52 protein-coding genes and 2 tRNA genes (2 of these 54 only partly in view) are annotated in these 56,584 nt (G+C 53.2%); 33 read left to right on the top strand and 21 right to left on the bottom strand.

Translation table 11 applies throughout. From position 1 onward, the window contains the following. From J0A68_RS11965 to fabF, 5 genes are all read left to right on the top strand, one after another. Nucleotides 1-275 carry the final stretch of a TatD family hydrolase gene (locus J0A68_RS11965; protein WP_206578445.1) on the top strand. Its footprint begins 502 nt before the window's first position, so only the last 275 of its 777 coding nucleotides appear in the window; its start codon lies off the left edge, out of view; the stop codon is at nt 273-275. Then, on the top strand, nt 272-1,339 hold the full coding sequence (locus J0A68_RS11960) for an asparaginase (RefSeq protein WP_206578444.1): 1,068 nt from the start codon (nt 272-274) through the stop codon (nt 1,337-1,339). The genes J0A68_RS11965 and J0A68_RS11960 overlap by 4 nt, the downstream gene beginning before the upstream one ends. 95 nt (nt 1,340-1,434) lie before the next feature. Beyond that, nucleotides 1,435-1,522: transfer RNA gene (locus tag J0A68_RS11955), tRNA-Ser, on the top strand. Between the two features lie 175 nt (nt 1,523-1,697). Next, nucleotides 1,698-2,291 carry a TetR/AcrR family transcriptional regulator gene (locus J0A68_RS11950; RefSeq protein WP_206578443.1) on the top strand — a complete coding sequence of 198 codons (594 nt, stop codon included), beginning with the start codon at nt 1,698-1,700 and terminating at the stop codon, nt 2,289-2,291. Between the two features lie 39 nt (nt 2,292-2,330). Beyond that, nucleotides 2,331-3,569, top strand: a complete 1,239-nt coding sequence (gene fabF, locus J0A68_RS11945) for a beta-ketoacyl-ACP synthase II (RefSeq protein WP_206578442.1) — start codon at nt 2,331-2,333, stop codon at nt 3,567-3,569. A 72-nt stretch (nt 3,570-3,641) separates the two neighbouring features. Here fabF and J0A68_RS11940 read toward each other — a convergent pair whose 3' ends face one another. The 3 genes from J0A68_RS11940 to J0A68_RS11930 are packed head-to-tail and all read right to left on the bottom strand — an operon-like array spanning nt 3,642 to nt 6,579. Next, nucleotides 3,642-4,769, bottom strand: coding sequence for a TIGR03364 family FAD-dependent oxidoreductase (locus J0A68_RS11940; protein WP_206578441.1), 1,128 nt, complete (start codon nt 4,767-4,769; stop codon nt 3,642-3,644). A gap of 12 nt (nt 4,770-4,781) precedes the next feature. Continuing rightward, a complete protein-coding gene (locus J0A68_RS11935) occupies nt 4,782-5,480 on the bottom strand; it encodes a phosphonatase-like hydrolase (protein ID WP_206578440.1) in 699 nt (232 codons plus the stop codon). Next, a complete protein-coding gene (locus J0A68_RS11930) occupies nt 5,443-6,579 on the bottom strand; it encodes a zinc-binding dehydrogenase (RefSeq protein ID WP_206578439.1) in 1,137 nt (378 codons plus the stop codon). The genes J0A68_RS11935 and J0A68_RS11930 overlap by 38 nt, the downstream gene beginning before the upstream one ends. A 316-nt stretch (nt 6,580-6,895) precedes the next feature. Here J0A68_RS11930 and J0A68_RS11925 point away from each other — a divergent pair, with 316 nt between their 5' ends. Further along, nucleotides 6,896-8,176, top strand: a complete 1,281-nt coding sequence (locus J0A68_RS11925) for a DUF5690 family protein (protein WP_236025553.1) — start codon at nt 6,896-6,898, stop codon at nt 8,174-8,176. Here J0A68_RS11925 and J0A68_RS11920 read toward each other — a convergent pair. Further along, the gene (locus tag J0A68_RS11920) at nt 8,173-8,757 is read right to left on the bottom strand and encodes a helix-turn-helix domain-containing protein (protein ID WP_206578437.1); all 585 of its coding nucleotides are present in this window, start codon (nt 8,755-8,757) and stop codon (nt 8,173-8,175) included. The genes J0A68_RS11925 and J0A68_RS11920 overlap by 4 nt on opposite strands. A 194-nt stretch (nt 8,758-8,951) precedes the next feature. Here J0A68_RS11920 and J0A68_RS11915 point away from each other — a divergent pair, with 194 nt between their 5' ends. The 12 genes from J0A68_RS11915 (at nt 8,952) to J0A68_RS11860 (ending at nt 20,977) form a co-directional block, all read left to right on the top strand. Next, complete coding sequence (locus tag J0A68_RS11915) at nt 8,952-9,326, top strand: hypothetical protein (RefSeq protein WP_206578436.1); 375 nt, start codon at nt 8,952-8,954, stop codon at nt 9,324-9,326. Between the two features lie 376 nt (nt 9,327-9,702). Then, nucleotides 9,703-10,581 carry an MbnP family protein gene (locus J0A68_RS11910; RefSeq protein WP_206578435.1) on the top strand — a complete coding sequence of 293 codons (879 nt, stop codon included), beginning with the start codon at nt 9,703-9,705 and terminating at the stop codon, nt 10,579-10,581. Between the two features lie 3 nt (nt 10,582-10,584). Next, the gene (locus J0A68_RS11905; protein ID WP_206578434.1) at nt 10,585-11,670 is read left to right on the top strand and encodes a cytochrome-c peroxidase; all 1,086 of its coding nucleotides are present in this window, start codon (nt 10,585-10,587) and stop codon (nt 11,668-11,670) included. Next, nucleotides 11,667-12,635, top strand: coding sequence for a transporter family protein (locus tag J0A68_RS11900; RefSeq protein WP_206578433.1), 969 nt, complete (start codon nt 11,667-11,669; stop codon nt 12,633-12,635). The genes J0A68_RS11905 and J0A68_RS11900 overlap by 4 nt, the downstream gene beginning before the upstream one ends. A gap of 357 nt (nt 12,636-12,992) precedes the next feature. Further along, a complete protein-coding gene (locus J0A68_RS11895) occupies nt 12,993-13,793 on the top strand; it encodes a MotA/TolQ/ExbB proton channel family protein (RefSeq protein WP_206578432.1) in 801 nt (266 codons plus the stop codon). 53 nt (nt 13,794-13,846) lie between these two features. Next, nucleotides 13,847-14,176: a hypothetical protein gene (locus J0A68_RS11890; protein ID WP_206578431.1), complete on the top strand. Its 330-nt coding sequence runs from the start codon at nt 13,847-13,849 to the stop codon at nt 14,174-14,176. Nucleotides 14,177-14,178: 2 nt separating this feature from the next. After that, nucleotides 14,179-14,814: an ExbD/TolR family protein gene (locus J0A68_RS11885; RefSeq protein ID WP_206578430.1), complete on the top strand. Its 636-nt coding sequence runs from the start codon at nt 14,179-14,181 to the stop codon at nt 14,812-14,814. A gap of 1 nt (nt 14,815) precedes the next feature. After that, entirely contained in the window at nt 14,816-15,280 is a 465-nt protein-coding gene (locus tag J0A68_RS11880) for an ExbD/TolR family protein (protein ID WP_206578429.1), read from the top strand. A gap of 61 nt (nt 15,281-15,341) precedes the next feature. Next, complete coding sequence (locus J0A68_RS11875; protein ID WP_206578428.1) at nt 15,342-16,655, top strand: MFS transporter; 1,314 nt, start codon at nt 15,342-15,344, stop codon at nt 16,653-16,655. A gap of 2 nt (nt 16,656-16,657) precedes the next feature. Further along, nucleotides 16,658-18,127, top strand: a complete 1,470-nt coding sequence (locus J0A68_RS11870; protein WP_206578427.1) for an NAD(P)H-hydrate dehydratase — start codon at nt 16,658-16,660, stop codon at nt 18,125-18,127. A 64-nt stretch (nt 18,128-18,191) separates the two neighbouring features. After that, entirely contained in the window at nt 18,192-19,379 is a 1,188-nt protein-coding gene (locus tag J0A68_RS11865; RefSeq protein WP_206578426.1) for an MFS transporter, read from the top strand. 104 nt (nt 19,380-19,483) lie between these two features. Next, a complete protein-coding gene (locus tag J0A68_RS11860) occupies nt 19,484-20,977 on the top strand; it encodes a sulfatase (protein ID WP_206578425.1) in 1,494 nt (497 codons plus the stop codon). Nucleotides 20,978-21,336: 359 nt separating this feature from the next. Here the strand turns inward: J0A68_RS11860 and asnS are convergent, their stop codons facing one another. Further along, nucleotides 21,337-22,788, bottom strand: coding sequence for an asparagine--tRNA ligase (gene asnS / locus J0A68_RS11855; protein ID WP_206578424.1), 1,452 nt, complete (start codon nt 22,786-22,788; stop codon nt 21,337-21,339). A gap of 178 nt (nt 22,789-22,966) precedes the next feature. On the opposite strand from asnS, the gene rpoN reads away from it, so the two are divergent. Then, nucleotides 22,967-24,424: an RNA polymerase factor sigma-54 gene (gene rpoN / locus J0A68_RS11850; protein ID WP_206578423.1), complete on the top strand. Its 1,458-nt coding sequence runs from the start codon at nt 22,967-22,969 to the stop codon at nt 24,422-24,424. A 50-nt stretch (nt 24,425-24,474) separates the two neighbouring features. Next, the gene (locus J0A68_RS11845) at nt 24,475-25,044 is read left to right on the top strand and encodes a phosphatase PAP2 family protein (protein WP_236025552.1); all 570 of its coding nucleotides are present in this window, start codon (nt 24,475-24,477) and stop codon (nt 25,042-25,044) included. A 160-nt stretch (nt 25,045-25,204) separates the two neighbouring features. Here J0A68_RS11845 and J0A68_RS11840 read toward each other — a convergent pair whose 3' ends face one another. Continuing rightward, nucleotides 25,205-25,951, bottom strand: coding sequence for an outer membrane beta-barrel protein (locus J0A68_RS11840; protein ID WP_206578421.1), 747 nt, complete (start codon nt 25,949-25,951; stop codon nt 25,205-25,207). Between the two features lie 177 nt (nt 25,952-26,128). Here J0A68_RS11840 and J0A68_RS11835 point away from each other — a divergent pair. Then, a tRNA-Arg gene (locus J0A68_RS11835) sits at nt 26,129-26,202 on the top strand. Between the two features lie 65 nt (nt 26,203-26,267). On the opposite strand, the gene J0A68_RS11830 is transcribed toward J0A68_RS11835, so the two are convergent. Beyond that, the gene (locus tag J0A68_RS11830) at nt 26,268-27,068 is read right to left on the bottom strand and encodes a hypothetical protein (protein ID WP_206578420.1); all 801 of its coding nucleotides are present in this window, start codon (nt 27,066-27,068) and stop codon (nt 26,268-26,270) included. Nucleotides 27,069-27,147: 79 nt separating this feature from the next. On the opposite strand from J0A68_RS11830, the gene J0A68_RS11825 reads away from it, so the two are divergent. Beyond that, a complete protein-coding gene (locus J0A68_RS11825) occupies nt 27,148-28,020 on the top strand; it encodes an SDR family oxidoreductase (protein WP_206578419.1) in 873 nt (290 codons plus the stop codon). Nucleotides 28,021-28,072: 52 nt separating this feature from the next. Here the strand turns inward: J0A68_RS11825 and J0A68_RS11820 are convergent, their stop codons facing one another. Then, on the bottom strand, nt 28,073-29,143 hold the full coding sequence (locus J0A68_RS11820) for a PAS domain-containing protein (RefSeq protein ID WP_206578418.1): 1,071 nt from the start codon (nt 29,141-29,143) through the stop codon (nt 28,073-28,075). A gap of 80 nt (nt 29,144-29,223) precedes the next feature. On the opposite strand from J0A68_RS11820, the gene J0A68_RS11815 reads away from it, so the two are divergent. After that, the gene (locus J0A68_RS11815; protein ID WP_206578417.1) at nt 29,224-29,835 is read left to right on the top strand and encodes an HD domain-containing protein; all 612 of its coding nucleotides are present in this window, start codon (nt 29,224-29,226) and stop codon (nt 29,833-29,835) included. 40 nt (nt 29,836-29,875) lie between these two features. Here the strand turns inward: J0A68_RS11815 and J0A68_RS11810 are convergent, their stop codons facing one another. Continuing rightward, a complete protein-coding gene (locus J0A68_RS11810; protein ID WP_206578416.1) occupies nt 29,876-30,367 on the bottom strand; it encodes a DUF4494 domain-containing protein in 492 nt (163 codons plus the stop codon). A gap of 198 nt (nt 30,368-30,565) precedes the next feature. On the opposite strand from J0A68_RS11810, the gene J0A68_RS11805 reads away from it, so the two are divergent. Further along, entirely contained in the window at nt 30,566-32,824 is a 2,259-nt protein-coding gene (locus J0A68_RS11805) for a patatin-like phospholipase family protein (RefSeq protein WP_206578415.1), read from the top strand. Nucleotides 32,825-32,836: 12 nt separating this feature from the next. Here J0A68_RS11805 and J0A68_RS11800 read toward each other — a convergent pair whose 3' ends face one another. Continuing rightward, nucleotides 32,837-33,316 carry an Mpo1 family 2-hydroxy fatty acid dioxygenase gene (locus tag J0A68_RS11800; RefSeq protein WP_206578414.1) on the bottom strand — a complete coding sequence of 160 codons (480 nt, stop codon included), beginning with the start codon at nt 33,314-33,316 and terminating at the stop codon, nt 32,837-32,839. A 76-nt stretch (nt 33,317-33,392) separates the two neighbouring features. Here J0A68_RS11800 and J0A68_RS11795 point away from each other — a divergent pair, with 76 nt between their 5' ends. From J0A68_RS11795 to J0A68_RS11785, 3 genes are read left to right on the top strand one after another with little or no spacing between them, the layout of a single operon-like run. Next, nucleotides 33,393-34,520: an NAD(P)/FAD-dependent oxidoreductase gene (locus J0A68_RS11795; protein ID WP_206578413.1), complete on the top strand. Its 1,128-nt coding sequence runs from the start codon at nt 33,393-33,395 to the stop codon at nt 34,518-34,520. Nucleotides 34,521-34,568: 48 nt separating this feature from the next. Continuing rightward, the gene (gene nhaC, locus J0A68_RS11790) at nt 34,569-36,026 is read left to right on the top strand and encodes a Na+/H+ antiporter NhaC (protein WP_206578412.1); all 1,458 of its coding nucleotides are present in this window, start codon (nt 34,569-34,571) and stop codon (nt 36,024-36,026) included. Continuing rightward, nucleotides 36,023-36,628 (top strand): 3'-5' exonuclease, encoded by a 606-nt coding sequence (locus J0A68_RS11785; RefSeq protein ID WP_206578411.1) that lies wholly within the window; start codon nt 36,023-36,025, stop codon nt 36,626-36,628. The genes nhaC and J0A68_RS11785 overlap by 4 nt, the downstream gene beginning before the upstream one ends. On the opposite strand, the gene J0A68_RS11780 is transcribed toward J0A68_RS11785, so the two are convergent. Further along, nucleotides 36,615-37,241: an IMPACT family protein gene (locus J0A68_RS11780; RefSeq protein WP_206578410.1), complete on the bottom strand. Its 627-nt coding sequence runs from the start codon at nt 37,239-37,241 to the stop codon at nt 36,615-36,617. The two genes, J0A68_RS11785 and J0A68_RS11780, sit on opposite strands and share 14 nt — an antisense overlap. A 108-nt stretch (nt 37,242-37,349) precedes the next feature. On the opposite strand from J0A68_RS11780, the gene J0A68_RS11775 reads away from it, so the two are divergent. Genes J0A68_RS11775 through J0A68_RS11765 form a run of 3 tightly spaced genes read left to right on the top strand, consistent with a single transcriptional unit; the run spans nt 37,350 to nt 39,623 of the window. Next, nucleotides 37,350-37,769, top strand: coding sequence for a sugar 3,4-ketoisomerase (locus tag J0A68_RS11775; RefSeq protein ID WP_206578409.1), 420 nt, complete (start codon nt 37,350-37,352; stop codon nt 37,767-37,769). 1 nt (nt 37,770) lies between these two features. After that, nucleotides 37,771-38,670 (top strand): hypothetical protein, encoded by a 900-nt coding sequence (locus J0A68_RS11770; RefSeq protein WP_206578408.1) that lies wholly within the window; start codon nt 37,771-37,773, stop codon nt 38,668-38,670. A gap of 2 nt (nt 38,671-38,672) precedes the next feature. Beyond that, complete coding sequence (locus tag J0A68_RS11765) at nt 38,673-39,623, top strand: glycosyltransferase (protein WP_206578407.1); 951 nt, start codon at nt 38,673-38,675, stop codon at nt 39,621-39,623. Here J0A68_RS11765 and J0A68_RS11760 read toward each other — a convergent pair whose 3' ends face one another. The 5 genes from J0A68_RS11760 to J0A68_RS11740 are packed head-to-tail and all read right to left on the bottom strand — an operon-like array spanning nt 39,624 to nt 46,754. Then, nucleotides 39,624-40,895 (bottom strand): M16 family metallopeptidase, encoded by a 1,272-nt coding sequence (locus tag J0A68_RS11760; RefSeq protein ID WP_206578406.1) that lies wholly within the window; start codon nt 40,893-40,895, stop codon nt 39,624-39,626. A 3-nt stretch (nt 40,896-40,898) separates the two neighbouring features. Next, nucleotides 40,899-42,119 (bottom strand): type IX secretion system outer membrane channel protein PorV, encoded by a 1,221-nt coding sequence (gene porV, locus J0A68_RS11755; RefSeq protein WP_206578405.1) that lies wholly within the window; start codon nt 42,117-42,119, stop codon nt 40,899-40,901. Beyond that, a complete protein-coding gene (gene porU, locus J0A68_RS11750) occupies nt 42,116-45,355 on the bottom strand; it encodes a type IX secretion system sortase PorU (protein ID WP_206578404.1) in 3,240 nt (1,079 codons plus the stop codon). Before porU ends, porV begins: the two co-directional genes overlap by 4 nt. Next, on the bottom strand, nt 45,352-46,044 hold the full coding sequence (gene pssA / locus J0A68_RS11745) for a CDP-diacylglycerol--serine O-phosphatidyltransferase (protein ID WP_317195107.1): 693 nt from the start codon (nt 46,042-46,044) through the stop codon (nt 45,352-45,354). Before pssA ends, porU begins: the two co-directional genes overlap by 4 nt. Continuing rightward, the gene (locus J0A68_RS11740; protein ID WP_236025551.1) at nt 46,044-46,754 is read right to left on the bottom strand and encodes an MBL fold metallo-hydrolase; all 711 of its coding nucleotides are present in this window, start codon (nt 46,752-46,754) and stop codon (nt 46,044-46,046) included. Before J0A68_RS11740 ends, pssA begins: the two co-directional genes overlap by 1 nt. Between J0A68_RS11740 and J0A68_RS11735 the strand changes: the two genes are divergently transcribed. Genes J0A68_RS11735 through J0A68_RS11725 form a run of 3 tightly spaced genes read left to right on the top strand, consistent with a single transcriptional unit; the run spans nt 46,753 to nt 52,007 of the window. Next, on the top strand, nt 46,753-47,799 hold the full coding sequence (locus tag J0A68_RS11735) for an NAD(P)/FAD-dependent oxidoreductase (protein ID WP_206578402.1): 1,047 nt from the start codon (nt 46,753-46,755) through the stop codon (nt 47,797-47,799). The two genes, J0A68_RS11740 and J0A68_RS11735, sit on opposite strands and share 2 nt — an antisense overlap. 21 nt (nt 47,800-47,820) lie before the next feature. Continuing rightward, nucleotides 47,821-51,114 (top strand): BamA/TamA family outer membrane protein, encoded by a 3,294-nt coding sequence (locus J0A68_RS11730; protein WP_206578401.1) that lies wholly within the window; start codon nt 47,821-47,823, stop codon nt 51,112-51,114. 14 nt (nt 51,115-51,128) lie between these two features. Next, complete coding sequence (locus J0A68_RS11725) at nt 51,129-52,007, top strand: YicC/YloC family endoribonuclease (RefSeq protein ID WP_206578400.1); 879 nt, start codon at nt 51,129-51,131, stop codon at nt 52,005-52,007. Nucleotides 52,008-52,092: 85 nt separating this feature from the next. On the opposite strand, the gene J0A68_RS11720 is transcribed toward J0A68_RS11725, so the two are convergent. From J0A68_RS11720 to sov, 5 genes are all read right to left on the bottom strand, one after another. Beyond that, on the bottom strand, nt 52,093-52,764 hold the full coding sequence (locus J0A68_RS11720) for an energy transducer TonB (RefSeq protein ID WP_206578399.1): 672 nt from the start codon (nt 52,762-52,764) through the stop codon (nt 52,093-52,095). Nucleotides 52,765-52,905: 141 nt separating this feature from the next. After that, entirely contained in the window at nt 52,906-53,586 is a 681-nt protein-coding gene (locus tag J0A68_RS11715; RefSeq protein ID WP_206578398.1) for an energy transducer TonB, read from the bottom strand. Between the two features lie 67 nt (nt 53,587-53,653). Then, nucleotides 53,654-54,025 carry a VanZ family protein gene (locus J0A68_RS11710; protein ID WP_206578397.1) on the bottom strand — a complete coding sequence of 124 codons (372 nt, stop codon included), beginning with the start codon at nt 54,023-54,025 and terminating at the stop codon, nt 53,654-53,656. Nucleotides 54,026-54,035: 10 nt separating this feature from the next. Next, a complete protein-coding gene (gcvH, locus tag J0A68_RS11705; protein WP_206578396.1) occupies nt 54,036-54,410 on the bottom strand; it encodes a glycine cleavage system protein GcvH in 375 nt (124 codons plus the stop codon). Between the two features lie 53 nt (nt 54,411-54,463). Then, nucleotides 54,464-56,584: the final stretch of a T9SS outer membrane translocon Sov/SprA gene (gene sov, locus J0A68_RS11700; protein ID WP_236025550.1), read on the bottom strand. Its footprint extends 4,821 nt past the window's final position; only the last 2,121 of its 6,942 coding nucleotides appear in the window; its start codon lies beyond the right edge, outside the window; it ends in the stop codon at nt 54,464-54,466.

The raw sequence follows: 56,584 nt of genomic DNA, 5'->3' as shown, positions 1-56,584 counted from the left end.
TCCAGTTGGGTTTCCTCTTGGGAATAGGCGGCGTGTCCACCTACAAAAACGGAGGCTTGGACAGTGTCATTCCCCACGTGGGATTGGAGCACCTGGTCTTGGAGACCGACGCGCCCTACCTCGCGCCGGTGCCCCATCGCGGCAAGCGGAACACTCCAGCTTACCTTCCAGCAATCGCGCAGCGTGTGGGGGATCTCCTCCAGACCTCGGCCGATGAAGTCGCGCTGGCGACCAAGGCCAATGCGCTGAATCTATTCAAGGAAATTACGGTATGAACTATAAAATCGTCCGACTAAATACGGGGCTCAAGACCGCCAAAACCGCCTCTGTCCTGATCATCTACACCGGGGGTACTCTCGGGATGGCCTATGACGAGTCCGGTTCGCTGGTGCCCTTCAACTTTGGCCAGATCCTGGAGAAGATCCCCATCCTCTCCAACATGGACATAGCCATCACGGTGATATCCTTCCCTGAACCCATCGATTCCTCCAACGTGTCCATGCGCCACTGGAAGGATATGGCCTATATCATCTTCGAAAACTACGACAGCTACGACGGTTTCGTCGTGCTGCATGGCACCGACACCATGGCCTACTCGGCCTCCATGCTGAGCTACATGCTGAAGGGGCTCAACAAGCCCGTGATCTTCACCGGTGCCCAATTGCCGATCTCGGCGATGCGCTCGGATGCCCGCGAAAACCTGATGACTGCCTTGGAGATCGCCACGGCCAAGATGGGCGGGCGGCCCATCGTGCCGGAGGTCTGCATTTTCTTCAACCACATGCTGCTCCGCGGCAACCGCTCCAAGAAGGTGCAAAGCATACACTTCGACGCTTTCGAGTCGGAAAACTACCCCAATCTCGCCGAGGCGGGCATTGTGATCGACTACAATACCAATGCGATCCGGCCCTACGAAGCCGCCAAAAAGCTGAAAAACCTGAACCATCTGGATAACCGCGTGATGGTGTTGAAGCTTTTTCCAGGCATCACGGACAAGATCATGGACGCCTGCTTCGCCATCGAGGGCCTTCGCGGTGTGGTGCTCGAGACCTATGGCTCAGGCAATAGTCCCTCAGAGGCCTGGTTTATGAACTCCCTGGAGCGGGCGATCAAAAAGGGCCTGATCATCCTCAATGTGTCCCAGTGCAATGGCGGCCGGGTGATCCAAGGTAGGTATGAGACCAGCAAGGAGCTCTTGGCGGTAGGCGTGACCAGCGGGGCCGATATGACCACGGAAGCCGCAGTGACCAAGCTGATGTTTCTTCTGGGACAAAACTACAGCCGCGAGGAAATCTGCCTGAAACTGACCCAGTCTTTGGCGGGAGAGATCACTGCCTGATTTTTTTGGGAAAAGTACCAAGTCGGTTTGGATGCTGCCGGAAAAAAAGTTTTCTTTGCACTCCGATTCAGAAAAAGGGGTCGGAAAATCAACCTAGAGAGGTGTCCGAGTGGTTGAAGGAGCACGCCTGGAAAGTGTGTATACTCCAAAAGGGTATCGAGGGTTCGAATCCCTTCCTCTCTGCAGAAACAGGTCTCAACTTGCTAATAAATAGCGAGTTGGGATTTTTTGTTTTAGGGCGCAGGTGCAAAACCAGGGGCGAGGTTGGGCTTGTTTGAGGGCAATCAATTTTTTAACAAATCAAAAATATACCAATCGGTATTTTTATTCCTATCTTTGCCCCGGCAGCACGCTAGCTATGTCAAAGGCAGAGAAGACACGTCAGTATATCATCGAGAAGACCGCGCCCTTGTTTAACCGCAAGGGCTATTCGGCCACTTCGCTCCACGATATGGTGGAGACGACTGGCCTGACCAAGGGCAGTATCTACGGCAACTTCCGGGACAAGGAAGAGGTGGCTCTGGAGGCCTATGGCTACAACAGTCGGAGGCTCGTGCAGCAGGTCGCGGAGGCGCTGGCCCATGCCGATTCGGCCTATGGGAGGTTAGTTGCTTTCATTGGCTTTTATCGGGCTAGCTGGCAGGCCATCGCGGAGTCCGGAGGATGTCCGCTGATGAATGCGGCGGTGGAGTCGGATGACCTTTTGCCCTTCATGCAGCCTCATGTAGGCCGTTCTTTCCTGCTTTGGAAAAGAAAGTTTGCGGAGATCCTGGAAGAGGGAATCGCAAACGGGGAATTTAAAAATGACATTTCTCCCGAGAAGTATGCCGTTACCTTTGTGGCCATGCTCGAAGGTGGGATTCTGCTTTCCAAGGTGGCCGGGGATTCCTCGGATTTGTTTACCGTGCTGGACCGCATGAAGGATGTGGTCGACAGGGAGATTAGAAAATGAGCTTTCGCAGAAATCATACAGCAAAACATAAAACCAAAAATGAAAAGAGTAGTCGTCACAGGCATGGGAACCATCAATCCTCTGGGGGATTCGGTGGGTGTCTTTTGGGAGAATGCGCTGAAAGGCGTGAACAACACCGCGATTGTCAGCAAGTTTGACGCGTCCCGGTTTCGCACGCAGGTAGCCAGCGAGGTGACTGGCTTTGATCCACAAAAGTACCTCGACCGCAATGAGGTCAAGCGCACGGATCTTTTTACCCAATACGCCCTCTACAGTGCCTCCCGGGCGCTGGAGGATTCCGGGCTGGACCTACAGGCCATGGATCCCTTCGATATCGGCGTGATCTGGGGAGTGGGGCAAGGCGGTATGGAGACCTTTGAGTCGGAGGTGGAAAACTACGTCAAGGGCGACTATGCGCCGCGATTTAGTCCCTTTTTCATCCCCAAGCTGCTCCTCAACATGGCTTCTGGGATGATTTCCATGAAGTTTGGCCTGCAGGGGATCAACTATGCGCCGGTGTCTGCCTGCGCCACGTCCAACACCGCCTTGATGGACGCCTTTAACTATATTAGACTGGGCAAGGCCAAGGCTTTCATCACCGGGGGCTCCGAAGCCCCGATCACTCCGGCTTCCTTTGGAGGCTTTGCGGCAATGAAGGCAATGTCAGGCCGAAACGACGATCCCAAGACCGCCAGCCGTCCTTTTGACCGGGATAGGGATGGTTTTGTGATGGCCGAGGGTGCCGGGGCTTTGATCCTCGAAGAATACGAGCATGCCAAGGCCCGCGGGGCAAAAATCTACGCAGAGGTGGTGGGTGCCGCGATGACCGCCGATGCCTACCACATGACGTCTCCCCATCCCGAGGGGCTTGGTGCGGCAAAAGCCATGGGCTGGGCCTTGGAAGAAGCCCAGGTCAATGCTTCCGATTTGGACTATCTGAATCTCCATGCGACGTCCACCCCGGCGGGGGATATCGCCGAGCTGAATGCCGTGGCCAAGGTGTTTGGCGGGTCAAAAAACCTCTGGGTGAGCTCTACCAAGTCCATGACTGGGCATTTGCTCGGGGCTGCCGGAGCGGTGGAGGCGATTTTGTCGATCAAATCCATCACCGACAACGTAATCCCCGCCTCGATCAATATCGAAAACCTTGATCCCGAAATCCCCGAGGGAATTCAGGTCGCGGTCAACCAGCCCAAGGAAAAGACCGTGAACGTGGCCATGAGCAATGCCTTTGGCTTCGGTGGGCACAATTCCACCGTAGTGTTCAAGAAGGTGTAGTCTTGCCGGATGCGCAAAGCAAGAAAGCCAGCCTGGGCGACCGGGCTGGCTTTTCTGTTGCTGGTGGTTCTTTTACGCGAGGCCGGCGACGACCTCTTCTCCCAGTCCGAAAGAAAGTGTCATTCCAGCTCCGCCCATGCCGTTGACGATGGTGACGGTGTCGTCGATGTGCTTTACAAAGTGCGTGTCTCCGTTGGTCATCTTGGGGTAGATCCCGTGCCAGGAGCTGTCGATTTCCCAGTTTTTGAACTGGGCGAAAGTCCTCAGGAAATCCACGATGAGCTTGTTGATGTGGCTTCGGTCAAAAGGGTCGAAGCCAAGGCCATACTCGTGGCTGTCTCCGATGGTGAGTTCGCCAAGGCCGTTTTGCGAGACCATCACGTGGATTCCCAGGTCCAAAAGCTCTTGGTGCTGCGCTTCATAGACTTTTTTCAGTTGGGGAAGGGAAGGGGCGACCTGAAACCCCTTGTAGTGGATGAAGCTCAGGCCTGCGCATAGGGGAGGGCCGATGCGCCAGTTTTGGGGCTGCTGTTTCAGCCGCATCATCTGGAGCTTACACTTGGTGATCGGGGTTTCTTCGAAAATCTCCGGGTACAGCGTTTCAAAGTCCGCTCCGCTGCAGACGAAAATCCTGTCTGCTGACCAGCTCTTTTGCCCGCTATAGACGGTGTTGCCTTGGATGCGTGAGATTGCTTTGTTCCAAATGAACTCAATCCCACCTAGGCTGGCGAGGAACTGGCCGGTCTTGAAGATGGCCTCACGCGGATCTACGATCATTTCCTCTTCCGTCCACAGGGCCCCCCTGAGTCCTTCCTTCACCGTTGCGGGGCTTTTTTGGAGGGTTTCTTCCGGGCTGAGTTGGGAAGCCGACTTGTGGCCTGCACTGGCGGAGACGTATTCATTGACCACCTGGAGCTCCAGGTCGGTATAGGCCAAGTGCAGGGAGCCGGTCTGCTCCGACCAAAATCCCGCCTTTTGGCTCATTTCCAACCAGATCTCCCGGGAGCGCATCGCCCGGTCAAAGGCGGGGCCTCGTTCCTGGCCTATGGGCCATATCATCCCGAAGTTTCTCACGGAGGCTCCTTGGGTACTTGGGTTTCTCTCGATGACGGTGACTTTCCAGCCTTTGGCGTGGAGGGCTCGGGTGACCGAGAGGCCGACTATTCCTGCTCCGATGACGATGGCGTGTGGCTGCTGCATGGGTTGCTTGGTTTATTGAAGAGAAAGGATTGCGGGTAGCTCCGTGAGAGAGTCAAGGATGTGGTCTGGCCGGGCAGTCTTCAGCTGTTCGGCGGTTTGGGCTCCGGTCGTGACCCCTAGGCTGAGGGCGCAGTTGGCAGCCTTGCCCTCCTCGATGTCCACGATGGAGTCGCCGACCTTCGCCACTTCCTGCGGGTCTTCGATTTCGAGCTTTTCCATGGCGAGGAGGATCATGTCGGGGGCAGGTCGGCTGTTTTCCACCTCGTCGGCAGTGACCAGCGCATCAAAAGTCTGTCCTTCCCTCCAGTTGAGTTTTTTCAGCAGGGCGCAGGCAGTTTGGCTGTTGTAGCCGGTGTTGAGGGCGACTTTGATGCCGTTTTTTCTCAGTAGCCCAAAGATCTCCACCGTGCCTTCGTAGGTCGAGACTTCCAGGTTGGCGTAGGCTTCTTCCAGTATGGAGAGGAAGTCCTCAAAAGCGGTCTTGCTCTTTTTCTCCAGATCTGCTAGGCCCGGTGAGGTGGCTTGGATGATGTCGCGCAGCGCCTGGAGCTTTTCCTTGCCTCCGCCCAGCAAAAGCACCTGGTCCAAGGTGACGCTGAGCCCGAGCTTATTGACGGCTGTCTGGAGGGACTTGTATACGACGTTTTGCTCGTTGACCGTGGTGCCGGCCATGTCAAACACGACCAGTCGGATCTTTTGTTTGTTGTTCATTGCTGATGGGGTTGGGGGATGGGCGTATCCCTATCCGGTATTGTTTGGATGTGTTGGCAAAATGAAAAGCCTCGCCCAGTAGGGAAAGGTCATACTCCGCCCCGACGAGCGAGGCGAAGGGGTGTCTGTTTCTGACGCTTTCCATAAACTGGATCGCGTAGGCCAGATCCTCTGGGATGTAATTGTGGAGTCCCTTGATGGTGATGATCCTCCGGACGATGGATTCTGCGTCTATTGCTGTTTTTCGCTCGGAGTACACCGCGCCCACCCATATGGCGGTACCGCCAATGTCGAGCAGGGAGATGCCTTTTTCCATCGCCGAGGCTACTCCGCTGGTGTCGATCACGAGGTCTATACCTCCCAGTTGGGCGATTTCGGCCTTTAGTGTTAGGTCTTCGGTATTGGCAAGGAAGCCTCCGTCGGCGCCAAAGTCTCGCGCCCGCTGTATTCTGTTTTCGTCCAGGTCCATTGTCCAGACGCGTTCGGCTCCGGCGTATTTGGCCATGGCGCAGGCGGAAAGCCCAAGCATCCCGGCGCCCGTCACCAGCACGTTCTTTTTCCGCAGGTTGCCAGCCAGTCGGATAGCCCCTGCGATGGTGGCGTGGGTGCAGTTGAGAGGTGCGGCTTCGCTGTCGCTGATGGCATCGGGTATCCGAAAGATGTCTGTACCCGCCTGCAGATGGCAATGGCTCGCAAAGCCGCCGCTCAGGGCGCGGTGCTCGGAGATCTGCTCATGTCCGTACTTGAAAAGCCCCAGGGACTTTTGGGGGAGTCCCCTGCTTGCCATTTCCCCCGCGTGGTCATGGGCATAGACAGACCAGGTGATCCGGTCGCCGATTCGGAGGCTTTGACCGTGGAAGTCCTCCAGTCCATCCTCTCCGAGTTCGACGATTTTCCCGATCACCTCGTGGCCCAAGACACTGGGCGAGGGCGAACAGCGTCTCCCGTGATAAGTGTGGAGGTCGCTGGTGCAGATGGTGGAAAAAGAGATTTGAATCAGCGCCTCGCCTTTTTTCAGCACGGGGAACCCCAGCTCCCTTTTGGTGAAGGGTAGGTGGGCGGCCTCAAAGACCATCGCGACGGCTGTTTTTTGATCCATGGCTAGTGCCGCCGCTTGGGCGGCTGTCGTGTCAGCCTATGCTGACTAAGCTTTGGTGTGCTGCAAAGAAGTTTAAATTTTTCCAAATAGGAAAATTAATTTCATGTAGGAAAAAGTAATAATCTCTTAACGCTGTGCGGCCGTTTTTCGGTATTTGAGTAGCTAGCTTTGGTTTTAGTTTATCGAACTGGGTTAAAACCATGGTTTTATCGGTGCGTAAAGCCTTTTTTTTGCTTTTGGGACAGTGGCAAAAGCGTGCTTTCCGCACAGAGCTCCTTGGGAGGTAAATAGGGAGAATTTTCATAATATGAAAAATATGGCTTTTCGGGTACCCGGCTTCCTTCCGCAGAAATCTACGCTGCTGCTGATGCTGGGGGCTTTTTTGTCCTACACCGGGATGTATGCGGTCCGCAAGGCCTTTTTGGCAGGGCAATACACAGGCCTAGAGCTCTATGGAATGGACTTCAAGACCATCCTGGTGATCAGCCAGGTTTTGGGGTATATGTGTTCAAAGTTTGTGGGGATCAAGTTTGTGTCGGAGATGACCAACCAGAAGCGCGCACAGTCGCTGGTCCTGCTGGTGGGGTTTGGCCTGCTGATGCTGTTGGCCTTTGCGCTGGTGCCGATGTGGCTGAAGCCGCTCGCGCTGTTTTTGAACGGCTTGCCCTTGGGGATGGTCTTCGGCCTGGTGTTTTCCTATTTGGAAGGCAGAAAAAACACCGAACTCCTGGCTGCCGCGCTGAGTGCTACGTTCATTTTTTCGACCGGATTTGTCAAGACCGTGGGGGTGTGGCTCATGCAGGGCTTTGGCGTGGGAGAGTTTGTCATGCCATTCCTCACGGGGGCGGTTTTCTTCCCGGTTTTTCTGGTGTCGGTACGGATGCTCAACCGCTCGGGGCAGCGCTCTGCCGAAGACCTGAGCCTGCGCTCCGAGCGAAGCCCCATGGACGCCCGGGCGAGACTGGATTTTTTGAGAAAGCACGGCTGGGTGTTTGGAGGCTTGGTGGTGGTCTATGTGCTGCTTACCGTCGTCCGCGACTTTCGGGACAATTTCATGGTGGAGTTTTGGGCGGAGCTGGGCATGCAGCACAAGCCCGAAATGATCACGCTCACGGAGATTCCGGTAGCCGTACTCGTGCTCGTGGTGACGGCATTTGGGGTATTGATCCGGGACAATCGCAAGGCTTTCAACTATGGTATGCTGCTGAGTCTATGCTGCTGCGTGGGCATCGTGTTGCTGACCCGTCTGTTTGACAGTGGGGCAGTGTCGCCGGTAGGCTGGATGGTGATGAACGGGGTGGGTCTGTACTTGCCCTACATCCTCTTCCATTGTCTGATTTTTGAGCGCTTTGTGGCCATGCTCAGGTTTACGGGCAACGTGGGCTTTCTTTTTTACATGGCTGACGCGCTGGGCTACACCGGCAGCGTGGGCGTGATGCTCTTCAAGGAGTTTAGCGACTCCCCCCTGACCTGGGTCAATTTCCTCGGCGACCTAAACCAGACCGCCGGGGTCGTGATGGCCGGTGTCTGCGTGCTGACGCTGGCGCTGCTCCAGACTCGGTCCAGGAAGCGCCCGGAATTTTCCCTGCATTCCTAGCCCATGCTGATCAGGTAGGTGACCAGGAGCTCCGCGTCGGACTGGGTTTCGTTTTTGGGAACGTGGGGGATGTTGCCGTCAAAAAACAGGGAGTCTCCCTCCTCCAGGTCAAAAGTCTCCGAGCCCAGGCAATAGCGGATCTTGCCCCGAAGGATGTAGAGGTATTCAAATCCCGCCGTGGACACCGGCTCCCGCTCGGCCCCGCTTTTGAGCGTGAGCAGGGTGATCTCCATGGATGACTTTTCGATGGGATAATTGAGGATCATCTGGTACTCGTAGCCGATGGATTCCTCTTCCTTGTTGAGCTGCGTGTACTCGCTTTTCTTTCGAAGGATGTATCCGCTGAAGTCGTTTTCCGACTTGAGGTCGCTGAAAAAGTCCGCAACGCCGAGGTCGAAGGCTTGGATGAGCTGTATCAGGGAGGGGAGCGTCGGGATGATGCGGCCGTTTTCTATCTTGGAGACCATGGCTATGCTCATCCCGGATTTTTCGGCCAGCTCCCCCAGTCTCCATCCCTTTTCCTTACGGATAGACTTGATTTTGTTGCCGATCTGGACGGTCAGGTAGTCGGAGGAGTTCATCGGTATTTTTTGCGGAAATGTATAGACATTTTCCGGAGGTGAAAAAACAATGCCGAAGAAGCTCTGGAAATTTCTCTTTGAGAAAAAAAGCAGGGTTGACCTGCGCCCCTCGTCGGAGAGAAAAGGCGTGCAGTTTTGTTGCAAAAGTCTAAAAATCCTTTTGATCGTCCTTTTTCCCAGCCTACTTTTGCGCCGTGGTAAAAAGCCTCTTCCATATCTTCCTCTGCTCCGTGCTCATGCTCAACAGCATGGTGTACTCGGTCATCCGGGGAAGCTATGAGCTGAACAAGGCCTACATCATCGAAAATTTCTGCGTGAACAAAGACAAGCCGATGATGAACTGCGACGGCAAGTGCTACCTCGCCCAGCAGATGAAAGAGGCCAAGGAAAAGCGGGATGCCAACGCCACCCACAAATTCAGCACTGACTTTGGGATCTACATCCCGGCTCCGGCTTTGGGGCAAGTCTATCAGACGCTCGTGTCAGCGATTCACCAGCCTGAGGCCATGTACAGCGAGCCGGTTACTTTTTTGGTTGCGCAGGAAATCAACAAGCCGCCCACGGCCTGATTTTTCACCCCTACCCAGTTCACCTTTTCGATCCCGGGCTTTGAGCCTGGTCTAGATCGCCGATAGCCTGGGCTATGGGGGAAAGGTGTTTTCAAAAAATGATTATCCGCAATCTTGCCAGTAAGCGAATTTGCTTCTTCAATCGAGCCTGTCTGCTTAGGCAGGCTGGAAGACCGATGACCGAAGTAGGGCAAGGCCTAGAGTTTGGCCTTCTTTCGTATCGTTACGGCTACCTACTGGCATAAAAGCGGACAATCATATTTCAAAAAATCCCAACAGCGAATCCGACGGGCGCTAGGCGCTTTTCGGCCAACTCCCTCTTGCCAATCGGCAAGAAAGTGAGCGGCGCTGTGTCTTTATTCCAACCAATCCAACGATGAAAAATCCATCACAAAACATACAGGCATCAGTATTCCAATTCATTCTAATGATCGGCCTTGCCCTACTCAGTACGGCTTGCATCGAGGAGGACTCCGGTCCCAACTCGGAGAAGTCGGGCGAGTTTTCGCTCGAATTTGACAACATCGTGGGCGAGGAGACCTTTGGCCTGGCTCCACGAACCTACACCAACGCAAGGGGGGAGGAGTTTTCCATCACCACGCTACAATACTTTGTCAGCAACATCAAGCTCTACACCGAGTCCGGCGAGGAGTATGTGGTGCCCCAGGAGGACAGCTATTTCCTGATCCAGGGCAGTGACCGCGACACCCGATTTGCCAAGCTGGTGGTGCCGGAGGGGGACTATTCGAAGGTTTCTTTCGTCTTGGGCGTGGACAGCCTGCGGAATACCATGCCGGTGGAGGAAAGAACCGGCGTGCTCTCCTTTGACCCTTCCCATGGACATTCCGGAGGGGGAATGTATTGGGGCTGGAATAGCGGGTATATCTTCCTGAAGCTGGAAGGTACCTGCCCGCTGATCTCGGATGACCAGCAGGGGGATCCTACAGGAAAGAAGCAGTTCAAATACCACATCGGCGGCTTCGGAGGCTACAGCGCGCCCACGCTAAACAATATCAAGGAGGTCACCATGGACCTGAAGCAAGGTGGTCTTGCGCAAGTGCGTGAGGGGCTGAGGAGCAACGTCCATCTTTTCGTGGACGTCATGCAGATTTTCGACGGGCCAAATAGCTTCAGCATTCCAGAGCACCCCACGGTGATGTTTAGCGACTTCAGCGTGAACGTGGCCAATAATTTCCCGGGCATGTTCCGACACGACCATACGGAAAACTTCAGCAAAGGAGAAGAAGGTCTGTAAGCGATGTTGGCGCCAAAATCAGGTTTTTCCATTCTTTCCAAGGCCTTGCCACTACTGCTGCTTTTGGCGGTGGTGGCTTGGTCTTGTGGTCGTGGCGAGGAGGAGCCGGAGCTTTTCCAGGGCTTTGTACAGCCGGAGGGTTTCCCCGAGCCTCTATATAATATGTCTCGAAACGAGGTGACCAAAGCCGGCTTTGAACTCGGCAAGCGGCTCTTTTTTGAGCCCAGCCTGTCGCGAAACAATACCATCGCCTGCGGCAGTTGCCATATCCAGACGGCGGCTTTTACCCACCACGGACATGACGTGAGCCATGGCATCGACGATCAGCTCGGCATACGCAATCCCCAGCCGATCATGAACCTGGCCTGGAGCGAAGGCTTCTTTTGGGATGGGGGAGTCTTTGACTTGGATCTGGTGGCGATCAATGCGATCACGAGTCCGGTGGAGATGGATGAGAATGTGCCCAATGTGCTGCGCAAACTGCGGGAGCATCCCGAGTATCCGGGATTGTTCAAGAAGGCCTTTGGCACTGAGGAGATCACCGACGCGCGGTTTTTCAAAGCACTCTCCCAATACATGCTCATGGCGATCAGCGACCAGTCTCACTATGACCAAGTGCGCAGGCATGAGGCTGAATTCACCGAAGAGCAGCTGGCCGGGTATCGGGTTTTCCAGAAAAGCTGCGCCAGCTGCCATGCCGAACCCCTGCTCACGGATCGCAGCTACCGCAACAATGGCCTCGCACCCAATCCGCTGGACGACCAGGGCCGGTACGATGTCACGCTCAATGCTGCGGACAAGTACAAGTTTAAGGTCCCCAGCCTGCGAAACTGGGAATACACCGCGCCATACATGCACGATGGACGCTTTCTCACGCTCAATCGCGTGATCGAGCACTACCGCAGCGGCTTGGTGGACTCGGAGACGCTGGATCCGGTCTTCCGAAACGAAGATGGCTCCATCGGTATCCAGATGAGCGATTCCGAAAAAGAGCAACTGATCGCCTTTCTACAAACCCTGACCGACCGAGACTTCGTCACCAATCCACTTTTGGCGGAGCCGGTCCTCAACAGCCCTTTTAATAAATGAAAACCAAACTCATAACCCTGATTCTCTTTGCCTCGCTGTCTTTTCCGGTTTTGGCCTGCGACATCTGCGGATGCGGGGTGGGAAGCTACTACCTGGGGATTTTGCCCGATTTCAGCGACAAGTTTGTCGGGCTGCGCTACCAGTCCAAGCTGCTGACCACGCATCTCGGGCCCGGCGGCGAGCGCACGCCGCTGACCTCTGACGAAAGCTACCGCAGCATCGAGGCCTGGGGCGCTTGGAACTTCGGCTCCAAGTGGCGGGTGATGGCCATTTTGCCCTACAACTTCAATAGCCGAGCGCTGGAAAACGGCAGCCTCAAAGGGCAAAAGGAAGGACTGGGCGATGTGGTGGGGATCTTGAACTACAAGCTTTTCGAATCGCGCATCACCACGTCCAATTCCAAAATGCTGGCCCACTCCCTGTGGCTGGGAGCTGGGGTAAAAGCACCCACGGGCAAGTACGAAGACGGGGAGCAGCTCATGCCCGACTCGCCCAACAACTTCCAGCTGGGCTCGGGCAGCACGGACTTCTTGGTCAATGCCGCCTACGACATACGCCTGATGGACTTCGGGGTCAACGTGAACACGAGCTACAAGCTCAACACCGAGAATCGCTACGACTACCGCTACGGCAACAAGTTTACCGGCAATCTGCTGGCCTACTACAAGTTTAACATCAAGCAGAAGGTCCGTGTCGCTCCCAACGTCGGCCTGCTTTATGAGAGCCAAAGTCCGGATCTGCTTTATAATAGGTATGAAGTCTACCAATCCGGCGGCGACTTGCTCAGCAACGTAGTCGGCGTGGAGGTGAATATGGGACCTTTGTCCCTGGGTGCAAACTACCAGATACCACTCAGCCAGAACCTTGCGCATGACCGGGCGCTGGCCGGCAATCGGCTGATGACGCATGTTTCCTTTAATATAAGGGGAAAAAAGAAGGAGGAACCGACGCTGTTTGGCATGTAGGCTAAAAGCTGTCGAAGGGATGCCCGGTTTTCTTTTTTGCAACACTGGTTAAAAAATAGAATAAGGGGTGGGTATTTCAGCAAAAAATGGATATTCTTGATGGCCAATGGAAATGTGCGGCGGTGGCGTCCGAAAGTCTTGGAAAACTATTTTCGGCCGCATTTTGCCGGGAGGAATAAGTTGATTCTAGCGTTCCATTCATGTAAAAATTGGCCTAATTTCAATCTAAACAGCGGATTCTTTCAAAAAAGTTAAAAGACCCCATTGTTTTTTGAATCTAAAAAATCATACCTTTAAAACTCGATTTTAATCTGGAAACCATTTAACCTTTATCAAAAGTCTAATTAAAAACACATTATGAGAAAGTTAATCGCTTTGTTCATGCTTGCAGGTATCATGACTGTTCCTGTTTTCGCTAACGCGCAAGATGCTGATTCGGCAGCTGCAACCACAACTCCAGCAGTAGAGACTCCTGCTGCCTCTCCAACCATCGTTGACGATGAGATCGTCGCTGAGGAGCAGGGCTTTCACCAAGTAATCAAAGAGAAGTTCATCGAAGGTGATCCCGTTTACATGACTCCGGTATTGATCTGTTTGATCCTGGGTCTGGCCATCGCTTTGGAGAGAATCATCACTTTGAACCTTGCGACTACCAACACCAAAAAGCTGATCAACAAAGTGGAAGATGCGTTGGCATCCGGTGGTATTGAAGCTGCAAAAGACGTGACCAGAAACACCAAAGGTCCAGTTGCATCTATCTTTACCCAAGGTTTGATGAGATATTCCGAAGGAATCGAGATGGTCGAGAAGTCTATCATCGCTTACGGTTCTGTAGAGATGGGCAAATTGGAAAAAGGTCTGGTATGGATCTCCCTTTTCATCTCCCTGGCTCCAATGTTGGGTTTCATGGGTACTGTAATCGGTATGATCTTCGCCTTCGATACCATCGAGGCTGCTGGTGACATCTCCCCATCCATCGTAGCAGGTGGTATCAAAATCGCTCTCTTGACTACCGTTGCCGGTTTGATCGTTGCGATCATCCTGCAGTTGTTCTACAACTACCTGGTAGCAAAAATTGATTCTTTGGTTAACGACATGGAAGAAGCTTCTATCTCTTTGGTAGACGTGTTGGTGAAGCACAAATTGACCGGTAAGTAATCCTTACTTCCTCTTTTGTCTAAATCAGTTCCTAATTAACTCAAGAAATTACTATGGATACTTATGATATTATGCTCTATGTGAGCTATGCGCTAGTGGGAGTCGGAGCCGTAGTCTCCATCTTGCTTCCGCTGATCAAGTCTTTGGATGATCCAAAGAGCTTGGTAAAGACGGGTCTGGGAGTGGTTGCGATTTTGGTACTGTTCTTCATTTGCTATTCTATTTCCTCAAATGAAGTGTTGCCAAAGTTTGAAAGCGAGCCATTCAACCTGACTCCACAAATGTCACAAATTGTAGGGGGCTGTCTGATCACCACCTACGTATTGACAGCTGTAGCAATAGTCGGTATCGTGATTACAGAACTCAACAAAGCTATTAAGTAATTATGGCAAGAAGTAAAGGTAGAGGAAGTCAGGAGGTAAATGCGGGATCCATGGCGGATATCGCGTTCCTGCTCTTGATCTTCTTTCTAGTCACCACAACGATGGCTTCGGACAAAGGGATTCTCAACATCCTGCCTCCCAAGCTTGATCCAAACGTGCCGCCACCCGATATCCAGAAGAACGAGCGGAACATCTTCACTATTCTCATCAACGCCAACGACGACCTGTTGGTGGAGGGAGAGTATAGAAGATCTCCGGACGGACTGGATAAGGAGATCAAGGACTTCGTCCTGAACTTCGGCGCACCGACAGAGAAAGGCGTTGCCCTGTACAATACATTCCCGGCAACCCTTCAAGCCCAGGCCCTCAGAAGAGCAGAATCTTCTGATGACCCTACCGAAGCGGTAGTTTCCATTAAGACCAACAGAGGTACCAGCTACGAGCTTTTCCTTGAAGTGTTTGACTTGGCCAAGAAGGCATATTTCGACATCTATGGCGAGCGAGTAGGCCTTTCCGCGGACGAGTATCGTCAGTTGACCGGTGATGATGATGCCTCTAAGGCTCTTCAAGACCGTGGCAAGGCAGACCTTCCAATGGCTATTTCTATTGCAGAACCAGATAAAATAGGAGGGAATTAAAATGTCAAAGTTTAAGAAAAAGACGAAAGCGGACACCACGATTCCGACCTCGGCACTTCCTGATATTATCTTCATGCTCCTGTTTTTCTTCATGGTGACCACCGTGTTGCGGGATCAGGAGATCTTGGTAGAGCAAAAAATCCCCCAGGCTTCCCAGTTGCAGAAGCTTCAGAAGAAGAGTTTGATTTCTTACCTGTTTATCGGTAAGCCTAAAAACACTTCTCTGTACGGGTCAGAACCTCGCGTGCAAGCCAATGACGTATTGGTGACTGCTCCGGACATTGTCCAGTGGGTCAACCAAGAGCGTGACAAGTTGCCTGAGGCCGACCGAGGAGGTATCACCATCTCCATGAAGGTGGATAAAGATGTTAAAATGGGTCCTATCTCTGACGTCCAGACAGAATTGAGAAACGCAGATGCCCGTCGAGTGCTTTACGCTTCGACCGGCAAGATCTACGACAATTAAACACTGAGATTATCTATATTGAAAGCCATTCGATTTTCGGATGGCTTTTTTGTTTGAAATTATGAAGGTCTTACTTGCCAATAAAAAGAAAATCCACGGGGCTTGGGCCATGTACGATTGGGCCAATTCGGTCTATAGTCTGGTCATTACTTCCACCATTTTCCCGGTTTACTACAACAGTGTCACCAAAGGAACAGACGGCTCTGACTTGGTCAGTTTCTTCGGTTGGGATGTGGTCAATACGGTTTTGTATTCCTATTCCATTTCTTTTTCCTTTTTGGTAATAGCGCTGCTTTCCCCCCTGCTTTCCGGAATTGCCGATGCCTCCGGGAAGAAGTTGCTGTTCATGAAGGCCTTCGCCTACTTGGGGTCGGCTTCCTGCGTCGGCTTGTTCTTCTTTGAGGGTGACAACTTGGAGTTTGGGATCATCTGCAGCGTTTTGGCCAGTATAGGGTATGCCGGTAGCATCGTGTTTTACAATGCCTACCTCCCCGAGATCGCCGAGGAACACGAATATGATTTTCTGAGCGCCCGGGGCTTTTCCTTGGGCTACATAGGGAGTGTGATTTTGTTGGTGTTTAACCTCTTGCTGATCCAATTTCCCGATGCTTTTGGTGTGCCGGAAGGAAGTTTTGCACCGCGATTTTCATTTTTGATCACCGGACTTTGGTGGGCAGGCTTCGCCCAGATCACTTTCCGTGCCCTTCCCAATAATCCCTTTGGCAAGAAAATCGAAAGCAAGTTGCTGACGAAGGGCTACCGTGAGATCAGTTTGGTGTTTTCCCAAGTGCGGGGGATTCCGGTGATGAAGCGGTTTTTGTTGTCCTTCTTTTTCTATTCCATGGGAGTGCAGACCGTGATGTATTTGGCGGCTTCCTTTGGGGACAAGGAGCTGGGGCTGCCGGGAGACCAGTTGATCTTGACGATTTTGATCATCCAGTTTGTGGCCATAGGGGGTAGCTATCTCTTTGCTTACATCTCCAAAGTATCCGGCAACAAGATCAGCCTGCTGATTTTAGTTTTGATTTGGATAGGTATCTGCGGAGCGGCCTACTATGTGTACACCGTGTATGAGTTTTATGCCTTGGCATTCGTCGTGGGTCTGGTGATGGGAGGGATACAGTCCCTCTCCAGATCTACTTTCTCCAAATTGATCCCGGAGGAGACTACCGACCATGCTTCTTTTTTCAGCTTTTATGATGTGACCGAGAAGCTGGCCATCGTGTTTGGCACATTCTCCTATGGAGCGATTGAGCAGTTGACTGGCAGTATGAGGAACAGCGCCGTGGCCTTGGGAATGTTTTTCGTGGTCGGGCTCGGATTCCTGCTGCTCGTCACGATTCCCAAAAAGTCCCTGTCTGTCCAAACCTCCTGACTATGCTGAAGATCCTTTCTGGCGAACAAGTGAAGGCATTGGATGCCGCCCACGTGCGCGTGCAGCAGATCCAAAGCCTCCAGCTGATGGAGCGGGCAGCTTTGGCCTTTGTGTCTTGGTGGGATAGCCAGGACTTTGACCCCAGCCTGCCGGTATCTGTTTTCTGCGGCTCGGGCAACAATGGAGGCGATGGCTTTGCAATTGCCAGGCTTCTCAGCCGCTCAGGCAGACAGGTTTCGGTGTTCCGCTGTTTTGGAGAGTCTGCCAGTTTGAGTCCCGATGCGGCGGCGAACTTGGAAGCTTTGCCATCGGATGTGGAGAACCTTCACTGGACGGAGTTTGATGCGAGATCCAGCGGCGTACTGATCGATGCGTTTTTGGGAGTAGGACTCAAAGGGGCTTTGCGGCAGGACGCGAAGGAGATGGTACAGGCGATGAACGCCTTTGTTGGGACTCGCATTGCAGTGGATATCCCCAGCGGTCTGCCAGCCGATGGTTTGTTGGAGGGGGACTGCGTGAAGGCAAACACTACCGTCACCTTTGCCTTTCCAAAGCTTTCCCTACTCTTTCCCGAGCATGCCTTTGCTACTGGAGCGCTTGTCCTTGCGGATATCGGAATTTCCGATGAGGAATATAGTTCGTTTGCCAGCCCCTACTTTTACCTGAGGGAGAAGGATATCAAAGGTTTTCATCGCAGCTTTCACCGCTTTTCACACAAGGGAGATTTTGGAAAAATCCTGCTCTTCGCCGGAAGCAAAGGGAAGATGGGCGCTGCGGTGCTTTGCTGCAAGTCGGCCCTTCGGACGGGTTCCGGTCTGGTCACGGCATTGATCCCCGAGGGAGAGCGACATGTTATACAGTCTTCGCTGCCGGAGGGAATGTGCCTGTTTGATTTGGAAGGGGATTTGAACAGGTTTGATGCCATAGGCCTTGGACCGGGGATAGGAGTGGAGGATAGTGCGAAAATGCTGGCCGATATCTTTCGCCGCTACTCCAGACCCATAGTCTTGGATGCCGACGCGATCACTGTTTTGGGACAAAATCCAGACTTGCTTGCGTTGATTCCCGAGGGAAGTATCCTCACACCCCATTTGGCGGAGTTTGACAGGTTACTGGGGAAAACCGAAAACCATCCGGAACGATTGGCAAAGGCATCCGCTTTTTGCCGGCAGTGGAGGCTCAATCTACTGGTCAAGGGAGCCAATTCCGTGATTTGCCTGGCAGATGGCAGGCAGATTTTCAACTCATCGGGTAGCCAGTACATGGCCACGGCTGGCGCTGGCGATGTGCTGACGGGTATGCTGACTTCTTTTCTCGGTCAGGGCTACAGCCCCGAGCAAGCGCTGGTATGCGGGGTTTACCAGCATGGGTTGGCTGGAGAGATCGCCGGGAAAAGCAAGCGCAGGGGAACCATCGCCTCTGACCTGGTAGAGGCCATTCCCGAAACCTACCTACGGCTCAATGTTTCCTGAAAAATTGCCACGTCGGCAAAACTTAATTTTCTCCCGATGGGTTTTCAAACCATAGCTTTTTGACATGCAAAACGAAAAGGCACTTCTCTGGACGCTCGCTGCCATCAATTTTATCCACATCGTAGATTTCATGATCCTCATGCCGCTGGGCCCCCAGCTGATGCGGATCTTCGATATTGGCCCGGCGGAGTTTAGCCTATTGGTCTCGTCTTACACCTTCAGTGCGGGAATTTCCAGCTTTTTCGGGGCGTTTTTTCTGGACCGGTTTGACCGAAAGCAGATCCTGATATGGGTATACATCGGCTTTACCATCGGTACTATCGGCTGCGCACTTTCTCCCAGCTATGGCGTGCTGCTGGTGGCGAGGGTGGTTTCGGGCTTGTTTGGCGGATTGACCTCAGCGCTGATTTTGGCGATCATAGGGGATGTGATCCCTGACGAGCGCAGAGGCCGGGCCATGGGCTTGGTCATGGCGGCGTTTTCCTTTGCCTCGGTGATGGGGGTACCTATAGGCTTGTTTTTGGCTAGCCTTTCCAGCTGGCATACGCCCTTCTACATCTTGGCGGGCTTGGCGCTCGTCAGTTTTTGGATGATTGCAAAGTTTATCCCACCGATACGGGAGCACCTGGTCAAAGAAGTGCAGAGACCCCATCCGATTCAGGTGATTTCCCGGGTGACCAACAACAGCAACCAAATGCGCGCAATCGCACTCTCGGTGATGATGATGTTTGGGCAGTTTATGATCATTCCGTTTTTGAGTCCCTACAATGTCGCCAATGTGGGTTTCACCGAAATGCAGCTGACCTATATCTACATCGCAGGGGGCGCCTTTACCATCTTCACCTCTCCCTGGGTAGGCAAGCTGGCGGATCGGCACGGCAAGCTGAAGGTGTTCACGATCTTCATGCTGCTGAACCTGATCCCCATCGGGATCATCACGCATCTCGGAGTCACGCCGATTCCCTTGGTGCTGGTGGTGACCACGATGTTTTTTGTGACTTCCAATGGCCGCTATGTCCCCGCTGCCGCCATCATCACCGGCACCGCCAAACCGGAAAACCGGGGCAGCTTTCTGAGCTTCAATTCCGCGGTGCAGCAGTTGGCAGCTGGTCTGGCTTCCTTGATTGCGGGCCTGATCATCGGGGAAAACGAACTCGGACAGCTGACCAACTTCCACTTGGTGGGCTACTTGGCGATCTTTTTCAGCATCCTTTGCATTCCTCTGGCTCGAAGGGTGAAAGTGGTGAGTTGATTGGACCGCAGTTGGCGGGAAAGTCAAAGTCGGCTCCGGCCTGAAAGACATTTGTTTCTATCTTGAGGTTTTCTTTTTCGATTTTGAATCCTACAAGCCCTGAGATGAACCCGTTCAAACTGCTGCTGACCATAGCCTGCCTTTGTGCCTCGACTGCTTTTGCCCGCCAAAGTGCCGAAACCCCAAAACAGCCCAATATCCTCTTCATCGCCATAGACGATCTCCGGCCTGAGCTGGGTGCCTACGGAGCGGACTATGTCCATTCCCCTAACCTCGACCGCTTGGCCGCACAAAGCAGCCTTTTCAAAAACCATTTCGTGACCGTGCCCACTTGCGGGGCCTCGCGGTACAATCTACTGGTCGGCAAATTGCCGAAGTCAACCGTGGAAATAGGCAATATGGCTGCTGTGCAGATGATTTCGCAGAAGGAAAAGGCGGAGCGCCCGGAGACTTTTTTGGAAAAACTGCGGGGGAGCGGCTACTATACCGTAGGCATAGGCAAGATCTCCCACCATCCGGACGGCTATGTGTACGACTACCTGGAGCCCAAAAGCGACCAAATCGAGCTGCCGGACAGTTGGGATGAGATGCTCTTTGACGCCGGAAAGTGGGGAACGGCGCACCATGCCTTCTTTGGCTATGCCGACGGCTCCAACCGCAATACGCTCAAAGGACAGGTGAAGCCCTACGAGGCGGCAGATGTGGGAGATGAGGGCTATGCAGATGGTCTGACTGCGAATCTGGCCGTGGAGAAGCTCAAGGAACTCAAGGGAAAAAACCAGCCATTCTTCTTGGGGCTTGGCTTTTTCAAGCCGCACCTGCCTTTCACCGCTCCCAAGAAGTATTGGGATCTGTACGAGGAGGAAGCGATTCCCTTGGCGCCTTTCTCCGAAATCCCTGAAAACTCCTCCAAGGCCAGCCTGCTTGCCAGTGGGGAGTTTAACCAATATGCCCTAGGGGAGGAGAAGGCGAGTTTGGACGCGGCCATGTCTGAGGAATACTCCAGAAAAATCCGCCATGCCTACCTTGCGGCCGTGAGCTATGTAGATGCCCAGGTGGGCAAGGTGCTGGATGAGTTGGAGCGCCAGGGCTTGGCCGAAAACACCATCGTGATCGTCTGGGGAGACCATGGCTGGCATCTGGGTGACCAGCTGGTCTGGGGAAAGCATACGCTGTTTGACCGAGCGCTGCAGAGCGTCCTGATGGTCCGACGACCCGGCAAACCGGGCAATCAAATAGAGCAGGTGGTGAGCACGACGGATATTTTTCCCACCCTGCTCGAATTGGCCGGGATGCCGAGAGACCTAGCGCTGGATGGAGAAAGTATGCTAGTATTGATGGATTCTCCGGACTCGGCGACTTGGCGGGATTATGCCTATTCGTATTACAATCGCGGCATTTCCGTCCGAACGTCACGCTACCGCCTGACGGAGTATTTCAGAAAGGAGGGGAAAGTGATGGAGCTGTATGACTTTGAAGTCGATCCTTTCCAGACCAAAAATATCGCAGCAGAAAATCCGGAGAAAGTGGAAGAGCTTCTGAAATTGTTGGAGAAGGGAGATACGGGATTGTATCAAAAACCGCCTGCGGACAATTAATTTCCGCGGACCATAAAATAAAACATGATTATCCGCAATGTTGCCAGTAAGCGAATTTGCTTCTTCAATCGGGCTGGAAGACCGATGACCGAAGACCGAAGAAGGGCAAAGCCCTAGTTTTGGCGTTCTTTTGGATTGTCACGGCTGCCTACTGGCATAAAAGCGGATAATCATAAAATGAAGATCCTCCTGAATGGATTTTCGGGAGGGTTTTGATTTGGGCTTTGCGACAGCTCTCTAAAGAGAATCAGGCCGCCCATTGTTGGAAAAGAAACAATCCTCCAAGGGGATTGCCCAGCACCAAGGGTGAAATAAAACAACCCTCCAAGGGACTTAAATCCCTTGGAGGGCTTGGGAAGTTAAAATTCCGCATTTCCAGGCGTCCTTGGGAAGGCGATCACGTCCCGGATATTGCCCATGCCGGTGACGAAGAGCACCATGCGCTCAAAGCCCAGTCCGAATCCCGCATGCGGTGTCGCGCCAAATCTGCGGGTGTCGAGGTACCACCAGAGCTCCTCTTCGGGAATGTACATCTCCCGCATACGCTGGGTCAGCTTGTCCATCCTTTCCTCACGCTGGGATCCGCCGACGATCTCGCCGATGCCAGGGAAGAGGATGTCCATTGCCGCGACGGTCTTTCCATCGTCGTTTTGGCGCATGTAGAAGGCCTTGATGTCCTTGGGGTAGTCGGTGAGGATGACGGGCTTTTTGAAGTGCTTCTCCACCAGGTAGCGCTCATGCTCGGACTGGAGGTCGGCCCCCCAAGAGTCGATGAGGTACTGGAATTTCTTCTTTTTGTTGTGGTTGGAGTTTCTCAGGATGTCGATGGCTTCGGTATAGGTGAGGCGGACGAAATCATTTTCCAAGACAAACTTCAGCTTGTCGATCAGGCCCAGTTCGGCACGCTGGTCGGCCGGCTTGGATTTTTCCTCCTCGGCGGCACGCTGGTCGAGAAACTTCAGGTCATCTGCACAGTGCTCCAGCGCGTAGTTGATCACGTACTTGAGGAAGTCCTCGGCTAGGTCTTGGTTGTCTTCTGCGTCGTAGAAGGCCATCTCCGGCTCGATCATCCAAAACTCCGCCAGGTGGCGTGTGGTGTTGGAATTTTCCGCACGGAAGGTAGGACCAAAGGTGTAGATCTCAGCCAGCGCCATCGCGGCCAGTTCGCCTTCCAGCTGGCCGGACACGGTCAGGTTGGTCTCCCTTTCGAAGAAATCCTGCTTGAAGTCGATCTTGCCCTCCTCGGTCTTGGGAGGGTTCATCAGGTCAAAAGTGGTGACTCTGAACGTCTCCCCGGCACCCTCCGCGTCGGAGGCGGTGATGATAGGCGTGTGGATGTAGAAAAAGCCCTTGTCGTTGAAATACTTGTGCACGGCAAATGCCAGGGCGTGGCGCACCCGGAATACCGCACTGAAGGTATTGGTGCGCATGCGGAGGTGGGCGATGTCCCTGAGGAACTCCAGGGAGTGCTTCTTGGGCTGCAGGGGGTATTTCTCCGGGTCGGCCTCGCCGAGTACCTCGATGGATTTGGCGTTAAGCTCGGAGGATTGGCCAGCACCCTGGGATTCGACCACGATGCCCGTGACCTTCAGGCAGGCACCGGTGCTGCATTTCTTCAGGATGTCCTCGGAGATCAGATTGGGGTCGGCGACTACCTGGTAGTTGGTGATGATGGAACCGTCGTTGAGCGCGATGAAAGAGACGTTTTTGTTGCTTCTTTTGGTGCGCACCCAGCCCATGAGGGTGATTTCTTGTCCTATCGGATTTTGGTCCAGGATGGTCTTGATTTTGACCCGTTTGTTGAATGCCATTGGAGAGTATTTATGCGGGAAAAAGTGCTTTTCCGGCCGTTTTTCAGTGGAATGCAAAAAAACGATTAAATCACCTTTTTATCAAAAAATTGGCTCTTTTTCCTAAATTTGGTTCACGGGCTTTTTCGGATGAAAAGGCTTTTTTTAACACCCAAATAGCAGGTTTTAACTGATTTCGATGCAAAAGCTTAATCTCAGCCAGTCCCTTTCACAGAAGCTTTCCCCCCAGCAAATCCAGTTTATCAAACTACTGCAAGTGCCTACTGCCGAGCTGGATGCCCGGATAGAAGAGGAGCTGGAAGTAAATCCCGCCCTGGAAGAGGGAAAAGACGAGGAGCCCGAGCAAAATACCGAGGATGACTTTGAGGACTCCTACGAGGAAGACCGGACCCGGGAAGATAGCGACCTCAATCTGGACGACTATCTGGACGACGAGTACAGCGGCTACAAGATGCAGGGCGATGGCAACTACAATGCGGACGACGAAGACCGCGAGATACCTATTTCCTCCCAGGCTTCGCTGCATGAGCAGCTGATCTCCCAGCTGAGCTTTCTCAAGCTGGACGAGCGCCAAAAGATGATCGGGCAGCAGCTCATCGGCAGCATCGAAAACGACGGCTACATCCGCAGGGACCTGGAGGCGATCATCAACGACCTGGCTTTCTCCCAAAATATAGAGACTGACATCGACGAGATGGAGGAGATCCTGCGCAAGATCCAGAATTTTGATCCCGCAGGAATCGCCGCGCGAAGCCTTCAGGAGTGCCTGATGATCCAGCTGGAGCGCAAGGACCACCCGGATGACGAAGTGGTGCAGCATGCGCTGCTGATCGTGCAGGAGTGCTTTGACGAGTTTACCAAAAAGCACTACTCAAAAATCCAGAAGCGACTCGATCTGGACGAGGAGCAGATCAAAGACGCGGTAAACCTGATCACCAGGCTCAATCCCAAACCAGGGGGCACCTCCGACGGCTTGGTTCGCACGCAATACATCATCCCGGATTTTATCCTGACCAATACGGGCGGAAAGTTGGAAATCAGCCTAAACTCGCGAAACGCGCCCGAGCTGCGGATTTCCAGATCTTACGCCGAGATGTTTGACGCCTATGACAAGAGCGACAAGAAAGACAAGAAGCTGAAGGATACAGTCACCTTTGTGAAGCAAAAGCTGGACTCTGCCAAGTGGTTTATCGATGCGATCAAGCAGAGACAAAACACACTCCTGCGGACCATGGAGGCGATCCTAAACTACCAGAAGGACTTTTTCATCGATGGGGACGAGACCAATCTTCGCCCGATGATCCTCAAGGATATCGCCGAAAAGATCGACATGGACATCTCCACGGTGTCCCGTGTGGCCAACAGCAAGGCGATACAGACGGAGTTTGGCGTTTATCCCCTGAAATATTTCTTCTCCGAGGGCATCGCGACGGACAGTGGCGAGGACGTCAGCAACCGGGAAGTGAAGTCGGTGCTCCAAGGGATGGTAGATGCCGAAGACAAGAAGCGTCCACTCTCCGACGACAAGCTGGTGAAGATGCTCAACAAAAAAGGATACAACATTGCCCGGAGGACCGTCGCAAAATATAGGGAACAGCTGCAGATACCGGTGGCGAGGCTAAGAAAAGAACTGTAGTGCTGAGATCGATTGCCTTGCTGTTTACCGCGGTTTTCCAACCTCTGCTCATGCCAACTTTGGTCTTTGGGCTGTTGTTGTTTGGAGTTCCTCAAGCCACGAGTATTCCGGAGGAGTTTAAGTTTCGGATTTTCATCCTGATTGTCCTCTCCACATTGCTGATTCCCATGGTGACCATCATTGGACTGCGACTGAGTGGTACGGTGAAAAGCCTCCATATGCCCGAGGTGAAAGACCGAAAACTTCCCTTTGCCATCACTGCCCTGTATTTTGTCCTGACGACCTGGTTTTTGTACCAAAAGACGGACCTCGATCCCGTGCTGTGGCTCGGGATGACGGTGATCTGTGTTGCCGTGGTTTTGCTGACCGTGGTAAGTTTTTTTTGGAAGATCTCCGCACACATGATCGGCTTGGGAGGGCTGCTTGCGGTTGTATTGGTGCTGGGTCAGAAGTTTCCCACGTTTGAAGTGCTGTATCCTCTTTTGGGCGTGCTGGTCCTATGTGGCGCAGTGGCTTCCTCCAGGCTGCTTTTGCAAGCCCATAGGCCAACCGAGATCTATGCGGGGCTGGCTGTCGGCTTTGCGGTGTGTTGGTTGGGATTCAGCTGGATTTGGTCTTGATAGCGCCCCAAGGATCGAGAGAACGGATCAATCCACGACGTCAAAAAAATCCAGGGCTGAGGACTGCTGCAAATATCCAAGCGCATTCTATAGGAGAAAGGAAAAAGCCCCCAATCAGCATCGCTGATTGGGGGCTTTTTGATGGGGTTTGTCTTCTGGTTTAGAATACGCTTACAGCGAGTCCGAAGTTAACTTGGCTTGCCTGGGTGCCATAGGGGCCTCTTCCTTTTTCCCACATGTCGTTGAGGTAGAAGTTTCCCCAAACGTAGAAGCCTGGAGAGCCGGCTTTCACGGAGATGGCATAGCGGATTTTTTCCAAGCCGTAGCTTTGGCTGTCCTTGACCTTGCGCTTGTCAAAGGCAGCTGACTCGTATTTCACTTTGGTATGGGCTTCGTAGAGGAAGCCTACCTTGCCGCCCACGCTGAATCGGAAGCTTTTGCTGTAGCTGTTCTTGTTCAGGTGGTATCTCAGGTCGATTGGAAGCTCGACATAGTTGGCGGAGAAGTTGTTGGCTTTGATGATGATGTTGTCGCCGTACACGTCCGTGATATCCTTCAGCTCGGAGGAGTTGGCCCCCAGCGTGGAATTGACGAAAAGGTTTTGGTCATCTCCAAACTGGATTTTGTCTGAGCCTATGCCCAGCCCGGGATTCAGTGTGAAGCCCGATCCCTCCCCAAAGAGGTTGATGGGAACTTGGTAGGAGACGTTAAAGGTACGTGATCCGAAAAAATCCACGCCGATCTCAGAAGGACGGTTGGTCAGCTGGTTGAAGCCAAATTCAAAGTTGAGATCACTGGGAATATTGGGGCGGCCTCCGATGGGAGACTTTGGTTTAGTTTCGGTTTCCTGCGCCTGCACAAAATGGAATGACAAAATTGCCAGCGCCAGAGTAAATAGTTTTTTCATCAAAGCGGGTTCAAACTTGTGGAATGTGGGCAAAAATATAAAATCCAAGAGGATTTCCCCTGTGGAAGGTCTTAATAATTCTTAAGCAAGGCCGAGGGGATGATTGGGAATTTTAAATTTTCTTACCAGCCAGTACTTGCATTTGAGAGAAATAAAGCTACCTTTGCAAACCAATTCGGCTTCGTAGCTCAACTGAATAGAGCACCTGATTACGGCTCAGGAGGTTTCAGGTTTGAATCCTGACGAGGTCACAAAGCAAAAGCTTCCCGGTCATCCGGGAAGCTTTTTTGTTTTTAATGTCTTCTTTTGGAGCCGCTTACGGATTCAGCTGCAGCGATCTGCCGTCCGGTAGCAGTGCGGTGACGTTCGGGTTGCAGGTGTCGGTATTGTTGAAAGTGACCTGGTACTCCAGGTCTGAGCTGCCGCCACGGGACACGATCCAGGACTCTTTTCCACTTACGGGTAGGTTCCAGCCCTGTCCATAGCAGGGGAAAAGCTGGTTTTTTGCCTCGCTGGTGACCAGCGAAAAGTCCCTCCCGGCGGGATTGGTTCCGCTGGCCTTGCCACGGGCGCTGAGCGCACTGAGCTTCAGGTTTGATCTGGAGACGGTGTATGAAAATTCCCCGTTTACCATGAAGGTCGCCTGATTGGCCATTTCAAACCGGAGCTGTTCAAATTTCTCCTGGTTTTCTGCCACGGATAGTCCGCGAAACTCCCGCTTTCCTTCGATCTTGTTGCCATTGTAGCTGTAGTCCTCGTAGCTGAGCGACCATGCGGCCGAGGCTTCGCCGGACTGGGTAAAGTCCAGGATGATCTTGCCCGTCCTCTCGTTTGCATTTTCCTGGGCGCAGTCCCCTGAGGAGGAATAGTCCAGTGTCACAATGCGCGAGTCCAGGCTGTGGGTGATGCTGGGGCAGCCCGAGAGTTGGGCGGGAGTCATTCTCGCGTATTCCGCATAGGTGATGTTTGCTAGGAAAGCCCCCTCGCTGATGGCTTCGGAAAAGCTATAAAACTGCTCCGCTTCCTGAGTCAGGTCGGTGTTGATGTCTTTGCTTACCTCTTCCGCACAGGACCAAAGAATCGGGAGCATCGCAAAAAGGAATAATTGTTTTCTCATGGTAGTAGCTGATCTGCGTTTCCTTTCAATTACCGGGCCTGATTGCTAACTTGGATCAAAACGATACCAAATTGACCGCATGAAATTCAATGAAGGAATGCTCCGCGAGGGAGCGCTCAAAGATAAAAACATTCTGGTGACCGGGGGTGGCACAGGCCTGGGCAGATCCATGGGCGAGTATTTTTTAAAGCTCGGAGCCAACGTGGTCATATCCTCCCGCAAGCTGGACGTGCTCGAAGCCACTGCCAAGGATATGGCTGACAAAAACGGAGGGAAAGTCATCCCTCTAGCCTGCGACGTGCGCGAGATCGAGCAGGTAGAAGCAATGTGGGAAAAGGCCAAGTCCGAACTCGGTGAGATCCATGTGGTGCTCAACAACGCCGCGGGCAACTTCATCAGTCCCACGGAGCGCCTTTCCGCCAATGCTTTCAACACCGTGCTGGATATCGTCCTCAAAGGAACCTCGCAGGTCACCTTGACCGCGGGCAAGGACTGGATCGCCCGGAAGCGGCCTGGGACTTTTCTGAATATCGTCACGACCTATGCTTGGACTGGCTCCGGCTATGTCGTGCCCTCGGCCGCAGCCAAGGCTGGCGTCTTGGCAATGACCCGCTCCTTGGCCGTCGAATGGGCAAAATACGGTATTCGCTCCAACGCGATCGCGCCCGGTCCTTTTCCTACCGAGGGGGCCTGGAGCAGGCTTTTGCCTGGGGACTTGGTGAAAAAGTTTGACCCTGCCAAGAAGGTGCCGGTGGGACGGGTGGGCGAGCATCAGGAGCTTGCCAATCTGGCGGCCTACCTGGTGTCGGATTTTTCCGCCTATGTCAACGGAGAGGTGATCACCATCGACGGGGGAGAGTGGCTGAAGGGCGCAGGGGAGTTCAACAACCTAGACCAGATACCTTCCGAGCTTTGGGACATGATGGAGGTGTCCCGTGGAAAAAAGCACTGAGCCCCCGCTTGCTTTGGGGCTATGCAAAGGCAAGGTGGAAAATACGTCGGCTCTAAGCCTTGGGGTCGGACTTCTCGCTGTCTGACCCGAATCCACGCTCAAGGGATCGGTTTTGGCTTACCGATTCCTTGATGCTTTTTTTGAGGGCTTGATCCAGGAGTTGGGATTCCTTTTTTAGGATGTTGAGCAGCTTCCGGGATTCGGCATTGTGTGTTTCGGTATCGAGGATTTCCAAAACCCCCAGAATATTGGCCACTCGGGCCCTGAGGGAGTGGGACTGCTGAAAAGCGAGGTCTTTGAGGAAATAGTGGTGGTCCCGCATCCAGATTTCCTGTTTTTTCTTTTCCGTGATGTCTATGAGCATGCCTTGGATCTTTTTGGGGTGCCCGTCGGCGTCCCATTTCACGGTCTTGCCATATCCGATGACCCATATCGTTTGGTTTCCCTTGGAGATGATCCTGAATTCCCTTCGGAAAGGCAGGTTCCCCGTAGAGCGAAAGTGCTGGGAGAGGTCTTTCCGTATTTCCGGAAAGTCTTCCGGGTCGATGTGGTCCTCCCAGGAGATTTTTTTCAGATCCTGAAGCTCCTCCGCTTTGTATCCCAGCATCTGGGCAAGGCCGCTGCTGATGTAGTCCGTCTTGTTTTTGGAGTCAAATTCCCAAAAGCCGAGGAGCTTGCTTTCCAGCAGGATGTTCAGCAGTTCGTTGCTTCCGCTGGTGCCCTCGATGAATTCCCCAAGGCCGAGGTGGTAGGGGCGGACAGGCTCCAAGGGATGCCCCAGGCCCAGGCAGGTCCCGAAGTCGTCGGTAATGAAAAAAAATTCCCATTTTGTGGGAGTCGTGGTGCCTTCGGGGTGGTTGATCTTTTGCAGGTCCACTAGGAAGGACTGATGCCGGTTTTTCCAGGCCTTGATTCGGGCTGTCTCAAACTTGGCCCACTCGGTGGAAAGGAAGCAGTCCTCAAACTGCAGGGGCTTGTCTTTGTTGTCAAAAAAAGAAGGGACAGGTCCAATGCCTGAGTCAGAGGAGATGACCTTTCCGGATTTGTCCAGGGAGATTTGGAGGAAATAGTCGGAAATGACTGCCAGTTTGCCCAGCACCTGTATGGAGTCCCAATCTTGCATTGCCAAAAATAGCTGAAACCGCTTGGTTTGAGGGTGTAAAACATTAAAATTTATTCAAAATACATAAACAATTATTCAAAATGAACGTTGCTTCACTTTTTTTAAATCGAGACAGTTTTGGAGACCCCGCCAATACAGGGAATGTCCCCTCTTTGGAGGAGGCGAAGCGGCTTTTGGATGACTGGGTGAAAAACGAGAAGCTCAAAGTCCACATGAAGCAGGTCGGTCATCTGATGAAGGCCTACGCCGAGTTCCGAGGGTATGGAGGCGAGGACGTACAAAAGTGGCATCTGGCGGGCTTGCTCCACGATGCGGACTGGGACCAATGGCCAGAGCAGCACTGTCGTAAAATCATCGAAGAGCTGGAGGCGCGAAGAGTCGATCCTGCCATCATTCGCGCGATTGCTTCGCATGGGCCGAGGTACTTTGGTGTGGAGCCCGAGTCGGAGATGGACAAGATGCTCTATGCTTTTGACGAGCTCAGCGGCTTTGTGCATGCATATTCCCTCATGCGGCCGGAGGGCTATGTCGGCATGGAGGTCAAGGGAGTGAAAAAGCGTCTGAAAGACAAGACTTTTGCCGCCCAGGTGAGTAGGGAGGATATTCAGGACGCCTGTGGGAAAGCCGGGGTCGCACCGGATGAGCTCATCCAGTTTGTGATAGGCCATCAGGCCGCGGCTGATCTCGGCTAAAACCGAAAAAGGCCGCATATCGCGGCCTTTTTCGGTTTTGTCAGGATTCTTCTTCTTGGTTTACAGGGCGGAAGTTGCCAGGAGGCAGCTGCTCGGCGACCTCGTCTTTTTCGAAAGGAAACACTTCCACGATGGGGCTTTCGGTGATTTCCGGTACGCGGAAACTCACCAGCATGTTGTTGAGACTCTCCTGGATGCGGTCGTAGGCCTGTCGCACATCCTCCGCCGTCACGATCATGTATTGGGTGACCTTTTTCTCTTTTCCGTTTTCCCCGTCGGCAAGCAGGTAGGTGATCTTGCACTTATGCCACTGGTCGGCATCTTCATAGTAGAATACGTCGACGATGTTGCTCTTGCTGATGCCGGTCACTTGGAAATCGCCGCGGATCTGCGAGCCCAAGCGGTCGTAAAGAATCGCCTCTGCCTCGGTAAATGACACCGCATCTACCAGGTATTGCTCGGAAATGCTTTTTAGCAGTCCTTCCTCATTTTCTTTCGCGTACTTTACTTTGCACAAAAACCAGGTTCTCATCTTTTTGACTTTTAGGGATTCGAAGGTACTTTTTCTATTCTAAAGCTGCGAACAGTTGGCCGTTTTATCTTGCCCATTCGGAGCTTGTTTGGGGAGAAGGTCCTGAAAATCAAAGGGGAAAGTTTGGGCCGCCCAAATGAGTCCAATAGTCAAAACGTAGTTCTCAAAAAAGAGTAACTTGTTCCCAACAATACACCCATGCGCGATAAGATTTTATACAGTTTTCCGATACAGCTTTTTCTGCTACATCTGAGGAAAAACCTGGCTTTGGTGCTGGTGTGGGTGGTTTTGCTGGGGGTGATATTGGAGCAGTTTGGCGTGGTGCTGGGGATTCCCTTCCTGTTTTTGGATCCGGAGTACCTGCACCAGGTGTCTTGGCTGAGCTTTTTTTTGATCGGGGTGGGGATGGCCATCCTGACGATGGCTTTTCACATGACCACCTACATCATGGATGGCCGCCAGTTTAAGTTTTTGGCCTTGGTGCCCAAGCCATTCATCCATTTTTGCGTCAACAACTCCCTCATTCCCCTGATCTTCTACATCATCTACACGGTGAAATTCATCGTGTTTCAGCTCGACAATGACCTGCAGTCGGACTGGGAGGCATTGAAGTTCTTTTTGGGGTTCACCTTGGGCGGCTTGGTCAGCTATGCCTTGATTTTTGGCTATTTCGCGCTTACCAACAAGGACTTCTTCATCATATTCGCCGGGACGCTGGATAGGAGGCTGAGAAAGGTCCGCTTCACCCGCGCCAATGTGCTCAGCCAGTACAAGGAACTGAAGGTCCTCCGCGACCAGGTCAACAGCTATCTCAACCTTCGGCTGCAGCTCGTGTCAGTCCGCCCGGACATCTCCAGGTTTGAGACCCAAAAGCTACTTCGCGTTTTTGACCAAAACCACCTGAATCTCTTTCTGATCCAGATATTCCTCATCCTTTTCGTGTTGTTCTTGGGGTTTTTCAAGGAAAAGGAAGTGCTGCAGTTTCCGGCGGCGATGAGCGTGACCTTACTGCTCGCGATTCTGGTGATGCTCGTAGGCGCCATGAGCTTTTGGCTGCGGAGCTGGGCGACCTTGGTGGTCTTTTTGATGCTGGTGTCGATCAACTACCTGTCCAACGTTTCTTTTCTCAACCGGCCCCACGAGGCCTACGGGATCGACTATGGAGCACCTCCGGCTCCCTACACGCTGGCAAGGCTCGACTCCCTGACCCATCCGGATACCCTGAAAAAGGACAGGGAAAATACCGTGAGGATTCTGGACAACTGGAAGGCGAAGTTTTCTCCTGATTCCCTTCCCCGGTTGGTCATCGTCGCGGCAAGCGGGGGAGGACAGCGGGCCGCGCTATGGACACTCAATGTGCTCCAGACCATCCACGAGAAGACAAACGGAGCTGTCACCCGGCATACCGAGCTCTATACGGGCGCTTCCGGTGGAGTGATCGGGCAGGCTTTTTTCAGGGAAATCTACCTGCGGTCGCTTTCCGATCCGGATTTCGATCCCAAAGATCCCCGGTTTTTAGCGCAGATCTCTGACGACAACCTCAACCCAATTCTGTTTACCCTACTGGTCAACGACTTGCTGATCCGAAATCAGCGCTTCGAATACCGTGGCTATAGCCATCTCAAAGATCGGGGTTACGCGTTTGAAAACCAGCTGAACATCAATACCAAGGGAATCCTGGACAAGCCGCTGGAGGCCTACCGCATGCCAGAGGAAGAGGGGCAGATCCCGCTGCTTCCGGTCACCGCCTTGGTGACCAATGACGGCAGAAAGCTGGTGATTGCTCCCCATTCCATGTCTTATTTGGGCAGCTCGGTCATGGGCAAACTCGGGGCGGACGAGAAAAAACAGTCCATAGACTTTCGGCGTTTTTTTGCGCAGCATGATGCCGACAATCTCCGCTTCCTAAGCGCCTTGAGGATGAGCGCGACTTTCCCTTTCATCACGCCCAATGTGGAGCTGCCCTCGACCCCGATCATGGAGACCATGGATACTGGGCTCTCGGATAATTTTGGCGTGCAGGACGCCCTTCGTTTTCTCTATGTTTTCCAAGATTGGATGGCAAAAAACACCAGCGGGGTCGTCTTGATCACGATCCGGGACTCAGAAAAATCCGTGGAAATACCCCATACCGAACCGCCGAGGATCTTCGAAAAGGTCTTCACTCCCCTCAAAAACATCTACATCAACTGGGACAATCTCCAGACGATCCAAAACGAGGTGCTCTTCAACTACATGGACGAGTCTATGCCCTTTGAGCTGGATCGGATCGAGTTTGAATACGCGCCAGAGCAGGTGCAGATCGAGGAGCTGACCGGCTCCCAGGAGACGATGCAGCGTGCCTCGCTCAACTGGAGGCTGACGGCAAAGGAAAAAAGATCGATCCTCAATAGCATTGGTTCACTTCGAAACAGGCAATCCATCGAAAAAGTACAACGCCTCTTTCCCGCTCAGTAGGAGGTATTGGCTTTAGTAGGGAAAGCCGATTTTCTTGTAGACAAAGTGCATCAGCCAGGCCGGCCCGATCATCAAAAACTGCACATCCTTGAAAAATGAGGGCTTTTTCCCCTCGATCTTGTGTCCGATAAACTGGATGATCCACGCGACCACAAAAATTCCCAGGCTGATGGCCCACAGCTTGCCAGGGAAGGCTAGGTCAAGAAAATTGGCCAAGGCCAGGCAGAGAGCAGAGAAAAACAGCATGCCCAAAGTCAGCGGGCCAGACAGCGATAGGTAGTAGAGCAAGACCAAAAACAGGATCACCGTCGCCCAGTTTGCGAAGCTTCCCAAAAAAGGCAGGGCTTCCGGCAAAAAGCCCGTGGGAATGCTGAAAATCAGTCCTACCACACTGAAAAATATCGCCGGTACACAAAACCAATGGATTAGTTTGTTGGTGTGGTTGCGGTGGCTTTCGCCATACTCCTCCAGGAGCAAATCAATCTTTCTCATAGTTTTTTGGGTTTAATTGCGGTAGCTTGGATATAAATTAGACAACTCAAGCCAGATTTTAAACGATACCCGGACAATGTTCAGCTATTGGGAACGAAAAAACTTTTTCAGCTATGACCTTATTGTAGTGGGCGCTGGCTTTACGGGGCTGTCCACAGCGATCCACTACCGGAAGAAGCACCCCAAAGCGCAGGTGCTGGTGTTGGAAAAAGGCGTGCTGCCCACGGGAGCGAGCACCAAAAACGCCGGCTTTGCCTGCTTCGGAAGTTTGACGGAGATCCTGGACGATTTTTGGAAAATGACCCCGGACGAAGTGAGCGCCTTGGTAGAGATGCGGTACAAAGGGCTCCGCCAGATTCTGCGGAGATTTGGGGATGCGGCGCTCCGGTATGAGGCCAGCCATGGGTTTGAGCTCCTGGACGCGGAGCATGTGTCCGCGGCCGAGCAGATGGACGAAGTCAACAAGATGCTCAAGGGCCTTTTCAAAAAGGATGTCTTTTCCGTGGTGAAAAAGCCCGGAAAGTTCGGCTTCTCGGAGCAGGTCAAGTTGGTGATCGAAAACCGCTTCGAAGGGGAACTGGATCCCGGGGCTTACCTCACCGCGCTATGGACTGAGGCGGCTTCCCTAGGGGTGAAAATACTGACCGGCGTGGCCGTGGTGGAGGTGCAAAAGGACGAAGGACTGGTCTTGGCCGAAAGTGCGCAGAAGGAAGGTGTCTTTGAGTTTACCGGAGCCAAGATCGCCATTTGTACGAATGCCTTTTCGAAAAAGCTCTGGCCGGAGTCCGAGCTGGAGCCCGGACGTGGGCTGATCCTGCTGAGCAAACCCATCGAAGGCAAGATTCCCTGGAAAGGCTCTTTTCATCTGGACAAAGGCTACGTCTATTTTCGGCAGGTGGAAGGCAGACTGCTGCTGGGCGGTGCCAGAAACAAAGACTTTGACCGGGAGCGGACGCTGGAGTTTGGCACCAATCCAAAGATAAAAACACACCTTCACCGCTTGGCCGAGGAAGTGATCTTCCCCGGACGGAAGGTCGAGTGGGAGATGGAATGGTCGGGGATAATGGCCTTTGGGCCAAAGAAAAGTCCGCTGATCCAGGCGATCGGAGAAAAAACTGCCGTGGCAGTCCGGCTGGGGGGAATGGGCGTGGCCATAGGCTGGGAAGTGGGCAGGTCGCTTTCCCGACTACTTTCCAAGATGTAAATGATTTTTTACTTAGATTCAAACTTTCCAAACCATCGGATTTACTGAATGAAAGGCCAGCCGAAAGCTCCACGTGTAATAGACGCCCTGATTCCCATACTATTTCTTATAGTCCTTCTTGTCATCAACATCCAGATCTTTGGTACGGACAGCCTCTCCGGCTCCAACCAGATGGTGCTGATCATCTCCGCTGCCGTGGCAGGCTCCATAGCGGTATTCAAGCTCGGGATCAGCTGGGAATCGCTGCAGGATGGCATCATCAAGAGCATCAGCTCGGCGATGAGTGCGATTTTGATCCTGTTTTTGATTGGGGCACTGGCGGGGACTTGGCTGCTGAGCGGGATCGTTCCGGCCATGATCTACTATGGTCTGAAAGTCCTGAGTCCGGAGATATTCCTCTTTGCCGCGTGCTTCATCAGCGCGGTGGTGTCAGTAGCGACGGGAAGCAGCTGGACGACGGTGGCGACTGTGGGCGTTGCCTTGCTGGGAATAGGCAAGGCGCTGGGCTTTGAAGAAGGGATCATTGCAGGATCGATCATTTCGGGAGCTTATTTCGGCGACAAGATGTCCCCGCTCAGCGATACGACCAATCTTGCTCCCGCGATGGCCGGAACTGACCTGTTTACCCATATCCGATACATGGCCAAGACGACCGTGCCAACGATCATCATCACCCTGATCCTGTTTTTGATCATCGGACTCAACTATGAGACGGCAGGAAGCGTGGAGGAGGTAAGGGCGATCTCGGATGTGATCTCTGGGAAGTTCAACATCACGGGTTGGCTCTTTGTCGTGCCGGTGGTGGTGATCCTGATGATAGTCAACAAGGTTCCCGCAATCCCGGCCCTGCTGGTCGGAGCCCTGTTAGGGGGAGTTTTTGCGGTGGTCTTCCAGCCGGAGATCATTGCGGCCATCGCCGCCGAGACCGGCAGTTACCTCTATCTGGGATTCAAGGCCGTGATGATGGCACTCTATGGGGAGATCCAGATCGTCACGGACAACGACGTGGTGAATGAACTGCTGGTCACCGGAGGCATGGGCGGTATGCTGAATACCATCTGGCTCATCATCTGCGCCATGGTACTCGGCGGGATCATGGAGGAAAGCGGCATGCTGCGCGTGCTGGCCGAGGCGGTGATCAAGAAGGTGCACTCCGTGGGTTCGCTCATCGCTTCTACTGCGGCTACCTGCATGTTTTTCAACGTGACCACTTCCGACCAATACCTCGCGATACTGGTCCCCGGGCGCATGTATGCGGATGTGTACCGCAAGCGTGGCCTGAAGCCTGAAAACCTCAGCCGAACCCTCGAGGACTCGGCAACCGTGACCTCCGTCCTGGTGCCCTGGAATACCTGCGGGGCGACCCAGGCTTCGGTGCTCGGCGTCGCGACCTTGACCTATGCCCCGTATTGCTTTTTCAATATTATCAGTCCGTTTATGACCATTCTATACGGTTATTTGAAAATCGGAATTCACTATTATGAGCCGGAAGAAGAATTGGTATGATTCCCTTTAGTATTAGCAAAGAAGAAATTAACGAGCTGCCCCTGGGGCAGTTTGACGGAGAGATCTTTTTGATCGATCATCCCGACCAGGTGGACGAGGCGGTGGAGTTTTTGGAAGGCCAGCGAATCATCGGCTTTGACACCGAGACGAAGCCTTCCTTCAGGAAGGGACAGTTTAACCATGTGTCGCTCTTGCAGCTTTCCACCTCGACGCAGGCGTTTCTTTTCCGACTAAACAAGGTCGGATTTACCGATTCGCTGCGAAACCTGCTAGAAAGGGAGCATATCGTCAAAGTAGGAGCCGCCGTGCACGATGACCTCAAGGGACTTCGAAAATTGACCGACAGTTTTTACCCCCTGTCTTTTTTTGATCTGAACGACGAGCTGAAAAAGGTCGGCTTTCACAATGTAGGAGTGAGAAACCTCAGCGGGATGGTGCTCAAGATCCGTATCTCCAAGACCGAGCAAGTGTCCAACTGGGAGTCGGAAAACCTCACCGAAAAGCAGCAGCGCTACGCAGCTACCGATGCCTGGGCTTGCCTGGAGGTATTTAAGCTTCTTCGGAAGGAAGGCTATCTAGACAGCCTCTTTAGCAGGGAGTAAGGACGAGGCCTTCGATTTCTTCCAGGCTGGGCACTACTTGCGCGGCCAAGCCCTCCCGGAACGAGAGCTTCATCTGGCAGTCCAGCGCCATCTCTTGGCTTAGGATTTCGAGTTCGTGGGTTTTTACCACTTTCATCACCTCGTTCATGGCCGGGTAGGGGAATCGGATGTCCAGGGCTATTTTTACCCATTCCCTAATGATCTGGCTGTCTTCTATGGCAAGTGCTGCGGCCGTTTTATAGGCCTTGATCAGGCCGCTGACGCCTAGTTTGGTCCCTCCAAAATAGCGCACGACCACGATCAAGGTATCGGTGATCTGGTGCGAGCGGATTTGTCCCAAAATGGGATCGCCCGCGGAGTGGTTTGGCTCGCCGTCGTCGTTGGCGCGGAAGTGGAGTGCGTCCTTTCCCAATATCCATGCGTAGCAATGGTGGGTGGCGTCGAAATATTGTTTGCGCAAAGCGGCGAGCTCGGCTTTGATGTCCTCTTCCGACTTGACCGGAAAGGCAAAGTAGAAAAACTTGCTGCCCAGCTCTTTGAAAAGTCCGGAGCTTTGCTCGGCCAGGGTTAGGTAGGAATCGTTGGGATCGGCGCTTTCCAGAGGATTGCTCATTTTTGCTACAAGAATTGGACGCCCGAAAATATAAAATTAACGCTGGGCTAACGGGTGGTTAACTGGTTTTGTCTTAATTTTAGTCCTATAAGCAGCGCTCAGAAGCCAGTGAAATTAGACTATCAGGCACCCCGATTGATCGATATTCCGGGAAATATCAGCGACACTGGCTCCGTGCATTTTTGGGAAAACACCGGGCTTTTTCCGGACGGTATTCGGCGATGTTTCTGGATATCAGGTGTGAAGGCGGGGGAGTCTCGGGGTAACCATGCCCACTGGCAGGAAGCCCAAGTGCTCGTAGCTCTGTCGGGCAGGCTGGATGTCAAGCTGGAGGGATTGGACGGGTCCAAGACGGAGCTTGTACTGGAGGGGGCCGGAAAAGGCATATTTGTCCCCCCACTCAATTGGGTCGAAATCCGCTTTTCCGGTGACGCGGTACTGTTGGGACTGGGTGACCATGCTTTTCTGGAAGAAGATTTCATCAGAGACAAAGGCTATTTTGGAGACTTACAAAAAGGAAACAACTGATTTGCACGAATTGACGGTGGTGTCCTCCATCGGGGGGGCGTACCCCTATTTTCTCCGAGATTGCCCCACCGATGGATTTGCCAAGCAGCTCGACTTCCGATGGGAAAAAAAAGGCAAAACCAAGGCTTCGATCACCTTTGCCATCTCAGATGATTTAGAGGCGGTTTCCCTTCCGCAAAGTCCATTTGGTGGGATTTTCGTGGAAATGAGCCTTTCCTCCTCAGCCTTGGAGCTTTTTATCCAGACGGTCGTGGAGGAGCTGCGACGTCGTCACGTCAGGTCGGTCAGGATCGTGCAGCCTCCCAAGCCCTACGAACCAAACCTTGACCTCATCAATTACCTTCTTTTCAAAAACGGATTCGTGCAGGAGTCCGTGCTCAGCCACCAGTTTTTCATCGGGAAGAAAAAGATCAAAAAGCTGGTAAAAAAGGAGCAGCCCAAGTTTCAAGCCAAGGCCCGGGAAGCGGGGCTGAAAGTACAGGTAGGGCCGATCCAAAACTTCGGCTTTTTGCAGGATATCAGGAGCTGGAACCGGGAGAAAGGCTATGAAGCCAACTTTGAGGACAAGAGGCTGATCGCGCAGGTGGCCGACTATCCCGAGCGATACTTTTTGATCTCTGTGCTCAAGGACGGTCAAGCCGTGGCCCACACGCTTGCCGTCAAGCTGCTGCCCGACTCGCTCTATTATTTCCTTGCGGCTATCCAGTCCAAGGCTGCGCTGAAGGGGCTTGGGGAGCTTTGCCTCTTCCAGCTTTTCCAGCTCGCCTCGGACCAAAACTCCAGTTTCGTGGACTTGGGTTCTTCCGATACCGACAGCGGAGCAAACCATGGCCTGATTTTTTTCAAATCCCGCTTTTCTAACGATATCTCCAACAAGATTACCTGGACTCTAAAGCTCTGATCATGGACGTAACTGGGAAGGTCACGGTCATTTGCATCGCCTACAACCACACGGAGTGGATAGAAGAGACGCTGGAAAGTGTGCGGCTGCAGGATTACCATGCCAAGGAACTGATCGTGGTGGACAACGGAAGCAAAGACGATACCGCCGAGAAGATCCGCAACTGGGTAAACCGCTCCTCGGGACAGCTGTCCGTCCATGCGATCTTCAATGAGGAGATGCAGCCCTACTGTCAGCTTTTCAACCAGATTTTGGCCAAGGTGGACAGTCAGTACCTCATTGACCTGTCGGGAGACGACGTGCTCTATCCCGAACATCTCTCTGCGTCCATCCGGGAGCTGCAGTCGGAGCCCAAGGCTGCTTTCGTCTTTTCGGATGCCTACATTTTGGACCACATGGGGGAGGTCAAGTCCTTCTACAAGCGCAACCATGCAGGAGACCTGGAGGAGCCGATAGAGCTCGGCGACCTCTATGTGACGCTGATCCAGAAAAGCTACATCTGTGCGCCTACGGTGGTCTTCAACGCGTCTATTCTCCGAAAGGAGGGAGGCTACGACGAATCCCTGTTCTATGAGGACTTTGACATCCTGGTCAGGCTGGCCAGAAACCATCCGGTGCTTTTTTCGGACCATATCGGCGTGCTGAAGCGAAAGCACGCCCGCTCCATGTCCGCCGCGCAATACCGTCCCTACCATTCCAAGATGTTGCCCAGCACCGTCAAGGTCTGCTCGAAGATCCACCAAATGAATGTCTATCCCGAGGAAAACAAGGCCTTGGAGGTTCGGGTGCTGTACGAGCTCAAACATGCGCTCTGGTCGGCCAATTTTGAGCCAGCGAGGGAACTGGTACGCTTGGGAGAGGACTTGGGCATGGACAGCCTCAAGTTTAGATTCTACAGGTTTTGGGCAGAAAAGGCCTGGGACATCTCCTGGCTCTACACGCAGCTGCGCTGATCAGCCCACCAGCACCTCGGTGTAGGGAGGCTGCGAAAAATACTTCTGCCCGACCCTGAGGATATCTTCCGCGGTGAAATCCCGAAGAAAGTCCATCTTCTGCCGATAGAATTCAAAGTCCAAACCAGAGTGGTGCACGGCTCTAAACCTGTCCATCAGGTCGAAAGAGGAGCTGAACCGGCTCAGCATTTGGCCGATGAGGTAGTTTCTGACCACTTCCAGCTCGTCTGGATGAACCGACTCGGTGGCTAGCTGCTGGATCTCCTTGTAGATCTCGCCGACGACGAGGTCGCGCTGGGATTTTTGGACATCGGCCCCGATCACCCAGTAGTTGAGGTCGCCGATCTCTGCCAGGGAAGAGGAGATGCCATAGGTGTGTCCCTTATCCTCGCGGATGTTTTTGATCAGTCGGGAGCCAAAATAGCCTCCCAGGATCGTATTGAATACCGAAAGTGCGAGGAAGTCCGGATGGCTCTTGGGGATGGACCAGCCACCCATGCGGATGCTGCTTTGCAGGGCATCGGCGCGGTCTTCCAAGATCATGGGGCTGCCGACTGCCGGAGGCAGGTCGATGCTGTCTGTAGACGGCTGAAGAGGGAACGTGTCCAGCAGGGCGGCCGTCTGTGCGAGCTCGGCTTCGTCCAAGTTTCCACAGAGGAAAAACTCCGTGCCGGTCCAAAGACGATCTTGGTAGTAGGCCAGCAGGTCTGACCGATCTACTTGGTCCACATGGGCCTCAGTGATCTCCTGGCCGTAAGGGTGGTTTTCTCCAAACAAAGCCTTGCGAAACAAGCTGCTCGCTCGGGAAGAGGATTTTTCGCGCTCAAATTTGATGGAAAGCTTTCGCTGGATCTTCCGTTTTTCCAAGCTTTCGTCCGGAAAGCTCGCCTGCTCAAAGAGCGACGCAAAGACTGGCATGACTTCTCCAAAGTGTTTTTTGGTGGTCAGCAGGCTCATTCCCTCATGGGAATAGGTGATCAGCGGGTGCACCTCGGTGGCGTGGAAGTCGAAAAACTCCGAAAGTTCGGCTTCGGAAAAAGCTTGGGTGCCCTCCGTCAGCATCTGTAGTGTAAAGGAAGGAACCAGCGACTTTTCCAGTGGCAGGCTGAGGCGTTGGCTTTTTCCCAGCACCTCCAGCTTGACGACGTCCAGTCCGGGAGTGGGGATGAAATAGAGCCTTCGGCCGCCGCTGAGGGCTAGGATATGCGGGGCAGGCAGTTCAAAATCAGCCGGAACGACAAATTCAGGCGCTTTTGATCGGTCAAGAGGCATGGATCAATTGCTTGGGATGGTGTAGAGCAGCGAGAATCTAAGCGTCTCTGCCAGTGGGTGGTTTTGGGTCTGGGGCACCAGATAGGAGAAGTCAAACCCGATTTTTTTGATGTCCATGCCCAAGCCCATGGTGAAATACCGGCGGCCGCCCTTGTCCGGGTTTTCGTAGAAGTACCCGGTACGCAGGGCAAACTTCTCTGCGTAGTTGTACTCCACGCCAAAGGATAGCGTAAATTCTTTCATTTCCTCCGAAAATCCGTCCGGCGCATCAGAAAACGAACCGAACATCCCAGAGATCAACGCGCGGTTGGGGTCTTTTCCATTCCCAGGTTCAATTATTAGATTCCCATCAGCATCTGTTGCAAGTGTTCCGTCATCATTGGTTGTATACTGAGGCGGAGTAGGTACCAGCAGCTTATTGAGGTCGAAGGCAAAGGTCAGGGAGTTGTTTGGGTCGAGGTCTATGGAGTAGGCCGTTCCCAATCTGAAGTTCGTAGGGATATAGTCCAAGTCTTCCGCGCTGTTGTAGGTGATCTTGGGGCCGATATTGGTGATTGCCACGCCCCAGGACCAGGTTCCGTCTTTTGCGCCGGCAAAAATCGGCTTGGAGTAGTAAAGCCCGATGTCTGTTCCCACGCTGATTCCCGCCTTGGCTTCCGAGCCGCTGACGGAGGAAATGTTACCGGAAAGGTTGGAATAGATGAAGCGGGCAGAGATGCCCAGTCCAAATTTGGAGGAAAGCTTTCTGGAGTAGGTGCCACCGATGGCGATGTCCCGGGGGTTAAACTCGCCCAAAGGGTTGCCGTTTTCGTCGGTCAGCTGGATGTCGCCCATGTTGAAGTAGCGCAGGTCAAATCCAAAGGCCGAGAACTCGTCGATTTTTTTGAAGCCGGTGAGGTAGCTCAGCGACATGTCGTTGACGAGCTTGCCGAGCCAAGGGGAATAGGAGAGGGAGAATCCCAAGTCGTCTTCGATGAAGGCAAGTTTACCGGAATTCCAGTGGGCAGAGTTGGCGTCTGGGGAGGTGGCGACCCCTACGTCCCCCATGCCCGAGTGCCGGGAGTCCGGGGCAAAGTTCAGAAATGGCACTGCCGTAGTGATCACCCGGCGGTTTGGATCCTGGCCGGAAATAATCACCGAGTTTTGGGCGTAAGTAGAGAAGCCGGCAAATAGGAGGATGGTGAGAAGGATGCCCCTTTTGCTTTTTTCAGCCTTTTTGTTCATTGAATCACTAGTTTTCCGCTGACCGAATCTGAGGTGAAATCAGACTCCGACTGTAGCGTTAATTTGTAAATATAAGTTCCTTTTGCTGGATATTTCGTTTGGTTTTGCAAAAAAGACCAGTACAAGTCCTTGATGCTCCGTTCAGCGTTTTGGAAACGAAACGTCTCCTGAAATAGTATTTGACCCGACAGGGAATAGGCAGCCAGACTGAGACTTAGGTTTTCCCCCGGACGGTTGTGCGCCACTTCAAAGTGGGTTTCCGTGGTCGCCGGATTGGGAAATGCCATGTGGTCCAAGATGCGGATCGAGCGGCTGCCCTCCACTCTCACGGAGAAGGTTTGTACGGTCTCGTTGCCGGCATTATCCCATGCCCGCACGGTGATCGTATTGGCTCCTTCCTCCAGCCCTCCCAGATAGGTGTCGAAGTACCCGTTGGCATAGCCTCCGTCTGTGGCTATGAAATATTCGTTCAGGATGACTGGCGCCTGTCCGTTCGCCTGGATGCTGAGCGCCTGCGCTGGGGTGAAACTGGACACATTGATGCCGCTAGGGTCAGAAAGCAGTCCCTTGATCTCCAGGTTTTTGGTGGGGAATACCAGCGGTTCCGCACTTTGGCCATTGATCAGAAGCAGGATGGAGGGGCCTGTCTTGTCGGTGCTTTCGGCTGCTTGGCCACCGATAACCGGTAGATCTGCCCCCATGGCCTGCATTCCCGAGCGACTGTCCCAGGCCCGGATTCTCAGGCTGCCTTTTCCGTATTTTGGGTTGATACCCTCGGGGATCAAAAACCTGGCCACCAGCTTTCCTGATTCCACCGTTCCGGTGCCGCGGAAAAGCAGGACGGTTTCCTCCTCGAACTCATAGGGGCTGCTTTCGTCGCCCAGTGTGGAAGTTTGTACGGCTTTGTCGCGAAGCTCGAGCTGGTAGGAGCCCTTGAAGCCCGCCTGGATCGCTCCGGTCAGCGGGTCGAGGATCTCCGCATGCAGGGTGATTTCCTGCAGTGCTTTCAGCGTGTCTGCCGGGCTTCCGCTTTTGCTGTCCTCGATGGAAGTCACCCGCACGCCAAGATCCGGGAGGGCGAGCCTGAGGCTCGGATCACCCAGCAGCGAGAAGTTCCGATTGAGCGGGCCGTTCAGACTCCTGTTTTTGGTCTGGCGATAGATTTCTCCCAGATCCTGATGGGAGCCGTCTTTTTTTCGGAAGACCTCCTCGATGAAGGCCTTGTTCAGGGAGAAATTGACGCTGCTGAAAACCGGTCTGCCCGTAGTGAGGAGTGCCACGGCGCCCTTTTCCCTAGCGGAAAGCAGTTCTTCTGCGGCTGACCGGGCAAATGGGCTGTCATGGCGTCCAAACTCGCAGGTGGCCGTGATCCAAAGCGCAAGCTGCTCCTGCCTACCCCAGTCAGCGAGGTCCTCCACCCGAAAGATCTCCTCCGCCATGAGGGTGGTCTCGTTGCCATGGCCGATGAAATTGAGGATCAACGTGCCCTCGTCCAGCGTTTTTTTGAGTGCGGACTTGGCTTGTGCCGAGCGCTGGCTGCTGCCGGACTTTTCCTGCTCAAAACGATCCAGGTAAAGCTTGTTTTGCAAAAAGTCGGGATGGTTCTCCGTCAGGTAGGCACTGTGGGACTCCGCGTCGCGGAGATGGATATTGTTGTCCCCGTCATCCACGAGCAGGGAGACCGCAGATGACTTGGGCGTGCGATGAGGGCGCGTCTCGTAGCGGATGATCTTTTCCACCATCTCGTTGGCTTCGGCGTAGTTGATCGCCGGAAGCCTTCCGATCCCGATTTGGAGGGCCTCGTCACCGTCCCGGCTTTCCTCCCACTCTCCCTGGCCAAAGCCGATCAGCCCAAAGTAATCGTCGGAGCTGAAGGACGTCAGGGGGTTGAGGCTTTCGCGGCTGGTGTAGATCGGGACCAGGTTGGGTCTGCCGCCTAGCTTTCCTTTATAGTCAAAGGTGCCCTTGCCGAGGATGAGGACATTGCTGAGGGTGTTGTGCCGATGGTAGTTGTATGCGATGAAATTGCGGATGGCGCTGAGGTCGGCATTCCCGTAGCCGAAGGATTCATAGATTTCTTCGGGCGTGACCACCTTGGCCTCGATTCCCAGGGAAAGCTTGTGGTTTCGGAGCTTGTTGGCCGAGGAAAGGAGCGCTTGGGGCGCGATGATCAGGAGTTCCGGAGGGTCCGTTTGCGTTCGCAGCTGCAGGGAAGCGTTTTGGAAGTCTCGGATTTCCGGGACTTTTTCCGGAGAAAATATCGCCCATTTTTTTCCCACAGCACTCCTTCCAGAGCCAGGGGCCAATGCCCGGGGGACGAAAAAGTCGCTGACCTCCCAGGCCTGAAGGGAGCTGGGAAGCGCCAGCCTCGCAGTCGCCGCCGATTCCAAGACGCCTTCTGAGATCACTGAGTTGCTAAGCGGTACTCCCACTGCCACGTAATCCAGATAACCTGCATCCGATCCCGTGCCCTGGAAGGTAAACCTAAGCTGGGCGAGGGGGCCGCGCGGGGCCAGCTGCCAGGCAAAGGCTTGCTCGCGCCCCTTTACGCCATACGTGGAGCTGGGGATGGGGTCGAAAGCCAGCTCTCCGAGGAGGTTGTTGCCCTCAAGAACCCGCATGGTGGAGCTGGAGGGAGACTGGGCCATGAGCTTTCCGAAAAGTAGCCAAGGTGCTTCCGCAGAGCTTTGAAGGGATAGGTTTATGTTTAGGCTTTGTCCTTGGCGGATCGGGTCGGAATACCAGGCTCTGCCGGAGTTGAGCACATTGGTCTTTTCGGTTTTGTAGGTTGTGAATCGATACCAGATCTGCCCAGGGCTTGCCTCCTGTGCGTCGGCGGAGGAGGAAGCGATACGACTTGGACTCGGGCTTCTTCCAACGAGGAAACTCAGTGAATCCGAAAAAAGGTGATGGCTGTAAGTCAGGCCCTCTGGAGTGTAGGCGATGGTATGGGGGCCGGAGAGGAAAAAGAAAAGCTGTCCTTCTTGCTCCAGGGCAGGGATCTCCTGCAATTGAAGCTGTGAGGAGTCGAGTTTTTGCGGGAGCATACCGGGAAACCCATAGATGCTGAGCTCTGTGAGGCCGGCAAAACCCAATGCTTTGGCTTGGCTTTCAGAGATCTTGTAGATGCCCTGCTCTGCGACCTTAAACCGGAAAGTCTGCGCCAAGACCTGCGGCATCCCGGCCCAAAGGCCGAGGATCACCCAAAGAATCCCGACGGCAATGCCTTTCCTCATTCACTTCCTGTTGCGTTTTCGATCACGGAGAGTACAATATACGCCAAAATCACCAGTGGGATGCCTGCCAGCTGCAGACCGGCCACGATCAAGAGGCTGATGCCGATGAGTGCATACCGAAATCTGTTCTTGGCAAAGGCAAAACTCTTGAACTTCAATGCGATCAGCGGAATCTCGGAGACGAGCAGGATCGCAAAAAGCCAGGCAATGGCCACCAGCGCCCAAGGCAGGGTGAGCAACTCTCCCAGCATGGGCCATCGGACGGCCAGATAAGGCAGGGTGCTCAGAAAAAGCGCGTTGGCGGGGGTAGGGAGTCCAATGAAGCGATCACTCTGGCGGGTATCCAAATTGAATTTCGCCAGTCGATAGGCGGAAAGCATGGGCACGATGAGCGTCAGATAGGGCAGATAGGAGTCCGCTGGGGCGGAGCTTTTGGCCATCATGAAAAGGATCAGGCCCGGCAGTACCCCAAAAGATACCACATCTGCCAGGGAGTCGAGCTCCTTGCCCATGTCACTCTGCACCCGGAGCAGCCTCGCTGCAAAGCCGTCGAGGAAATCGAATGCCGCCGAGACCAATACAAAATAGGCTCCTGCGAGGACATGCCCCTCCAAAACGGTGATGATGCCGATCACTCCGGCGAGGAGATTGAGCAGGGTAAGGGTGTTGGGAATCTGTGCCTTGATCATCAATAGATGGCCCTTTCTCCCACAAAGGGATTGTAGACTTTTTCGAAGCCGATGGTGGTTTCGGGGCCATGTCCCGGATAGACTACCGTTCCATCCGGTAGGCTGAAAAGCTCCGACTTGATCTTTTCCAGCAGCAGGTCATGGTTGCCGCCGGGAAGATCCGTGCGGCCTATGCTTCCCTTGAAAAGCGTGTCCCCGCCTATGCACTGTCCGCTGTCCTCGTGATAGAATACCACATGTCCTGGCGCATGGCCTGGGACAAAAAGCACCTTGAGGCTTTCCTCGCCGACTTTGAACAGCTGGCCTTCCTCCAAAAAGTGGTCGGCTTCGGCGGATTCATAGCCGTGAAAACCGTAGTTTGGCGCATAGACTTCCACGGATTTGAGTACCGGAATCTCCTGGCGATGAATCCACAGGGGGATACCGAATCTCTTTTTTGCCCAAGCATTGCCGAGGACATGGTCGATATGGCAGTGGGTGTTGAGCAGGTTCACCACCTTCAGGGCTTTTGCCGCGATGTAGTCTTCCAGTTCGCTCCGTTCGGCAGCGGTGTGGCAGCCCGGATCGATCAGCACTGCCGTACCGGAGTCATCATGGACGAGGTAGCTGTTTTCCTGAAATGGATTGAAGGTGAATGACTTGATGTGAAGCATGGCAAAACTCTGCGGGATCGCAGCAAAGTAAGGAATAATGGCTTTATTTTGGGACATGGAAATTGATTTTTTGATCATAGGACAAGGCCTGGCGGGCAGTGCGCTCGCCTATAGGCTGGAGCAGGAGGGGCAGCGGATTTTGCTTTTTGACCAGCCTGAATCCAACCAAAGCAGCCGCGTGGCAGCGGGACTCTACAATCCCGTCACCGGCCGCAAGATGGTCAAGTCTTGGAAGGCAGAACTGCTTTTTCCGGAAATCGAGCCTTTTTACCGCCAGCTCGAAGAGGCCAGTGGCAGGAGGTTTCTGACCAAAGAGAAGATCTACCGGCCATTTTTGTCCATCGAAGAGCAAAATGAGTGGATGGGGCATTCCAGTGATCCGGCGATCGCGATGTTTGTGGAAAAGATTTTCACCGAAAGCCAGCATCCGGAGATGAACGACGTATTTGGCGGGGTGCTGCTGCGCATGTCCGGCTGGCTCAACATCAATGAATTCCTTGATGGCATGGCGGGTCACTTTGGCGAGAGACTTTGCCGACAGGCTTTTGACGAAAGCCTGCTCGAACCTGCCCCTGAGGGTTGGCGCTATGGCGATATCTTGGCGAAAAGCCTGATTTACTGCAATGGGCTTGGGGCGATGAAGAGTCGGTTTTTCGGCTTTCTTCCCTTTGCCCCCGTCAAGGGCGAAATCCTGGAAGTGCAGCAGCAGTTTGATCCTGGGTTCATTGCCAACCGGGGCGTTTTTCGGGTCAAGCTTGCGCCGGGAGTCTATCGCGTGGGCTCCACCTACACCTGGCATGACTTGGATACCGGTCCCAGTGAAAGTGCGAAAAGCGAGATCCTTGCCAAGCTCCAGGAGCTGGTCAAGGTACCCGTGGATTCGGTCAAAAGCCATAAGACCGGAATTCGTCCCGCCACCAAGGATAGGAAGCCGTTTTTGGGCAAACATCCTGTAGAAGACAGCGTTTACATATTCAATGGTTTCGGAGCCAAAGGTGTTTCGCTGATTCCCTATTTTAGTAAAATGATGACCCGGTATTTGATAAAATCTGAGCCAATAATTGCTGAGGTGGATATAGCTCGGTATTTTAAGTATATTTAAAACCTATCAATTCTGATCCGAATGCGATACACAGTCTTTCGACTTTTGATCCTGATTCTTGCTTTGGGAAGTGCCACCCACACCATGGCACAGTTTGACCAAGAACGGTTCGGTAAAAACCGGATCCAGCACAAGGAGATAGAATGGTATTTTTACTCTTCCAACAATTTTGAGGTCTACTATTACGACCGCGGGGGTGCCAACGCCAAGATGGCGATCGACTACCTGGAGTCGGAGTTTGACAAGCTGACCCAGATGATCGGCTACGTGGCCTACACCAAGCCAAAGATCTACATCTACAATTCCCCCGAGGAGGCGCTACAGAGCAATCTCAACCTGAACGTGCAGCAGTACTCCGAGGATGGTCAGACCAAGTTTACAAGGCTGATAGCCGAAGTGTCCTACAAGGGACGTATAGACCAGTTTAAGGAGGACGTGATCGCAGCGACCTCCAAGATCATCATCCGCGAGATGCTCTATGGCGCGTCCGTGGCGGACGCCTTCCAGTCCAACCTGATCAACGACTTTCCCGAATGGTACATCGACGGTGCCGCGCTCTATCTGGCCAAGGGCTGGAGCCGCGAGATGGACGACTTCATGCGCCAATACCTCAAGGACAACTCCAATCCAAAGATCCTGAACCTGACCGGTATTGAGGCCGGTCTGGTAGGACAGTCCATCTGGAACTATATCTCCGAAAAGTACGGACGCCGCTATGTGTCCAGTATCCTCAACCTGTCCCGGATCAACCGAAACGAGGAAAACAGCATAGCAAACACGATTGGCATCAACGCAAGGGCTTTTTTCGAAGACTGGAAAAGCTATTACCTCAAGGTGAACGAGCCGGTCTATTCTTCCTTCAAGAGCGTGAATACGGAGTCCGCGGTGGCCAAGACCTCCTCGCGGGTGGATGGGGCGATCAGCGACATCAAGTTTAGCCCTGATGGGCTGATGCTTGGCTATGTGCTCAACAATGCGGGTAAGTTCAAGGTGATCGTCAGAGACCTCTCCACCGGTGCGGAGCAGACGGTGTTCCAGGGAGGGGCGAGCTATGATGAGCTGTCGCCAAACCTCTACTCGCCCATCATCGCCTGGAGGGACTCGGCCAATCTAGCGATAGCGTCCTTTAAGCGGGGATTCACGACGCTGAGGCTTCGCTCCATCGACGGGACGAACCAGGACAAGATTTTCCTCCGAAACATCACCCAAATCCTCAGCTTGGACTTCAATGAGTCGGGCAGAAACATGGTGCTTTCGGCGATCTCCAACGGCAAGACGGACATCTATACGCTCAACGTACGCGGCCAAGGCAAGCGCCTGACCAATGATGTTTTTGACGATTTGACACCGATGTTTCTCAATGACTCGGTGATCGTCTATTCTTCCAACTTCACGGAGCTGCCGGATTCAGTGCTGACCGCGACGCCGGATATCAAGGTCTTGCCCGATCTGTACAACCTCCAGCGTGTCGATGTGCTCAAGGATACCACGATTTTTACCCGCCTGACCAACTCCAACAGTAGAAACCTGCGTCCCAGAAAGGTGAACAGCAATACGCTGATCTACATGAGCGACCTCAGCGGAATCACCAACCTGATGCGGTTCAGTATCGGAAATCAGGTTTCCAATCAGATTTCCGCCTTTGACAAAAGCATCGAGGTCTTCGACATCACCAGCAGGATGAACAAGATCGCCTATGCACTCAGAAGCGGGAAAGAGTCCTACCTATTCGTTGAGGGTTACTCGGGAGTAGACCAGTTTACTCCTAGTACGCCTCGTGTGCAGCTGGCCCAGGCCAAGGACCTGAATGAACGCCTTGCTGCCAGGAGATTGCTGGAGTCGAGGACTAGTGTCGCCCAGCCGTCCGAGCCCACCCGTACCGAACCGGAGCAGCAGGTGCCGGCCGTAGATACTACTTCCACCAACAGGACCTCTTCCATCAACTTGGACAGGTTGCGATTCGAGTCCAGAAAAGGCATCAATACGGAAAACTACACCTTCGACACCCTTCCCCAGGCCCAAGCGCCAGCGGCTGACACCGGCAAGCCTGAGCTGAACCGAACCAACCTCCTGGAAGCGTTTAGGAAGCAGTCCATGCAGAAGCGTGTGACCGGTCCGAGACGCATGGAGCAGCAGTTTTTCACCAACCACATCAACACGAGATTTGTCGTGGATCCGCTGCGAGGCTTCGGCATCAACCTGGATGGCAAGATGACCGACATCCTGGACAACCATGTGTTTCAGGGGGGTATCATGACTGCGCTGGACTTCAATTCGGGTGGCGACATTTGGTTTGAATACGAATACCTCAAAAGCCGGCTGGACCTCCGGGCGAGGTTTGACCGGAGGACGATCCGCGTAGAGCAGAGTGACATCAGCTTCCAGAAATACGTCCTGACCCAGGTGGAGACCGGCGTATCGTATCCTCTGAACATCAATTCCAGGATCTATGCGGCTCCATTTGTAGCCAAGTCCCAGTATTTCAACCTCAATCCCGACTCGTTGATCTACGGACAGGTGCCGGAGCAAAACCGCTTTGACGTCAACTACCTAGGGGGTAAGGTGGAGTTTGTGTATGACCGTACCGAGCCTATGGGGCTGTATTCGTTCACCGGGGTCAAAGGAAAGGTGGGCTTCCAGCACTATCAGGGTTTGAATCATGGAGAGCGCTCGTTCAGCAACTTCTACCTTGACCTGAGAAACTACCAGAAGATCCACAAAAACATCACTTTGGCCTCCAAGCTGTACGTAGGGTCTTTCATGGGCAAAAATCCCCAAAATTACCTCGTGGGGGGGATGGACAATTGGCTCTTCAACGAGTTTTACAATCCGCCATCCAATAGGCCGGAGCCATCTCCAGTCCGTAACCCTCAGGGCGTCGAAAACTCCAATATCCTCTTTGCCGACTTTGTGGACTTGAGGGGCTACGACTATGACGAGATCCGGGGCAACAAGGTGATCACCTTCACCACGGAGCTGCGCGTACCGCTGTTTTCATACCTCACGCGCGGGAATATTACTTCCAACTTCGTCCGCAACTTCCAGCTGGTAGGGTTCTACGACATCGGATCGGCTTGGGACGAGTTTGCCCCTTGGGAGCGTGTCAATGACCAAAATACCGAAGTGATCAATACCGAGGGCTCGCCCTTCGTGATCGTGTTGAACAACTTCAACAACCCCTGGCTGCAGAGCTACGGAGCGGGATTGCGCACCGTACTGCTGAATTACTACGTCAAGTTTGACATGGCGCGGCCTATCCGAAACTATGAAAAAGAAGACCTGAAGTTCTACTTTACTTTGGGCTACAATTTCTAATACCCAGACAATTTATGATCAAATCGATGACCGGCTTTGGAGTAGCCGGATTTGAGGACGAGCAGATGATGATTCAGGTCGAAGTTCGATCGCTCAACTCAAAATTTTTGGACCTGTCCATTCGCAGCCCAAGGCAGTTTTCCGACAAAGAGCCCGAAGTACGCAACATTGTCCAATCCATATTGGATCGAGGAAAGGTAAGCGTGTCCGTTGAGTTTGTGCCCAAGGGCAGCCAAAACCTCCCGGTTTCCATCAACAGGGATTTGTTCAAGTCTTACTTTGACGAGTTCAAGGCACTGGCGGATCTAGTCGGCGAGCATCCTAGTGAGCTTTTCAAGCTGGCTCTCCAAGCACCCAATGTGATCAATTCGATTCCTGTGGAGCGGGAAGAAAGCCAAGACTGGGAGCAGGTCAAAAAGGTGCTTGAGCAAGCTCTGAGGAAGTGTGACGGCTTTCGCAAGGATGAAGGTGCGTCGCTTTATGCGAAGCTGGAGGAAAACATCCAAGTCATTCGCTCGGCTTTCCAGCGGGTCAAGCAGGAAGAGCCCGGTAGAAAAGAGCGCATTCAGCAGCGAATCCGCAACCACTTCTCGCAGTGGATGGATGAGAATTCCTTCGACGCGAATCGATTTGAGCAGGAGCTGATCTACTACTTTGAGAAAATCGACATCACGGAGGAATTGGTGCGTCTGGAGACCCACCTCAACTACTTCATGAAGACCATGCAAGAGGATAGCGGACAGGGCAAAAAGCTGGGTTTTATCAGCCAGGAAATAGGCCGAGAGATCAATACCATAGGCTCTAAGGCCAATGATGCTGAAATCCAAAAGCATGTCATTCTGATGAAGGATGAATTGGAAAAAATCAAGGAACAGTCGCTTAACGTGATCTAGCCTAAAAGGAGAGACTCCTTTTGCATCAAGAGAACAATAAAAAAGCTCGGGCCAGAGGCTCGAGCTTTTCCGTTATGGAGTTGGTTTAGTTAAGCTTGAATTTGATCGGGATGGTCATCCGGGATCTTACTGCTCGGCCATTGTGCCGTGCGGGCTTCCATGCGGGTGAGTTGAGGATGACATCCATCGCTGCCTGATCCAGCGCGGGGTAGGCGGAGCGGGCTACTTCCACATCTTGTATGCTTCCGTTGGTATTAACGACAAACCTCACGATCACCGTGCCTTCCATCCCGGTTCTTTGCGCTTGTTTTGGATAGGATAGGTTGCCGCGGAGGTATTTGTACCAGGCCTCCATCCCTCCATTGAATTCGGCCCGCACTTCAGTGAAGTCATGGATTACGTCGGCTACCTCTTTCTTTGGAGGTTCGGTCAGCTCGATGACGGGAAGTGGTTCGTTTGAGGCAAGATCCACCTCCAAAGCAGTCAGGTTGTCAATCTTGATGTCGTCGTCGATGACCTTGATCTCCGGAGGCGAGACTACGGGGGCTTTTGGCGGTGGAGGGGTCTGGATCGTGATCGGGGCGATATCCATGTCCCAGTCCGTCTTAGCTTTTGAGATATCCAGGAGAGGTTTGTCATCTTCTGCTTTCCATTCGAAAGCTACCAATACAGCGCCGACAGACAGGGCCAGGCCAAGGTTGAAAAATGCGGCGTACCATCTGCGTAGATCCGCGCGCTCGTGTTTTTTTGATTCCATGGTTGTTAGAGTTTTTGGTTGACAGAATTTAGCTACGAAAATCTGGAAACACTATTTCCCTAACGTTTTTTAACTATTGAAAGAGTTTTAAGGAAAGAGGCAAAAAAAAGACCCGATTGCTCGGGTCTCGTAATTCTTGTCTTAGCTGAGTTTGAATCGGATCGGAAGTCTCATTCGAGTACGAACCGGACGGCCTCTTTGCTTACCTGGTTCCCACTTCGGAGCCTCTTCTACTACTTTCACCGCTTCTTCGTCGCAACCTCCGCCGATACCTCTCAAGACTTCTACGTCTTGGATGGATCCGTCAGTGTTGATTACGAACACCACGATTACAGTACCTTCGATACCCATTCTTCTCGCCTGGGTTGGGTACTTCAGGTTTTTGGAAAGATATTGGTTCCAACCTGACATACCTCCCGGAGGATTTGGCTGAGTCTCTACGACGTCAAAGATCTCGTCAGCTTTCTCTTCTACTGGAGCTTCCGCGATGACCACCTCTTTGATGACAGTGGTTTCTTTTACGTCCACGTCGAAGTTTACTTCGATTTTGTCCTCGATCTCTACCTCATCTGGAATTTCCTCAATGATAGGCTGTTCCATTGGCGGTGGGGGTGGAGGGGGAGGTGGCTGTTCTGTGATAGGCACATCAAGCAACTCTTCGAAGTTGTCAGCCACAGCTCCCAGATCCTTAAGACCTGAGTCGTCGTATGACTTATATTCGAAAGCAGCAAGTGTAAGCCCAACAGCTACTGCTAACCCCAAGTTGGTAAACATACCAACTGACTTGGTTAGATCAGCTTTTGGAGACTTTTTTGCTTCCATGGTGAAATTGGTTTTTACAGGTTAATCTTTTCGAAATCTGAATAACAAGTGTAAGGATTATTGAAGATTATTCCAAAATGTATTTAATGGACGGCCATTTTAAATAGGCCAACAATCCCAAACTTGCACCTACTCCGTTGACAATCATGTCTATCATGTCAAACGACCGAAAGGGGATAAATTGTTGCAAAGATTCCAATACAATCCCAATGGCTATCCCGAAAAGGACGAAATTCCAGAGGATTCTTGGGTTTTTTATCGAGGCTTGCCCCTTGTCTACTCCCACGCCGCTCCAAAGATATCCCTGTACGAAAAAGACCAGTAGATGAACGACTTTGTCCTGAAAATCGAACAAGTCCACTTCCGGCAATTTGGTGCCCGGCGTGAGCATGGCGATGGCAATGGCTACCAGCCAACAGCAGGCAAAAAACAGTCTCAAGGCTGCTGATTTACTCCCCAACCAGCTCTGCGTATGCTGCTGCATCGAGCAGGTCAGCAGGTTCGCCCACGATTTTCACCTTCACCATCCAGCCGGATTCGTAAGGGGATTCGTTGACCAGCTCGGGAGAGGATTCCAGCTCTTCGTTGAATTCCAGAATCTCACCGCTCAGGGGCATGAAAAGGTCAGAGACGGTTTTGACAGCTTCCACTGTGCCAAAAACCTCACCTGCTTCGATCGTCTCGCCTACGGTTTCCACTTCCACATAGACGATGTCTCCCAGTTCTTTTTGGGCAAATTCGGTGATGCCGATCGTTGCTACGTCTCCTTCGATTTTAACCCACTCGTGGTCTTTGGTGTACTTTAGTTCTTGTGGAAAATTCATGATTAGTTCGATTAGAATGGCCAAAAATAAAAGGAATCGCCCGAGATTGAAATCTATTGGGACAAATTAAATCGCAGCTGTCCACCAAAGGCGGTGGAGGATCGTTTGTACGCGGTCGTGACCCGGGGATCGTTGATGGTCCGCTCAAAATAGATGGTCAAATTCAGGTTTTGGTTGATCACGTAGCCCACGGTAGGTCGGATCTGGATGTTTAGGTTTCCATTGGTGACCGTGCTGCCCTCTTCGATTTTTCGCTGGACCTGTCGCACGTCGGTCACTTTGGAATCCAGCCGCAGCTGCAGGTCGTTTTTGAGCACTTTTTGGCTTCCCTGTATTTTGAAAGGCACTTTGACGCCGGCCTTGGTGTAGGCCAGGGTAAACCCAAAGTCGCTGCTTCTTTGTTCCGTCACCTGGGAGTTGGAGAAGTTCATGCCAAGGGTGCGCTCTCGTCCGTAGTTGACGATCACGTTTAGGCGGGTTTTGGTCATCATGTCCAGTCCGATGAGCGGGCCAAAGCGCTCGCTCAGCACGACGTCGTTGAGGATATAGACCGGGATAAACTGGCCGTCCTCGTTGGTGATGTCCGGCTGGCGCATCTCTTGGAGGTTGTTGTAGAGCTCCAGTCCCTGCTGGTACTGCAGGGAATTGGAGAAGTTGCTGACGTCGTAGGTCGACGAGTAGCTGTGGGTGAGGTTGATGCTGCTAAACTTGTCGCTGAGGCCTTTGAGCCTAGACAGGCCGCGATAGTCCACTCTCCAGTTGGGCAGGGGAGTTTTCGGGAAAGGATTGAGCTTGACCTCGTCGGGATCTTTGCCGAGGTAGGCGGCGAGAAAGGACGGGATCAAGACATCCTGTCCGTTGAGCCCGTACTCGCCTGGCGAGGTCGCTTCCCCATCCAGCCTCGCCTTGATCGTCGCGCGGTAGTTTTCCAGGTTGGTGAAGAGCGGAGAGTTGTTTTGGGAGTCATCCCTGCTAAAGGACGTCCCCAGCATGATGGTGGTGATGGAGTACGAGCTGAGCCTGTTCGGACTGACACTTTGGTAGCTGCCCGGGTCATCGATGGAGTTTCGGAATATTTCCTGATAGTCGCCGATTTCCCTTTTTCTCGCCTCCAGCGTCACCCGAAAGTCCCGAATCGGCTCCACGATACCGCTGAGGCGCAGCGTCATCGCCCGGTTTTGCTTGAAGGTTTGGGTCAATTCGGAGCTAGGTGCGATTTGTCCGTTTTCCGCCAGGTTGTACCGAAGGCTGGAGTTTTGGCTACCAAACACAAAGGCCCAGCTAGGATTGTCCCAGGCCCGGTCCATGCCCAGCAGGCCGGTGTTGGGCATGTAGCCGGGCAGGAAGGTGCCCTCGATCAGGCCATAGAAGAAGGTCAGTTCCTTGGTCATCATGAGGAACTTCATCAGTTTGTTGCTGAACGGCGTGCCGATCGTGTCCTCGGCCGTGGTCTGCGTCGCCCGGCCAGGTATGGCTGGCCGCTTGGGGGCATTCAGGGCAGCTAGCTTTTTGTTTTTGTTGTAAAGCTTGACCAGGTCCAGTTTTCCGGTCAGGCTTTGGTCACGGGTGTTGAAGATCACGTTTCCGAGCGTGTCTTTTTGGCCCATCGAGCCGGTCTGCCAGGTGTAGGAGGCGATGTATTTGTAGTCTGTCTGGATCCAGTCGGTGGCTGGGATTTTCGCCAGGGGAATGGCGTAGTTGATGGACGCTACGTGGTTGTAATTGGTCGTCCGTCCAAATCTCCAAGCGTTGTATTTGACCGAGTCGCGCTTGGCTTCGGTGTCCAGATCGCCTTCGGGTTCGTCCACGATCGCATTTGCGCTGGACGCAAAATCCACCCTCAGGCTGTTGGACAGGTCCCAGTTGATGTTGAAGGACCTGTTCATGAAGAAGGACTTTTGAAACAGCGGGTCCACGCCGGAGGTGCTCAGCTGGTCGTTGCGGTATTGGGATCTCAAGAAGCGGCGATCCACGTCCAGTCTGGCCAGCACCGTAGTTGGAGCGAGGTTTAGGTTAAAATCCTTCAATAGACGCAAGTAGGGCGAGGTCATTCCTTCCTTGTTTTCGAAGGGCGCGATGCGCAATTCCTTGGGCTGGAAGCTGTACGTGATGTTTCCCCGGTTAGTCTTGAAGACGTAGTTTTGGATTTGGGCATTGGACTGGGTCACTGAGCC

Origin of the sequence: Algoriphagus oliviformis (genome assembly GCF_017254915.1) — a bacterium.
GTDB lineage: Bacteria > Bacteroidota > Bacteroidia > Cytophagales > Cyclobacteriaceae > Algoriphagus > Algoriphagus oliviformis.
Note: the sequence above shows the minus strand (reverse complement) of the source record. Positions and strands in the feature narration are given on the sequence as shown.

Excerpts from the sequence above, each read along its gene's own strand:
- J0A68_RS11960 (WP_206578444.1), top strand. The coding sequence starts at position 272 with ATGAACTATAAAATCGTCCGACTAAATACGGGGCTCAAGACCGCCAAA.
- J0A68_RS11950 (WP_206578443.1), top strand. The coding sequence starts at position 1,698 with ATGTCAAAGGCAGAGAAGACACGTCAGTATATCATCGAGAAGACCGCG.
- fabF (WP_206578442.1), top strand. The coding sequence starts at position 2,331 with ATGAAAAGAGTAGTCGTCACAGGCATGGGAACCATCAATCCTCTGGGG.
- J0A68_RS11940 (WP_206578441.1), bottom strand. The coding sequence starts at position 4,769 with ATGCAGCAGCCACACGCCATCGTCATCGGAGCAGGAATAGTCGGCCTC.
- J0A68_RS11935 (WP_206578440.1), bottom strand. The coding sequence starts at position 5,480 with ATGAACAACAAACAAAAGATCCGACTGGTCGTGTTTGACATGGCCGGC.
- J0A68_RS11930 (WP_206578439.1), bottom strand. The coding sequence starts at position 6,579 with ATGGATCAAAAAACAGCCGTCGCGATGGTCTTTGAGGCCGCCCACCTA.
- J0A68_RS11925 (WP_236025553.1), top strand. The coding sequence starts at position 6,896 with ATGGCTTTTCGGGTACCCGGCTTCCTTCCGCAGAAATCTACGCTGCTG.
- J0A68_RS11920 (WP_206578437.1), bottom strand. The coding sequence starts at position 8,757 with ATGAACTCCTCCGACTACCTGACCGTCCAGATCGGCAACAAAATCAAG.
- J0A68_RS11910 (WP_206578435.1), top strand. The coding sequence starts at position 9,703 with ATGAAAAATCCATCACAAAACATACAGGCATCAGTATTCCAATTCATT.
- J0A68_RS11905 (WP_206578434.1), top strand. The coding sequence starts at position 10,585 with ATGTTGGCGCCAAAATCAGGTTTTTCCATTCTTTCCAAGGCCTTGCCA.
- J0A68_RS11900 (WP_206578433.1), top strand. The coding sequence starts at position 11,667 with ATGAAAACCAAACTCATAACCCTGATTCTCTTTGCCTCGCTGTCTTTT.
- J0A68_RS11895 (WP_206578432.1), top strand. The coding sequence starts at position 12,993 with ATGAGAAAGTTAATCGCTTTGTTCATGCTTGCAGGTATCATGACTGTT.
- J0A68_RS11890 (WP_206578431.1), top strand. The coding sequence starts at position 13,847 with ATGGATACTTATGATATTATGCTCTATGTGAGCTATGCGCTAGTGGGA.
- J0A68_RS11885 (WP_206578430.1), top strand. The coding sequence starts at position 14,179 with ATGGCAAGAAGTAAAGGTAGAGGAAGTCAGGAGGTAAATGCGGGATCC.
- J0A68_RS11880 (WP_206578429.1), top strand. The coding sequence starts at position 14,816 with ATGTCAAAGTTTAAGAAAAAGACGAAAGCGGACACCACGATTCCGACC.
- J0A68_RS11875 (WP_206578428.1), top strand. The coding sequence starts at position 15,342 with ATGAAGGTCTTACTTGCCAATAAAAAGAAAATCCACGGGGCTTGGGCC.
- J0A68_RS11870 (WP_206578427.1), top strand. The coding sequence starts at position 16,658 with ATGCTGAAGATCCTTTCTGGCGAACAAGTGAAGGCATTGGATGCCGCC.
- J0A68_RS11865 (WP_206578426.1), top strand. The coding sequence starts at position 18,192 with ATGCAAAACGAAAAGGCACTTCTCTGGACGCTCGCTGCCATCAATTTT.
- J0A68_RS11860 (WP_206578425.1), top strand. The coding sequence starts at position 19,484 with ATGAACCCGTTCAAACTGCTGCTGACCATAGCCTGCCTTTGTGCCTCG.
- asnS (WP_206578424.1), bottom strand. The coding sequence starts at position 22,788 with ATGGCATTCAACAAACGGGTCAAAATCAAGACCATCCTGGACCAAAAT.
- rpoN (WP_206578423.1), top strand. The coding sequence starts at position 22,967 with ATGCAAAAGCTTAATCTCAGCCAGTCCCTTTCACAGAAGCTTTCCCCC.
- J0A68_RS11845 (WP_236025552.1), top strand. The coding sequence starts at position 24,475 with ATGCCAACTTTGGTCTTTGGGCTGTTGTTGTTTGGAGTTCCTCAAGCC.
- J0A68_RS11840 (WP_206578421.1), bottom strand. The coding sequence starts at position 25,951 with ATGAAAAAACTATTTACTCTGGCGCTGGCAATTTTGTCATTCCATTTT.
- J0A68_RS11830 (WP_206578420.1), bottom strand. The coding sequence starts at position 27,068 with ATGAGAAAACAATTATTCCTTTTTGCGATGCTCCCGATTCTTTGGTCC.
- J0A68_RS11825 (WP_206578419.1), top strand. The coding sequence starts at position 27,148 with ATGAAATTCAATGAAGGAATGCTCCGCGAGGGAGCGCTCAAAGATAAA.
- J0A68_RS11820 (WP_206578418.1), bottom strand. The coding sequence starts at position 29,143 with ATGCAAGATTGGGACTCCATACAGGTGCTGGGCAAACTGGCAGTCATT.
- J0A68_RS11815 (WP_206578417.1), top strand. The coding sequence starts at position 29,224 with ATGAACGTTGCTTCACTTTTTTTAAATCGAGACAGTTTTGGAGACCCC.
- J0A68_RS11810 (WP_206578416.1), bottom strand. The coding sequence starts at position 30,367 with ATGAGAACCTGGTTTTTGTGCAAAGTAAAGTACGCGAAAGAAAATGAG.
- J0A68_RS11805 (WP_206578415.1), top strand. The coding sequence starts at position 30,566 with ATGCGCGATAAGATTTTATACAGTTTTCCGATACAGCTTTTTCTGCTA.
- J0A68_RS11800 (WP_206578414.1), bottom strand. The coding sequence starts at position 33,316 with ATGAGAAAGATTGATTTGCTCCTGGAGGAGTATGGCGAAAGCCACCGC.
- J0A68_RS11795 (WP_206578413.1), top strand. The coding sequence starts at position 33,393 with ATGTTCAGCTATTGGGAACGAAAAAACTTTTTCAGCTATGACCTTATT.
- nhaC (WP_206578412.1), top strand. The coding sequence starts at position 34,569 with ATGAAAGGCCAGCCGAAAGCTCCACGTGTAATAGACGCCCTGATTCCC.
- J0A68_RS11785 (WP_206578411.1), top strand. The coding sequence starts at position 36,023 with ATGATTCCCTTTAGTATTAGCAAAGAAGAAATTAACGAGCTGCCCCTG.
- J0A68_RS11780 (WP_206578410.1), bottom strand. The coding sequence starts at position 37,241 with ATGAGCAATCCTCTGGAAAGCGCCGATCCCAACGATTCCTACCTAACC.
- J0A68_RS11765 (WP_206578407.1), top strand. The coding sequence starts at position 38,673 with ATGGACGTAACTGGGAAGGTCACGGTCATTTGCATCGCCTACAACCAC.
- J0A68_RS11760 (WP_206578406.1), bottom strand. The coding sequence starts at position 40,895 with ATGCCTCTTGACCGATCAAAAGCGCCTGAATTTGTCGTTCCGGCTGAT.
- porV (WP_206578405.1), bottom strand. The coding sequence starts at position 42,119 with ATGAACAAAAAGGCTGAAAAAAGCAAAAGGGGCATCCTTCTCACCATC.
- porU (WP_206578404.1), bottom strand. The coding sequence starts at position 45,355 with ATGAGGAAAGGCATTGCCGTCGGGATTCTTTGGGTGATCCTCGGCCTT.
- pssA (WP_317195107.1), bottom strand. The coding sequence starts at position 46,044 with ATGATCAAGGCACAGATTCCCAACACCCTTACCCTGCTCAATCTCCTC.
- J0A68_RS11735 (WP_206578402.1), top strand. The coding sequence starts at position 46,753 with ATGGAAATTGATTTTTTGATCATAGGACAAGGCCTGGCGGGCAGTGCG.
- J0A68_RS11740 (WP_236025551.1), bottom strand. The coding sequence starts at position 46,754 with ATGTCCCAAAATAAAGCCATTATTCCTTACTTTGCTGCGATCCCGCAG.
- J0A68_RS11730 (WP_206578401.1), top strand. The coding sequence starts at position 47,821 with ATGCGATACACAGTCTTTCGACTTTTGATCCTGATTCTTGCTTTGGGA.
- J0A68_RS11725 (WP_206578400.1), top strand. The coding sequence starts at position 51,129 with ATGATCAAATCGATGACCGGCTTTGGAGTAGCCGGATTTGAGGACGAG.
- J0A68_RS11720 (WP_206578399.1), bottom strand. The coding sequence starts at position 52,764 with ATGGAATCAAAAAAACACGAGCGCGCGGATCTACGCAGATGGTACGCC.
- J0A68_RS11715 (WP_206578398.1), bottom strand. The coding sequence starts at position 53,586 with ATGGAAGCAAAAAAGTCTCCAAAAGCTGATCTAACCAAGTCAGTTGGT.
- gcvH (WP_206578396.1), bottom strand. The coding sequence starts at position 54,410 with ATGAATTTTCCACAAGAACTAAAGTACACCAAAGACCACGAGTGGGTT.